This window comes from Mycobacterium sp. DBP42 (genome assembly GCF_005924235.1).
Taxonomy (GTDB): domain Bacteria; phylum Actinomycetota; class Actinomycetes; order Mycobacteriales; family Mycobacteriaceae; genus Mycobacterium; species Mycobacterium syngnathidarum.
Window position 1 is genome coordinate 1 of the sequence record NZ_VCMY01000037.1, and the last position, 55546, is coordinate 55546.

Consider the following 55546-nt stretch of genomic DNA (forward strand, 5'->3'; position numbering starts at 1 on the left):
CGGCTGTGCCCGGTGCTCCGGCGCCCGCTCCCGCTCCCGCTCCCGCCCCGCCGCCTGCTCCCGGTGCGCCCGCGCCGGCTCCGCCGCCTGCTCCCGGTGCGCCCGCGCCGGCTCCGCCGCCTGCTCCCGGTGCACCCGCTCCCGCTCCGGCACCCGTCGATCCCAATGCGCCGGTCCCGCCGCCCGCCCCGCCCGCTCCGGAGCCGGGTCGTGTCGACAATGCCGCGGGCGGGTTCAGCTATGTGGTGCCCGGTGGGTGGAAGGTTTCGGACGCAACCCAGTTGTCTTACGGGCAGGCGTTGTTGACCAAGATCCCGCCGGAGGGCACTCCTGAGCCGCCGAACGACACGAGTGTGCTGCTGGGGCGCCTGGATCTGAAGCTGTTCGCCGGTGCCGAGGCCGACAACGCCAAGGCGGCGGTCCGGCTGGCCTCCGACATGGGTGAGTTCTTCATGCCGTTCCCCGGGACCCGGGTGAATCAGGAGACCGTGCCGCTCGACGCCAACGGGCTCACCGGCGTCGCGTCGTACTACGAGGTGAAGTTCACCGATACCAACAAGCCCAACGGCCAGATCTGGGCCGGCGTGGTCGGTGCGCCGTCGCCCCCGGGAACCCCGCGCGGGCAACGCGCACCGGAACGTTGGTTCGTGGTGTGGTTGGGCTCGGCCAGCAATCCGGTGGACAAGGCTGCTGCCGCGACACTGGCCAACTCGATCCGGCCGTGGACGCCGCCGGCGGCGGCCGCTCCTGACCCGAACTCGCCGCCGCCCCCGGCCGATCCGGCGCATCCGGGTGTCGGCGTGCCGGTGCCGGTCACCGACGCCCCGCCGGAAATGCAGCCCCCGGCCTGATAGCCGTGCGGTGTGGTGCGTCGGTCCTCAGGGGCCGACGTACGGCACGTTGCCGCCGAGGTTGTTGACGTTCATCTGGTAGCAGTTCGTTCCGCCGAAACCCATCGCGCCCGCGGTGACGCACCGCTGAAAGCTGCCGTCGTGGCCGATGGGCCCGTCGCAGGTGGTGCCGCCGCCCCAGGGGGTCCAGCCGCCCCGACAGCCGGCGCTCGCCGGGGCGGCGCCGGCCAGTGCAATGCCCCCGGCCGCCAACATGCAGGCGGCCAAGCCGACCAATGTTCTCATGTGCCCTCCTCCGCCGATGGCCGGAAAACGTTTGCTGGCCACCGTGTGTGACGCGTGTTGCCAGTGTGGCGCCCGAGGTGGATGTGCGGTAGCTGCCCGGCCTGAAGCCGGCCGGAGTCGGTGTCCGGAGCGGCTCGGCCCGCCACCATGCCCCGTAGCAAATATGCAGTACATAGCCCCCCTCTCGGTCTGAGGCGGGGTACCTCGCGTGGCGCTGACAGTATGTTCGCGGCCAGTTGCCAGATGATTCCCACGGTAGCCATACGCGCCCGTTCGCGACAATGTGATCTTCGTTTGCCGGGCCGTGCGTGACCTGCGGTGCGGCGGGTTGGGGAATCTGTGGAGGAACGCTGATCGTTCCCAAACCGCCAACCGAATCGTTACGTTCGGGAGGTACACCTGGGGTGTGGCTCAGCGAGCCCGCTGGGCCGGCCAGTGACAGGCAGGAGATCTGCAATGGATGTAATGGCGGCTACCGAAATCCTGGCTCGTTCCTCCACGCTGACCAGTGTTGGCTGGATCGGCTACATCATCATCGGCGCGCTCGCCGGCTGGATCGCAGGCAAAATCGTCGACGGCGGCGGTGCCGGCATTCTGATGAACATCGTCATCGGCGTGGTCGGTGCGCTCATCGGCGGATTCCTGCTCAGCTTTTTCGTCGACACCGCGTCCGGCGGGTGGTGGTTCACCCTCTTCACGGCAATCCTGGGTTCGGTGATCCTGCTCTGGATCGTCGGGCTGGTGCGCCGGCGCAGCTGAGCTGGCGCCGGTGATGGGCTCGGGGGCCATGACGGCCTGGCAGGTCGTAGCCCCGGGCCCCGTCGGTTCGCATCCGCTGCGCCGCGTCAGTGTGCCGATTCCGCAGCCGGGGGCCGGCGAACTGCTGGTCAAGGTGCTGGCCTGCGGCGTGTGCCGAACAGATCTGCATGTCGCCGAAGGGGATCTGGCCGTACACCGGCCGCGGGTGATACCCGGGCACGAGGTGGTCGGCGAGGTGGTCGCGATCGGTGCCGATGCCGGCGGCGGGTTCACGCCGGGTGATCGCGTCGGGGTGGCCTGGCTACGGCACACCTGTGGGCGCTGCCGCTACTGTCTGCGTGGCCGGGAAAATCTCTGTCCGTCCTCGTTGTACACCGGTTGGGACGCCGACGGCGGCTACGCCGAATTCACCACCGTCCCGGCCGCTTTCGCGCTGCGCCTGCCTTCCGGGTACTCCGATGTCGAGCTGGCGCCGCTGTTGTGTGCTGGGATCATCGGCTACCGGGCGCTGTCGCGTACGGATCTGCCGCCGGGCGGGCGACTGGGGCTCTATGGCTTCGGCGGTAGTGCGCACCTGACCGCGCAGGTGGCATTGGCTCAGGGGGCCCGGGTACACGTGATGACCCGTGGCGAGCGGGCGCGTGCACTTGCCCTGGAGCTAGGAGCATCGTCGGTGCAGGGCAGCGCCGATATGCCGCCGGAACCCCTGGATGCCGCGATTCTGTTTGCGCCGGTGGGGGACTTGGTGCTGCCCGCGATGGCAGCACTCGACCGGGGCGGTGTGCTGGCGATCGCGGGCATTCACCTCAGCGACATCCCGGCCCTGGACTATCAACGACATCTGTTCCAGGAACGCGAGATCCGGTCGGTCACCGCCAATACCCGTTCCGACGCGCGTGATTTCCTGGCATTCGCCGGTGAGCACCGGATGGCGGTCAGCACCCCGGTGTACGCATTGGACCGTGCGGACGAGGCGCTGGCGGATCTGAGCGCGGGACGTATCGCCGGTGCTGCGGTGCTCCACGGGTAGCTCAGAGTGCGGGAACAAGTTGAAGAATCGGGAGTTCCGGGCGCGTCGCCGCGCCGCGAATTGAGCCGGGGCGCCGGCGGTTAGGTCGACAGATGCCAGACCACGGCGGCGGCCAACGCGCCGACGCCGTTGAGTGACCAGTGCAGCGCGATCGGGGCGATCAGGCTGCCGCTGCGCCGGCGCAGCCAGGTGAAGACGAAGCCGGCGATGCCGGTGGCAACGACGGCCAGCACCACACCGGCGACCATGCCGAAGATGCCGCCCCCGAACAGTCGGGTGAAGCCGACGTTCTCACTCGTCAACCCGAGCGAACTGGCGATGTGCCACAGGCCGAAAAGCAGTGAGCCGCCTGCGGCGACTCCGCGAAAACCCCAGGCCCGGTTGAGGGCTCCGTGGAGCACTCCGCGGAATGCCAGCTCCTCGGGGATCACCGTCTGCAGCGGGATGATGACCATCGACGCGAGCAGTGCACCCGAGATGGTGGCGTAGTTGTCGTTCATGAACATCGGACGGGTCCACGGCAGCATCGTCCCGATCGCGATCACCGAGACCACCAGCGCCACGGCCGCCAGTGCGTAACCGACACCGGAGCGCCAGTGTTCGCGACCCAGCCCCAGTTCGGCCCAGCCCAGGCCACGGGCTCGCACCAGGATCAGCAGACCGACTGCGGCCGCCGGGACGGTGGCGATGCTGGCCCAGGGAGTGGTGAAGTGCGCGATCAGGTTGGTCACCGTGAGGATGACGACGACGATGCCGATGTCGGCGTAGATCCGGAAGTGATGCAATGCCGAGAGCTGGGCCACCAGCGGATGAGGATGCGCGGCCACGGCGCTCTGATCAGACATGACTCGGCAATCTTACCGGTGCGGCGCAATTACCCAGGTCACATCGGCTCCCAGGTCCAGTTGGCGATCGCGGGATCGTCCTCGCCGTGTTCACGGGTGTAGCTGCGGGCGGCCAATCGTGCATCGACCATCTCCTGACGCAGCCCGGCCGCACTGGCCGACAGCCCCTCGACGCGGTCGATCACGTCCATGACGAGATGGAACCGGTCGAGGTCGTTGAGCATCACCATGTCGAACGGCGTCGTCGTCGTGCCCCGCTCCTTGAACCCGCGCACGTGCAGTTGGGCGTGGTTGGTGTGCCGGTAGGCCAGCCGGTGGATCAGCCACGGGTAGCCGTGGTAGGCGAAGATGACCGGCTTATCGGTGGTGAAGATCGAATCGAACTCACGCTCGGACAGCCCGTGCGGATGTTCGGACTCGGGTTGCAGGCGCATGATGTCGACGACGTTGACCACCCTGACCTTCACCTCGGGCAGGCGGCGGCGCAGGATGTCGGCGGCCGCCAGGGTCTCCAGCGTCGGGATGTCGCCCGCGCAGGCCAGCACCACATCGGGTTCGCCGGTCGTATTGCTCGCCCATTCCCAGATTCCCAACCCGCGGGTGCAGTGCGCGACGGCCTCGTCCATCGTGAGGTAGGTCAGGGCGGGTTGCTTGCCGGCCACGATGACATTGACGTACTGGCGGCTGCGCAGACAGTGGTCGGCGACCGACAACAGGGTGTTGGCGTCCGGCGGCAGGTAGACGCGCACCACTTCGGGTCGTTTGTTGGCGACGTGGTCGATGAAGCCGGGATCCTGATGCGACGCGCCGTTGTGGTCTTGGCGCCATACATGGGAGGTCAGCAGATAGTTGAGCGACGCGATCGGCCGGCGCCATGTCAGGTGAGAACTGCTGAACAACCATTTGGCGTGTTGGTTGAGCATCGAGTCGACGATGTGGACGAAGGCCTCGTAGCAGTTGAACAACCCGTGCCGCCCGGTCAGCAGGTAGCCCTCCAGCCAGCCTTGGCACAGATGTTCGGAAAGGACTTCCATCACCCGGCCGTCGGGCGCCAGATTCTCGTCGACGGGCAGCGTTTCGGCCTGCCAGGCTTTGTCGGTCTTCTCCAGCACTGCGCCCAGGCGGTTCGATGCCGTTTCGTCCGGGCCCATCAGCCGGAAGCGGTCCGGATTGTCGGCGATGACATCGCGCAGGAACGTGCCGAGCACCCGGGTGGCCTCGGCGGTCGCGGTTGCCGGCTTGTCCACGGGAACTGCATATTCGGTGAAATCGGGCAGGTCGAGATCACGAAGGAGCAATCCGCCGTTGGCATGCGGGTTGGCGCTCATCCGGCGGGCGCCCGAGGGCGCCAGCGCGCGTAGCTCGGGCCGCAGCGCCCCGGTGGCGTCGAACAATTCCTCGGGCCGGTAGCTGCGCAACCACGTCTCGAGTTGTGCCATGTGCGACGGGTTGGTCCGAGTCGCCGACAGCGGCACCTGGTGGGACCGCCAGGTGTCTTCGACCTGCTTCCCGTCCACCTCGCGCGGCCCGGTCCAGCCTTTGGGGGTGCGCAGGACGATCATCGGCCACAGCGGCCGGCCCGGCTCGCCGTCGAGGCGAGCCGCACGTTGGATCGCTGCGATCTGGTCGAACGCCTCGTCCATGCCGGTGGCCAGCTGCTGATGCACGATGTCCGGGTCGTCGCCGGCCACGGTGATGGGGCGGTAGCCGTAGCCGTAGAACAGCGATTCGAGCTCTTCTTGCGGAATACGGGACAGCACCGTGGGATTGGCGATCTTGTAGCCGTTCAGGTGCAGGATCGGCAGCACTGCGCCGTCGACGACCGGGTTGAGGAACTTGTTGGAGTGCCAGCTGGCGGCCAGCGGGCCGGTCTCGGCCTCGCCGTCGCCGACGACGCAGGCCACCACCAGGTCCGGGTTGTCGAACGCGGCGCCGTAGGCGTGCACCAACGCGTATCCGAGTTCGCCGCCCTCATGGATGGAGCCGGGGGTTTCGGCTGCCACGTGGCTCGGGATCCCACCGGGAAAGGAGAACTGGCGGAACAGCTTCCGCAGACCATCGGTGTCCTGCCCGAGGCCGGTGTAGACCTCGCTGTAGGTGCCTTCCAGATAGGCGTTGGCCACCAGGCCCGGTCCGCCGTGGCCGGGGCCCGTGACGTAGATGACGTTCGCGTCGCGTTCCCGGATGATCCGATTGAGATGGGTGTAGAGCAGGTTCAATCCAGGGGTGGTGCCCCAGTGTCCGAGCAGCCGCGGTTTGACGTGTTCGGCGGCCAGCGGCTCGGTGAGCAGCGGGTTGTCCAACAGATAGATCTGACCGACGGACAGGTAGTTGGCCGCCCGCCAGTACGCGTTGAGCTGCTCGAGTTCCGTGTCGGTCAATGCCGTTGAGACAGTCGCGTCGCTCATGTTCTCCATAGTGGCCGGTGTCGGTGAATGGCGCCCGCGATCCAAGTACCCGAATTCATACCGATCAACCAACGGCCAGTGCGTGCGTGGGGGTCGTGTCCTGCGTCGGCTAGGTTCGTGGGCATGACGGTCCCGCGCACTCTCGACCCGCGATCCCCGGTACTGGTGGGCTACGGCCAGGTCAACCAACGGCAGGAGCAGCCGGATGTCGAACCGGTCGATCTGATGGTTGCTGCGGCCCGGTCCGCCGCTGACCCACGGGTGCTCGAGGCGGTCGATTCGGTACGAATCGTCAACCTGCTGTCCTGGCATTACCGCGATCCGGGTTTGCTGCTGGCGCAGCGTATCCGGGCCGAGAAAGCCGCGACGCGCTACACCGGGGTCGGCGGCAACGTTCCGCAGACGCTGGTGAACGAGGCTTGCCGGGATCTGCAGGGCGGGCGGGCCGAGGTGGTGCTGATCGCCGGTGCCGAGACCTGGCGGACCCGCAGCCGGTTGCGCGCCCGCGGGATCAAACCGGAATGGACGCGCCAGGACGAATCCGTACCCGAGGCCCCGGGTGCGCATGACGGGGTGCCGATGGCCGGCGAGGCCGAGCTGCGCATCAAGCTCGACCGGCCGGCCTATGTGTACCCGATGTTCGAGCAGGCACTGCGGATCGCGGGCGGCGAGACCAGCGACGAGCACCGAAAGCGGATCGGCCGGCTGTGGTCGCGGTTCAGTGCGGTGGCGGCCGACAACCCGCATGCCTGGAGCTCCGAGGCGGTGCCCGCCGAGCAGATCTGGCAACCCGGCCCGGACAATCGGATGATCAGCTGGCCCTACACCAAGCTGATGAACTCCAACAACATGGTGGACCAGGGCGCGGTGCTGATCCTGACGACGGTCGAGAAGGCGACATATCTCCAGATCCCTTCCGACCGTTGGGTTTTCCCGTATGCCGGGACAGACTCGCACGATACGTACGCGATCGGAGAGCGGGCCGAGTTCTATCGGTCACCGGCGATCCGCATCGCCGGGCGCCGAGTCCTGGAGCTGGCCGGGGTGACGGCCGACGAGTTGGATTTCGTCGACGTGTATTCGTGCTTCCCGTCGGCGGTGCAGGTGGCGGCGGCCGAGCTCGGTCTGCCCCTGGATGATCCGTTGCGGCCGCTGACGGTGACCGGCGGGCTGACATTCGCGGGCGGGCCGTGGAACAACTACGTGTCCCATTCGATCGCCACCATGGCCGAGCGACTCGTGGCAAATCCCGGGACCCGGGGCCTGGTCACCGCCAACGGCGGTTACCTCACCAAGCACAGCTTCGGCGTGTACGGCACCGAGCCGCCAACAGATGAATTCCGTTGGCAGGACGTGCAATCCGAGGTGGATGCGGAGCCGACACGGCAGCTGCAGGTGGACTTCGCCGGCACCGGCACCGTGGAATCCTGGACCACGCCGGTGGGGCGTGACGGCACCGCGGAACGGGCCTTCCTGGCGGTACGCACCCCCGAGGACGCACGCACGCTGGCCCGGATCGTCGACGAGTCCCAGGCCGCGGCGACGATGTCGGAGGACATCGCCGGGGCCAAGGTTCAGGTGCACGCCGACGGCAGCGCGACCCTGCTTTAGCGCGCCGCCAGTTCCCGCTGGGCCAGCGCCAGAACCTCGTCGGTGGTCGGCGGGCTGGGCGGATGACTCGACAGGCACCAGGGTGTCTGGACCTTGTGAAAAGCATTGCCTTCCAAGGCCACATAGAACTGGCCTGACCGCAGCTTGCTGATGTCGGGCACGTGACCGCCCTTCACCCGGGCCATCTCCCGGGCCACGGCGATCTGGGCGGGGGAGTTCAGCAGCCCGTAGAACTGCGTGGTGGCGTTGCCGGGGATGTGGTTGTGCAGCCCGCGTGGGGACTGCGTGGCGAAAACCAGTCCCAGCCCGTACTTTCGGGCCTGCGAGGACAGCGCCAGGGTGCTGTGGGTGGAGGCGGTCGTGTGACTGGACGGCGCGAAGTTCTGTGCCTCGTCCATCACCAGCAGCCCGCCCAGCGGCCGGTCCCCGGCCGGGTTGCGCTTGATCCAGGCGAACAGCGCCATCTGCAACTGGTTGACGAACCCCTCGCGTTGTTGGTCGCTGGTCAGGCCGACCATGCTGATCACCGACACCCGGGCGCGATAACCCGGGGACGGAGTCAGCAGCATCCCGGGATCTGCGGCAGTGCCGGTGCCGCCGAACAGCGGATCGTTGACGGTGGCCGCGCGCAGGTTCTGAGCCAGCTCGGCGGCCAGCTTCTGTGCCCCGCCCAGCGCGCTGACTTCGACCGGCAGGTTGCTGAGCAGGTCGATGAACCCGCCCAGGGTTACCATCGGCTTGGCCCCGTAGAACCGCAGCGCCTCGCGCAACACTGCGCGGGACCGCTCGGCCTTGGCGGTGTTGCCGGAGATCAGGGCGCGGGGTTCCAGTGCGGCGACAGCGGATTCGACGGCGTCGGAGAACTCGTCGTCGTCGTCGATGACACTGGCGAAATCGGGGAGCGGCGAGAAGGCCAGCGGCCGACCGGTCGAGCGGCGCGGCGTCCACACCACGACCTCGGCGTTGTCGAAGTATGCCTCGGCACGTTCGTCGTCGGCCGGATTCCAGCCCGGGGGATTGTCGGGCCAACGCACACCCAGCCGGGACAGGTCGTTGTTGGGGTCCAGCACGATCGAGGACACGCCGCGCAGCGCGCACTCCTCGACCAGTCGCCGGATCAGCACGGTTTTGCCCGATCCGGAGCCGGCGAAGATCGCGGTGTGTTTACGCAGCGCAGCCAGGTCGACGGATACCGGACGCCCGCCGGCGCTGTCGAGGCCCAGGGTGACCGCGGTGGGCGAGTGCTCGATGCTGACCGGTGCGGACGTCTGCGTCCGTATCGGTCCGGTCGCGAGCTCGTCGTCCACGTCGATCTGGGCCGGGGGCGGCGGATCGCCCGCGATCTCTCCGAGGGCGGCGCGCAGCCAGCCGATCCCGTGGGCGGGGCGGCGCCGGCGTAGCCACTCGGGCAGGTCGGGGTGGTTGTCGTCGATCAGATCGCGCAGCGCCGTCATGGTGCGTACGTCGTCCTCACTCATCGGCAGCACCCGGCCGCCGGCCGCCTCGAACTCGGCGATCATCACCGCGGTCTTCGCGCCCTTGGGCCACGCGGTGTTCCGCAGCAGGAACAGCCGACGCCGGTCGGGGTTGAAGCCTGTCGCCTCCCAGGCCTTTCGAACCCGGTTCTGCACCGCGACGGCGTTGCCGGACGAGATCGCGCGAAATGCCCAGTGCCGTTCGTCGTCGGTCGCGGCGTCGAGGGTCTGGCGCAGCCGGCCGTGCAGCACCACCCGCTGGCCCGGAAGTGGATCGGGCCGAAACGCCTGCCCGGCCTCGCCCAGCTCGGTGATCCAGGCGTCCAGCGCCGCCGAGAGCAGGCCGGGCATCGTGGTGTCCTCGCCGTCGGGGTCCAGCGCGGCCACGGTCACCGCACGGCGCCGGTAGTCGGCGAAGCGGCGGTCCAGTTCGCCGGTGTCCCCGAGCGCGGCGCCGTTGCCGGTGGGCTCGTGGGGTGTGGCGACCTCGCCGGTGAGTTGGGGCAGTTCTTCGATCGTGTCGCGTTCCAGGCATTGGCGCACATGCGTGTCTGCGCGTTTGAGCAGCTGGCGTGGCGTGTACTGGGTCGCCTCGTCGAACGCCGAGGGCAGGATCGGCCAGCTCGGATATGGCGCGGCGAATCCGAGCGCTGAGTAGCTGGCGGTGAACCGCCGTTCCAGGATGGCGCGGCCGACCTCCGGTGTCGGCAGGCCCTGCAGCAGCGCGGTGGTCCGGAAGCGGTCCTGAACGGTGGCCGTGGCGCGGTCCTGGATCGCTTCCCAGGCAGCGGGCAGGCAGGCCACCACGCCGACGGTGCGCCGCATGGTCTGGCGGATCGACATCAGACCGTGCGCGATGTGTTCGAGGTCGCGGTTGCTCGCGGGGCGGGCCGTACCAGCGGAGTCCGTGACGGTGTCGGTTCGATCGGTGGACTGGGCCAGCAGGGTGTCGATCTGGTCGATGGCCAGAACAGACGGCCCGGCCAGGGCGATCAGCCGGGAGATGTCGCGCACCGACTCCTGCGGGGTGAGCACCGGCGCGGGCAGGCCCCAGGCTTCTTTCTCACCGCTGCCGGTCAGGAATGCCTCACCGACATCCTGAAGCTCAAGATCGCCGGCACCGAGCAGCACCAGGGCGCGCAGCGTGTGGTGCGCACGTTTGACGGTGTGGCGGTGGACTTTGTGCAGTGAGTTGACGAAGTCGGTGAGGATCTCGGGGGTCAGGTCGTCGTCGCCGATCACGGCCCGGCGGTTGGCGCGGGAGATGTGGGCCACCGAAGACAGTTCCCACAGCAGGTCTTTCAGCTGGGTTTCGCGCTCGCTGCCCGGCCTGCCCAGGCTTTCCAGGATGCCTGCGCGGGCGGACTGCCAGAAACTCGCCGCATCGAGCAGCTCGACGAGGAAGAAGAATCCGCCGCTGGTCTGCACCTGTTCGCGCACCTGCCCCAGCAGGTGGGTCTTGCCCGAACCCGCCGGGCCGCGTACCACCACGCCCAGCGGGCTGGAGTCGGACTCCCGTTCGGCGTCGCCGAAGGCGGCCATCACGTCGGCCATCGGCCGGTCGTGCAGACCGCGCACGTGCAGCGCGCCCTGCGAATGCCACAGATCGTCGGCGGTCGGCGCCCAGGTCAGACGAAGCGCGCTGAGCGCTTCGCGGTGCTGTAACTCCATCAGGACTCGATCGCGATCAGGTGCTTGTCCTGGTTACCTATCTCCACCGCGGCTTCGCGGTCGGCGGGGGTCAGCACCTTCTGGTTCTCCTCGGGGATCAGGCTGACGCCGGGTTGCTGATAGAGGCTGATCAGCGCGGCGTCGACGGTCGGTCTGGGTAGGCCGGGTACGGCCTGGCGCAGCCGCAGCAGGCTCACCCAGCCGCCGGGCCGGGCAGCCAGCCCGGCGTAGGCGGTACGCAACTGGATTTCGGGACCTGCCCCGGTTGCCGGTACGGGCACCTCAGCGGGTCGCTCGGCAGGCAGGAACACGTCGGCGGGTACGAGCTCGGCTCGCTCGAAGTAGCGATGCAGCGCGCCCAGCAGTGTGTAGAGCGCCTTGCCCTGCCCGGTGGACCGGGGCGGCGCATCTGCGCCGAAAAGTGACCGGCACAGGGCCCAGCCGGCATCGGTCAGTTCGTGGACGACGGGCCGGGTGCCGGTGGATTCGATCAGGCCCAACCGGTTGAGCCGGTCGCGCTTCGGCTTGTCGAGTTTGGGTCCGAGCCGCTCCAGTTCGGGGTTGGGCACCGGGCGGGACTCGGCCATGAGTACCAGCAGCACTGCCTGCTCGGTGCCGGTCAGCTCGTCGGGCGCGACATTCACCGGATGCTCACCTTCCTGCCGTCGTGGTTGGGGCACGCGGGCGGGGCGATACCGGCACGTGTCTCATGCACGTTAGCGTGTGCCCCTGACCCCGCGAGAATGTCGTTGCGCTGCACGGGTTTCGCCCGCACGTCGGGCGCGGGGCCGGCAGCTACCCGACCGGCAGGGGCTGCGCCGGGTCGGCGATGCGTTCCGGATCGACCGGGGCGGCCGACCGGATCAGCGCCTTGACGTCGTCAAGGACGTCCCACACGTTGACATTCATCCCCGCCAGAACCCGGTTCCCGCCGTCGAGCCAGAACGCGACGAACTCTCGTCCAGCAACGTCGCCGCGGAAAACCACCCGCTGATATTCGGGTGCGTGTCCGGCGTATTCCATGCCGAGGTCGTACTGATCGGTGAAGAAATAAGGCAGTTCTGTGTACTCTCGGGCGGATTCCGGGCCTCGGCCCAGCATCCCCGCGACTGCCACCGCGGGCTGTTTGAGCGCATTGGCCCAGTGCTCGGTGCGGATCCGCATCCCGAAGAAGGGATGCTGGGCGGCGGCGATGTCGCCGACGGCGTAGATGTCGGGGTCGCTGCTGCGCAGCGATGCGTCGACGAGGACCCCGCCGTCTCCGACGGCCAGGCCGGCCCGTTGGGCCAGCCCGATGTTCGGCGCCGCACCGACGGCGACCAGCACCGCGTCGGCGGGGACGGTCGAGCCGTCGCCGAGGCGCAGCCCGGTGGCGGTGCCGTTGTCGGTGGTGACCTCTTGCACCGATTGGCCCAACCGCAGATCGACGCCATGGTCGCGGTGCAACTGTGCGAACACCTCGCCGACTTCGGCGCCCAGGGCGGCCAGCAGTGGCAGGCGGGCGGTTTCGACGACGGTGACGTTCACGTCGCGGCCACGGGCACCGGCGGCTACCTCCAGCCCGATCCAGCCGGCGCCGACGACGGCCAGTGTCGCCCCCGGGCGCAATGCCGCACTCAAGGTCTCGGCGTCGTCGATCGTGCGCAGGTAGTGCACCCCCGACGCATCCGATCCGGGGATCGGCGGCCGCCGCGATGAGGACCCGGTGGCCAGCAGCAGCTTGTCGTAGCCGACGGTGGTGCCGTCGGGAAGTGCGAGCGTGTGTTCGGCGGGGTCGAGGGCGCTGACTTCGGTGCCCAGCCGCACCTCGATGTTGTGGTCGCGATACCAGGCCGCCGGATCGACGGTGAAGTCATCGAGAGTCTTCTTGCCCGCGAGGTACTCCTTGGACAGCGGCGGACGCTCGTAGGGAAGCCGGTCTTCGGCGGCGAACAACACGACATGGCCGTCAAAGTCATTGTCCCGCAAAGCTTCAGCGGCCTTGGCGCCGGCCAGCCCACCGCCGACGATCGCGAATGTGGACGACGTGGTCATGCCAACTCAGCCTACTCGCCCGACAGCATTTGCTTCAGTTTCCGGGCGTTACGTACCGCATGACCACCGAGATCGTTGTTGAAGTAGACAACGACCCGGTGCCCGTCCCGATCCCACTCGCGGATCTGCTGTGCCCATCTCTGCAACTCGTCGTCGGAATAGCAGCCCGCGTACATACCGCCTTCGCCCGGGCCGTGCATGCGAACGTAGACCAGGTCGCTGGTGGCGACCTGCCTGCAGGTCAATCCGGGACCGCTCATCACCACATAGGCGGCCCCGTGCCGTTCCAGCAGCTCATACACCGCAGGCACATCCCACGAGGGGTGGCGCAGCTCCATCGCCACCCGGATCTGGCGGGGGAGCTGCGACAGGAACCCGGTCAGCAGTTCGTCGTCGCGTTCGAGGGCGGGATGCGGCTGAACCAGCAGCGCTTCGTTGTGCGCGCCGAACACTTTCCAATACTCCTCGAACCTCGGTGTCCAGCTCTCCGGCGAGCGCAGCCGCCGATAGTGGGTCAACCCGCGGTGCGCCTTGACCGACATGGTGAAACCGTCGGGCATCTGGTCGCGCCACCCGGTGAACGTGGTGTCAGCGGGCCAGCGGTAGAAGCTGCCGTTGAGTTCGACGGTGTCGAATTCGTCGACGTAGTGGGCCAGTCGGGATTTCGCCGGTGTGCCGCGGGGATAGAGCACATCGGTCCAATGGTCGTATGACCAACCCGAGGTGCCGATCCTGATCATGTGCCATCGCTAGGGGACGTCCGTGTACCGCAGGGTGTAGCCCTCGGCCGAGAAGGTGAAACCTCGGCCGGACAACTCCCGCACACACGACACCCCGGACTGCTCCTGGACGTTGCAGCGGAATCCGGCCACCGCCAGCACCTTCCCGAATGGCAGCACCACGGCGGCCGGTTGCGCGAATTCGGGCTGTGCCAGGTTGGCGAACTGGGCGTCGGCGGCCCGGTCCAGCACAAGGGCATTCGGTGCCGCCGTGCCGCCGGCGGGGTCGGGCACCTCTTCGGGTGCTCCGGTCACAGCCATCGACGAGGTACCGCCGGCGGCTTGGCAGCCGGCCCGTTCGCGGGGCAGGATCGCGCACTGCCAGCGTCCGCTCGGGGTGCTGAAGTAGTAGGCCTTGCGGCCGTCGACCTCGAGCAGGTAGTCGGCAGCGTTCACCAGGTGCGCGGTACCGAACACCGGTGGTGCCGTGGTGGTGCTCGTGGGTGCCGGCGGCGCGGCATCATCGGTGTTGACAACGGTTCCCGACGCGCATCCGGAAAGCGCGATCGCGGCGGCGCCAAAGATTGCACAGCGGATGAGGCAAGCCTTCACGACGCAAGACCCTAGCCAATCGAGGTACCTACCCGGGCGGTAGCGTCGGGTTTTCGGCTGCTGTGGCGTTCACATCGTGACGCACACGTCGGCGCCCAGTAACAGCACCGGCCACAACAGCGTCACCTGACCGAAGGCCACCAGATCGGCACCGGCCGGGAACTTGGTCAGCAGGCTCGCCTCGATGAGCTGGACCTGCTCGGGATGGAAGAACGTCCAGACCAGGCCGATCACCAGGTACGGCAGGGACAACCACATGAGGGTCTCGAGCAGCTGCTCGACGCTGAGCTTGTAGCTCAGGGCGCGGCGGATCCGGTCCATCAGATCAGCGCCTTGCCGGCGGCCACACGCCGGCGGACGTCGGCGAGCAGCAGGTAACTGCCGCCCTGTCGGATGAACACCGGCAGGAAGCGGTTGCCGAAAGCCACTGTCCAAAACAGCCATTCGAACAGGCGCTGTCGGCGCGGGCCCCAGCCGAAGCCGACGGCATGGCGGAACACCGGGGCGAGAAAGCCGACCGTGAGGAATTTCAGCAGCGGCCGAAACGGTATCCGCAGCAAGGGGTTGATCATTCTCAGGTCCACCAGATCGTGCAGGTACTTCCTGACGACGTCATCCATCTCCACTTGGGCACAGGCGGCGTCCCAGTACGTGTCGAACTCCGGCCGTGTCGCGGGCCACTGTTCGGGGCTGACCTGCAGGGTGGTGCCCAGTGTTGCCGCGGATTGGTAGAACTGCTCTGCTTGGGCGTTGGTCATCTCGCCTCGCAAGAGCTGGTAGACATCCTCCAACCCGACGAACAGGCAGGCCGCCACCCACAGCTGCAGGTTGCGGTCGAACGCGTTGTACTGCACGGGACTTGTGGGTCCGGACCGGACCTGCCGATGCGCGGCGTCGACGGCGTCGCGGAACGCCGCACGGTCCTCGGGTGTGCCGAGGATGGCCACCGCCAGGTAGCTCAGGGTGGTGCGGGCCCGCTTCCACGGGTGCTTGAGCAGGTTGCCGGAATCCACGGTGCTCTCGACGACTCCGTAGCCGACACCCGGCGCGGCCAGCTGCATGATCACGTTGGCCGCGCCGGCGGCGAACCCCCACAGGTCCATCGCGTCGGCGATGGTGACGTCCTCGTCGGACCAACGTGAGGTGCGCCGGGTGATCGAGATCCGGTTGGCGGGGGTCGAAATCATGCGCCGTCTCCTCGTCAGCTCATGCACACGTTGGTGAACAGCAGCACGGGCCAGGAGACGATGGAACCCAGGAAGGACACCGTGGCGTCGGCGCCGTGCATGCCGGCCAGGTGCCCGGTGTGGGTGAGCGACCAGACCAGACCGATCAGCAGATAGGGAACCGCCAGGATGATGGCGGTGCCGATCCACTCGGCGATGGTCATCTGGAAGCCGAGAATCTTGCGTACTGCGGTCAGCATGGAAAAACGCGCCCCCGTCGTTGTCAGGCGGGCTCTATGTTAATGGTGATTCTGCTCGGCGTCCCGGAAATTACTTGGGCGGCAGGCTCTTGGCGTACTCGATTCCCCGGGCGACCCACGATTGGAGTTGGCGTTTGGTCTTCACGCCGGGGCCCGCGATCCGCAGCCATCCCCGCATCTCCCGGCCGCCCATCATCATCGGCTCGACGTGGTCGCGTTGCAGCAGCTTGTCGCTGTCGCCCCGCGCCACCCGCACCATCAGGCCGCCTTCCCGGGTTGCCGCGACGGCCATGTTGCCGTTGATCAGGAACGCCAATCCGCCGAACATGCGCTTCTCGTCGATACCGCTTTCGGCTGCCGCCAGCTCCCGGATGCGGTCGGCCAGATTCGGATCGAAGGCCATGTCAGTCGAGGTCGATGCGGAGGGTCAGCAGGTCGGTGCCCGCGGCACGGACCACCGCACTGTTGAGCGTTGGCAGCCCTTTCAATCGTGCGACCGGGTCGTCGTCGGGCAGCAGGTGCGCGGTCCCACTGCGCCAGTGCCCGTTGATGCGGACTCGCACAGCGGGGTTGGCCCTGATGTTGAGCACATAGTGCGACCGGTCGCCGTGTTCGGAGACCATCCAGAACTGGTCACCGATCACCCTGCCGCCGACGGCGGTGTGCCGTGGCCGGCCGGTTTTGCGACCGATGGTCTCCAGCATGGTGACGGGCAGCCGGCGGCCGATGGGGTTTACGAGGCGGCGTTGGGTGCCGTGGACGATGCGCCGCTTGAGATCACGAAGATCGATCATGACGCAACCCTAGCGAGGCTTACCTGAACAGGCCCTTCCGATCGCACCGTCGGCGGCCAGGGTCAGCCCAGGATGGGGAAGCGCCGCTGCGAAGCCAGCCGGTCGAGTGCGGTCTGCATGACGGTGCGGATATGGGCGTCGACCTCGTGGATGTCCGGTTTGTCGCCGAATCGGGCGGTGATGTCGATCGGCGGCAGGACTTCGGTGATCACCTTGGTGGGCAGCGGCAGGTTGGGCGGCACGATGACGCTGAGGCCGAACGGGATGCCGATGCTCACCGGAAGGATGTCCAGCTGGAAGCGGGGCAGCCCGAGCCGCTTGGCCAGCCAGTGGCCTCGGGTGAGGAACAGCTGGCTTTCCTGGGCACCGATCGAGACGGTGGGCACGATCGGGACACCGGCGGCGAGAGCGGTACGCACGTATCCGGTCCGCCCGTTGAAGTCGATGGTGTTCGCTTCGGCGGTAGGCCGGTAGGCGTCATAGTCGCCGTCGGGAAACACCAGTACGACAGCACCCGAATGCAGGGCCGCCGCGGCGTTCTCGCGGCTGGCGTGGACGATCCCCAGCCGCCGCAACAGCGCCCCGGTGGGTCCGAGCAGCACACCGTAATGAGCGAGCGTGTACAGCGGACGCTCATACCCGAAGTGCCGGTAATACGCCGGAGCGAAGACCAGCACGTCGGGTGTGAGCATGCCGCCGGAGTGGTTGGCGACGACGAGGGCAGCGCCGTCGCCAGGGATGTTTTCCAGGCCCCGCACCTCGGAACGGAACCACCACTTGACGATCGGGTCGGCCAGGGATTTCACCTGCCGGGCCACGTCAGGATCCCACTGGTCGAGCTCGGTTCCGTCCATCATGGCCAGATTGACCCGAATGCCGGGCGGATAAACCGCCCGCCCGTCGTTACGCGGCGATCGACGCGTCCTCGCGGATCGGTTCCAGCGCCGCGGCGATGATGTCGGCGACATCGGTCATCGGTTTGACCTCCAACGCTTCCAGCACCTCGGCCGGGACCTCATCCAGATCGGGCTCGTTGCGTTGCGGGATGAAGACCGTCTTCAGCCCGGCGCGCTGTGCGGCGAGCAGCTTCTGCTTCACGCCGCCGATCGGCAGCACCCGGCCGTTCAGCGTGACCTCGCCGGTCATGCCGACATCGCCGCGCACCTGCCGCCCGGTGGCCATCGACACCAGTGCCGTGACCATCGTGACGCCGGCCGACGGACCGTCCTTGGGCACCGCGCCCGCGGGCACGTGCACGTGGATCTGGCGGTCCAGCGCCTTCGGGTCGACCCCGAGCTGTTCGGCGTGGGCCCGCACATAGGACAGCGCGATCTGCGCCGACTCCTTCATCACATCGCCCAGTTGCCCGGTGAGCTTCAGGCCTGGCTCTCCGTCGTTGGCGTTGGCCTCGATGTAGAGGACATCGCCGCCCAGCCCGGTGACGGCCAGACCCGTCGCCACACCCGGCACCGCGGTGCGCTCGGTGGATTCGGGGGTGAACCGTGGACGACCCAGGTACTCAACGAGATCCGGCTCGTCGATGGCCACCGGTTCGTCGCTGGAGTCGAGCTTCGTCGTCACCTTGCGCAGCGCCTTGGCCAGCAGCCGCTCGAACTGGCGCACGCCCGGCTCGCGGGTGTAGTCGGCGGCGATCTTGCGCAGCGCCGCGTCGGTCACCGTCACCTCGGACTCGGTCAGGGCCGCGCGTTCGGCCTGCCGGGGCAGCAGGTAGTCCCGCGCGATCGCGACCTTGTCGTCCTCGGTGTAGCCGTCGATCTGTACCAGTTCCATCCGGTCCAGCAGGGCTGAGGGGATGTTCTCGATGACGTTGGCCGTCGCCAGGAACACCACGTCGGACAGGTCCAGGTCCAGATCCAGGTAGTGGTCGCGGAACGTGTGGTTCTGCGCCGGGTCCAGCACCTCCAGCAGCGCGGCCGACGGGTCGCCTCGGTAGTCCGAGCCCACCTTGTCGATCTCGTCCAGCAGCACAACGGGATTCATCGAACCCGCCTCACCGATCGCCCGCACGACGCGACCCGGCAGCGCACCGACGTAGGTGCGCCGGTGACCCCGGATCTCGGCTTCGTCACGGACGCCGCCCAGGGCCACGCGCACGAACTTGCGCCCCAGTGCTCGGGCCACGGACTCACCCAGCGACGTCTTGCCGACCCCGGGCGGACCGGCCAGCACCATCACGGCGCCCGACCCGCGGCCGCCGACGATCGCCATGCCGCGCTGGGCGCGACGCGCCCGCACGGCCAGGTACTCGACGATGCGGTCCTTCACGTCGTCCAGCCCGTGGTGGTCGGCGTCCAGGATCTCCCGGGCACCCTTGAGATCGGCCGAGTCCTCGGTGCGCACATTCCACGGCAGGTCCAGCACGGTGTCCAGCCAGGTGCGGATCCAGCCGCCCTCGGGGCTCTGGTCGCTGGACCGTTCCAGCTTGCCGACCTCGCGCAGTGCGGCTTCGCGCACCTTCTCGGGCAGGTCGGCGGCCTCGACCCGGGCCCGGTAATCGTCGGACCCCTCCGGTTCGCCCTCACCCAGTTCCTTGCGGATGGCCGCCAGCTGCTGGCGCAGCAGGAATTCCTTCTGCTGCTTGTCCATGCCGGCGCGGACGTCCTCGGCGATCTTGTCGTTGACCTCGACCTCGGCCAGGTGTTCACCGGTCCATTCGATCAGGACCTGCAACCGCGCGGCCGCGTCCTCGGTCTCCAGCAGTTGCCGTTTCTGCACGTCGGTCAGGTACGAGGCGTACCCGGCGGTGTCGGCCAGTGCGGACGGGTCGGTGATCTTGTTCACCACGTCGACGATCTGCCAGGCTTCCCGGCGCTGCAGCATGGCCAGCAGAAGCTTCTTGTACTCGGCGGCCAGGGCCTTGGTCTCGTCGGTCGCGGTGTCGGTCTCGGCGGCTTCCTGCACCTCGACCCACAGGGCCGCGCCGGGCCCGGTGGTTCCCGAACCGATGTGGGCGCGGCGTTCACCGCGGACGACGGCGGCTTCGGCGCCACCGGGCATGCGCCCCACCTGCACGATCGACGCGATCACCCCGTGGGTGGGGTAGCGATCGTCCAGGCGCGGGGCGATCAGCAGTTTGCCGGATTCGCTGGCTTGGGCCGCGTCGACCGCCGCCCGGGCGGCGTCGTCGAGTTCGACGGGCACCACCATTCCGGGCAGCACGATCGGCTCGCTGATGAACAGGATGGGCACAACACTCGTCGTAGCGCTTGATTCGGACATCAAACCTCCAAAGTTCAGTCTGATGGGCTCAACCTTGACGGGCTCGCCTTTGTTCCCGGTAGGCCTGGGAGGTTCGCCGGCCCGCATGGACTGCGACACGTCGATGACCAGCGTCACGACCGCGCGGTTGCGGGGGATGCGAATGTCGCGGGTGGGCCCGGCCGGTGTAACTCACAGGCCCAGCACGGTCTTGGCAATGACGAAGTAGATCATCAAGCCAGTGGCATCGACGAACGTCGAGATGAACGGATTGGAGAACACCGCAGGGTCAGCACGAATAGCGCGGGCCAGCAACGGCATTGCACCGCCGACCGTGGCGGCCATGGTGCACAAGCTCACGAACGTCAGCCCGATCACCATGCCGATGTCGCGGCCATAGACGATGGTGGTCACCACGAACGCCAGCGAGCCGAGCAACACGCCCAGCGACAGGCCCACGCGGAACTCCCGAAACAACACCTTGCCCAGGTCTCGTGGCCCGACATCGCCCAGAGCCAATGCACGGGTTACCGTCGTCGCGGCCTGGTTCCCGGTGTTCCCACCAGTGCCGATCAGCAGCGGCACAAACAAGGCGAGTGTCACCACCTGCTCTAGTGTGGCTTCGAACACTTCGAGGACCTGCACAGTGAGCGTAGCGCCGACAGCCAGCACAAGCAGCCACACCACCCGCGACCGGACCAGGCTGGCGACCGAGGCGGTCAGATAGGGCCGGCGCAGCGGTTCGGTACCGCTGATGCGGGCCTGGTCCTCGGAATCGGCGTTCTCCAGAATCGCCAACGCGTCGTCAACGGTGAGGATCCCGACGAGTCGGTTCTCATTGTCGACGATGGGCAGGGCAAGGAGCTTGAGGCCGGCGCAGCGGCGAGCGGACTCTTCGGCATCGTCGGTAGCCCGCATGCTGTGGGGCCGCTGCATCAGGTCACCGATAGCGGTTTGCTGGGGTGCCGTCATCAGATCACGTAGGCTCACGATGCCCACCAGGATCCGTCGGGTGTCGGTGACCGGCAGCGTATATACGGTTTCGGCGTCCCCGAGGTGGGCCTGCACCCGGCTCAATGCTTCGGTGGTCGACATGTCGGGGCGGACGGCGACGAACTCGGGGCTCATCCGCCGCCCGATCGAACCCTGCGGATAGCCGAGGATGGTCGCGGTCAGGTCTCGTTCGGGCGCCGGGAGCGCTTGCATGAGCCGGCGCGCGACCTTCGCCGGCAGCTCATCGAGGAGCTCGACGCGATCATCGGGGTCCAGGTCGGCGAACAGCGTGGCGACATCGTCGTCTTGGAGGGCGCCGACGAGATCGCTTTGCAGGCTGGCATCGAGATTCTCGAACACTTCGAGAGCCTGATCCTTGCTCAGCAGCCGGTACAGAACGGCTCGACGCTTGGAATCCAGGCGCTCCAGGACGTCGACGATGTGTGACGCAGTCAGCGGCCGCACCATCGACGTCAGCGCTGACAGATCAAGATCGTCGGCCACTGCCCGTTCAATCGCCTTGGTCATCGCATCACGATCGGTGTTGTCGATCTCGCTCATCGGCACCTCAGACATGCCCCCACCCCCACATTCGCGTCCCGTGCGGACTCGACACCACGAGACCGTTACCAACCCCCGCTAGGGCCGAGTCAAACAACCTAGCCATCGAATCCTCCAATCACACTGCGCACCAACGGCATCAGTGCGTGTCGCACAGCCGTTGTGGGATCGTCGCGGGACCCCCGTCGACGCCGGGCATGTCCGGTGCGGCCACGCAGCAACCTCCCGCACTTTCCCAGGGGGTGCACGATCCAGACAGCCAAAACCAGCTCGACGGTCTGCAACCGTTCAGGCCACGGTCAGTGCGACGTGAAGCCAACCTGATTCGTGAGGGCGGTCCGACCAAGTGCCCCGATACTGTCGCTGGGCATGTGCCACTCACCTCGCTTCCGCATTGCCGGCCGCACCCGCAGAATGCGTGCGGCCCCGCTCATTAGACCCGGCCCACAGACGACGGTCAAACGCTTGCACGAGCGAGAGATCTGCGCCAGCCTGGCCGACAAGCACGCCAGAGGAACGACCGCACCCATTGGCCTGACGTGAGAATCCCGGACGGCGCGGGCCGAAATCTGCACCGGTTCCGCGTAGCATCCCAGGCATGAACCGGGGATTCGTCGTGACGTTCGCGGTCGGTGTGATCGTGGCACTGTTCGGGCTCATCTGGGCGCTGCAGGGTTTCGGCGTGCTGCAGGGCAGTCCGATGAGCAACACCACCACGTGGTCGGTCATCGGGCCGATCACCGCGGTGATCGGTGTCGTGATCTGCGTGGTGAGTTGGCGCAAGCTCTCGGCCAAGTGACCGCAGGTGTCTAGGCCTGCGTCACGGTGAAGTTCACCGAGTGCCATCCGGTGGCGCCGTCGGGCACGGTGGGGGCCTGGTCTGACGTCTGGACCGCCCCGGTGTTGTCGGTGGCCCGCACCGTGATCGTGTGCCGGCCGGGGCCGGCGGCCTGCCAATCGAAGCTCCACAGCCGCCACGTCTGGTTGGAGTAGGCATCCCCGAGTTGGGCGGATTGCCATGGGCCGTCGTCGATTCGGACTTCAACGGTACGGACGCCGCGATTCTGTGCCCACGCGACTCCGCCGAACGTCGTCGGTCCCACCGGCACCTTCTGGCCGTTCTTCGGCACGTCGATTCGCGACTCGGTCTTGATCGGCCCGCGCGGCGCCCAGCCCTGTCTGGTCCAATACGCCTCTGCGCGGTCGAACCGGGTCAGTTCCAGGTCGGTGACCCACTTGGTGGCCGACACGTATCCGTAGAGTCCGGCCACCACCAGCCTGGCGGGATAGCCGTGTTCGACCGGTAGTGGTTGCCCGTTGAGGCCGACGGCCAGCAGGGCGTCGCCGCCTACGGCGAGAGCTTCCGCCGGGGTGCCCACGGTGAACCCGTCGACCGCAGTGGACAGCACCATGTCGGCATCCGGGTGCACGCCGGCGGCCCGCAGCAGATCCGCCACCCGGTAGCCCGTCCACATTCCTGTCGAGATGAGATTGCCCCCAACCGGATTCGAGACGCAGGTCAGCGTGATGGCCTTTTCGATCACCTCGAAGCGGTCCAGGTCGGCGAAGCTGTAGGTGATCTCTCGGTCCACCATGCCGTGGATGCGAAGCCGCCACTCGTCGCGGCTCAACTGTGGCACGGTAAGTGCGGTGTCGACACGGTAGAAGTCACCGGCATCGGTGATGAAGCTGGGCAGGGCAACGTTTTTCGGCTGTGCACCCGGCGGTATCGGGGGAGCGGGAACGCGGGGTGGAGGGATCACCGAGGTGTCGCGCTCGGCTGCCACGGAACTGGTCAACCGGTCGATGACGACGCCCATGAGCCCACTGGCCACCCCGAAACCCAGCAGGCCGGCCGTGGTGAGCCAGGTCCGTCGGGTGACGCCGAACTCGTCACGGGTGTCGGGCTGGTCATCGGCTGGGGCCGTCCAGCGCCGCAGCGCCAGCATGCGCAGCACCGCCATGCCCGCCGCGGTGCCCACCACGGTGGGAATGACGTCGAGGAGGGAGGCACCCGGACGCGAGAGCACGGCAACGCAGGCGAGCAGGCCGGCGACGCCGAAGATCGCGCTGCCGATCGGGCGGGCCCGGGTTTCGTATGTCGCAGCCAGAGCGGCGATGACGGCGATCACCACCAGGACGACGACAGCCAGAAAGAGCTTGTCCAGACTGCCGAGTGCTTGTATCACAAACTCTTTGACGGGCCCCGGTGTCAGGTCGACGACTGCCGCTCCGACCGCGTTGCGCGGCTCGGCGTGTGGCGGAAACGGAATGGCCACGACCTGGGCCACACCGAGCGACACCGCGGCCGCGGCGACTCCGCCGAGCATCCGCGCGTTCGGTGACGCACCCGCCGAGGACTGAGCCATCGGTACAAACCTACTCCGCGCACAGGCAGGGAGCCTGCCGTTGGGGTTGACGACAGGCTCCCTGGATGGGTGGATCTCTAGGTGGCGGACTGCGCGCCCAGCACCCGCTGGATGTCGGGCTTCATCTGCTGCAGCTGCTGTCCCCAGTAGCCCCAGGAGTGCGTACCGCTGGCGGGGAAGTTGAACACCCCGTTGGTGCCGCCGGCGGCGATGTAGTTGTCCCGGAAGGTGACGTTGGTGCGCAGGGTCAACCCTTCGAGGAACTGGGCTGCCATCAGGTTGCCGCCGTTGGTTCCGGCGTCGAGGTCCGACGGGGTCCCGGTGCCGCAGTAGATCCAGAGGCGGGTGTTGTTGGCGACCAGCTGGTTGATGTTGACCATCGGGTCGTTGCGCTTCCATGCCGGGTCGGTCGACGGTCCCCACATGCTCTCGGCGCTGTAGCCGCCGGCGTCGTTCATCGCCAGCCCGATCAGCATCGGCCACCATCCTTCGGACGGGTTCAGGAAGCCCGAAAGCGTTCCGGCGTAGATGAATTGCTGCGGGTGGTGGATCGCGTAGGTCAGGGCCGCGCTTCCGGCCATCGAGATGCCGACGACGGCGTTGCCGGTCTGGGACACGCCGCGGTTGGCTGCCAGCCAGGTGGGCAGCTCGCTGGTCAGGAAGGTCTCCCACTTGTACGTGTAGTCCTGACCGTTGCCCTTCGAGGGCTGGTACCAGTCGGTGTAGAAGCTGGACTGTCCGCCGACCGGCATGACCACCGACAGGCCCGAGTCGTTGTACCACTCAAAGGCCGGGGTGTTGATGTCCCAACCGTTGTAGTCGTCCTGGGCGCGCAGGCCGTCGAGCAGGTAGACCGCGTGCGGACCGCCGCCCTGGAACTGGACCCGGATGTCGCGGTTCATCGACGGCGAGAACACGTCGAGGTATTCGACCGGAAGGCCGGGACGGGAGAATGCGCCAGCGGTCGCCGAACCTCCTGCGAAACCGATCAGCGCGGGCAGGGTGGCGGCTGCCATTGCCCCCGCCGCCAGTCGGCGCGTCCACGCTCCGCGAATCTTGTTGAGGAACCTCATAACGGCAACCAACCGTCCTTTCTGCACGTGTCTCAAGCAGTTTGCCGCTTGCCTCGGTAGTGAATCACGCGCCTCATAAGTCACAGGCGTAACAACACCGAACGCGCAGATCGCGGTTTGCTAACGGTTGGAACTCGGCGCCGAGACCCGCGGTGCCGACAGCGCCCGTTGGACGTTGACCTTGCGCTCCTCGATCGCCCGGCCGATGTCCTGCATCAGCAACGGGTTTCGCATCACCAGCGTTTCGATGTGTTCCCGTGCCACCCGCACCACGGTGACCTCTTCCAGCGCCGTGGCCGATGCTCGCACCGGCTCACGGGTCAGCGTCGACTGGCCCAGGTAGTCACCGCGTTCGAGGATGCGCAGGCTGATCGTGGCGCCGTCCTCGGTGGTGGCGGACAATCGGATCCGGCCGCTGATCACGAACATCATGCAGGTGGGCACCTCGCCGGGTTGCTGCACGGGTTCACCGGTGCCGTAGCGGACCACTCTGATGTAGGGGGTCAGCAGCTCCTCGTCGGTCCGCCCGATACGGAGGGACTGGCGCAGCACTTCGCCTGCGTCCTGTTCGATTTCGGCCGTCGGGAACCCGTCGGCAGCGTCGTCGAGATGTAGCTCGGCGCGACGCGACGCATACCAGGTCCAGCGCAGGAATGTCGACCGTGCCGCGGCGTCGTCACTGGGGCCGCGCAGCGGGATCGTCGTGGTGTATTCCCCAGCGGCACCTTTGGCGACCGATGGTGTGGCCCCTGCCCGCAGCTGCGGCAACCGCTCGGCGACCTCGGTCAGGACCGCACTGACGGTGTCGGGTGAGTCCGATGTCGAGAACATCGTCACGAGGTTGATCGAATGGTTGTCGCGCGGCAGGCTCAGGTTGATGAACCATTCCGTGGCCAGCAGCGAGTTCGGCAGTATATACACTCCGCTTCCGGAGTCGAGATGCGTTGCCCGCCAGTTGACTTCGACAACGCGACCGCCGGGGATCCAGCGGGTCTCCACGCGGTCGCCGAGCTGGAACGGCTGCTCGAAAAGCACCAGCAACCCGGAGATGATCTGGCCGACCGAGTTCTGCAGAACCAGGCCGAGGACGATGGAGCCGACTCCCAGGGCGGCGAACAGCCCGCCGATGTTGGCTCCCCAGATCCAGGCGAAGATCAGGGCGATGCCGACGGCGATCACCACGAACCGTGCGACATCGAGGAAGATCGACGGAACCCGGCTACGCCAACTCCCCTCCGGAGCGCCTTGGAAAATCGTCGCATTGAGACCGGACAGCAACAGCATGAGGACGACGAACCCGAAGCCCGTTGCCACCACCCGCACGGGCGTCGCCTCGGTGGTGATCTCGGTCGCCTTGATCAGCAGAACCAGCAGCGCTCCCAGCGGCAGCACATAGTTTCGGATCAGGCTGACCGGGCGGGCCAGATAGCTGCGCCGGCGCACCAACGCGTTGTGAACCTCGGTGAGGGCGACCAGGGCCACCGGAAGCCCGACCGCGACGACGACGGACCACCAGAACCACGGGGTGGCGAGGATGTCCCGCATCAGAGGTGCTCCGTGAGTCGCCACACGGGTTCATCGCGGCCGTCCACCGCAATGTCGCCTGCCGGGACGAACTGTTTGGAGCTCTGCATGGTCTCGAAGACCCGGGCGGTGACATAGATCCCCGGTTGCGAGAAGCCGCTCTGCACCTGGTAGGCCAGGTTCACCGCGCCGCCCCACATGTCGTAGGCCATGTTGGTGCGGCCGACCAGCCCGCTGGTCACCGTGCCGGTATTGATGCCGGCCCGTAGTTGCAGATGGTTGCCGGTCTCGCCGTTGAACCGGTCGACGATGCGCTGCATCTCGATGGCGAAATCGACGGTTCTTCGCACGTTGTCCAGGCGCGGCACGTTCAGTCCGCAGCTCGCCAGGTAGCCGTTGTGCAGTGTCCGTACCTTCTCCACGCCCAGGTTCTCGGCCGCCGCGTCGAATTGCCGTACCAGCCGATTGACGATCGACAGCGACTCGTCGGAGCTCAGGTCGTTGGCGAGGGTGTCCAGCCCCGCGACGTCGGCGAAGATGACGGTGACGTCCTGGTGGTCCTGGGCGATGGTTTCCTCGCCTTCGCGATAACGCGCCACCACCGTCTCCGGCATCAGCGTCAGCAAGAGCCGGTCGTTCTCCTGGCGCTGCTCGTTGAGCAGGTCTTCCTTGATCCGGAGGTTGCGGCTCATCTCGTTGAATGCGTTGCTGAGATCTCCGAACTCGTCTCGCGACGTAACCGGCAGGGTGATGTCGTAGTCTCCGCCGCTGATGCGGTGCGCGCCGGCTTCGAGGCGGCGAAGCGGCCGCACGAACACCCGTGCGAGCAGCATCGCGGCGATACAGACGATGAAGATGATCACCGCGGTGGACAACACCAGAGTGCGGGTGAACGCCGATACCGGCGAGAACGCTTCGGCCGTGTCGATCTTCGCCACGATGGTCCAGTTCAGTTTCGGCAAATCGACGGGCGCATACGCCTGCAGGGTGTTGCGGCCCTCATAGTCCCGGCCGATCAGGGTGCCGCTGCGCCCCTGGAGCGCCAGTTGCGCCGACTGCGTCGCAACCGGCTGCACCAGCGTGGTGCCGCCCTGCTGGATCGCCCGCTCGGCCACCTCGGCCGGCGTGCCCGCAGCCACGGCTTCCCGCAGGTAGGCCTGTGGATCCTCGAGGAACAAGCGCGAGTCCGACCTCATCAATCCGTCGGGCCCGACGATCATGGTCTCGCCCGTCTGGCCGAGGCCGGCGGCCTCCCAGCGTGAGTTGAACGTCATCGCCCGGTTGAGGTTGGCGATCGGCAGTTGCAGCGCCAGGACCCCTTGGATGTCGGCCGCCGGTCCGACCGGTGAGACCAGCCAGGCCGCGGGCTGCGCGGCCGGCTGGTATTTGCCGAAATCGGTGACTGCAACGTAATCGAGTGAGTTGGAGTCGAGCGCTTCGTGGAAGGCTTCGCTCAGATTGCTTCCGCGGTAGGGGCCGTCGACGATGTTGGTGCCCAGGTCGGCGCCTTTGTACGCCGAGTAGACGACGTTCCCCTTGGTGTCGATCAGCAGGGCATCCTCGAATTGGAACCGTTTGACGATCTCCCGGAAGTACGGGTTGAACCGGGCGTTGGCGGCTGTCCATGCGCTGCCGTCGTGTGCGTCGTCGGTGTCGAGAGCGGCTTTGCGGTTTGCCGCCGAGGCGGTGTAGTGCGCCTGCAGATAGCGCTGGGGAGTGGACCGCGGCAGGAGCGCCTGTGCCTCGCCCCCGTCGCCGTTGCCCTCGGGAAACGCCTCGGCGTAGTAGCTGCTGACCGACTGCTGTTCTTGCGGGCTGACCTGGGCGTCGGTCAACTCGGCGAACCCGGCGCTGAAGGCACGCATGGCATCGCCGGCCGTGGCGCCGCGGGTGTAGATCACCAGCGAGTTGGTCAGGTTTCGTACCGTGACCTGTAGCTGACGTGCTTGGGAGCCGCGGATTTCGGTGAGGCGTTCGAACACCGACTCGCGCAGCGATTCGCGCCCGGACTGGTAGCCGATGAAGCCCACCACTGCGGCCGACAACACGCTGGTGAGCAGCAACATCACCAGCAGTTTCGACTGAATGCCGATCCGCGACACGGCCCGTCGTCGCGTGGGTTTGCGTACCGGCGGTGGGTCGCCCGGCAGGGCGGCGTCAGCGGAGGTGATCGGCGACGGCCCGATCGGTGGCGGCGGCATGGTATCCCTTCGGGTTGTTTTCGCTCGCAGCTCATCGGCGACTGGGGTATACCCGGCAAGGCTCTCACGCTACCGACCGTGTCGAATGTGGCGCGTGTGATTCGCGGACCTCCCGACGTGGCGGGGCGGAGCCGACCGACTATGGTCGGCTCTTGATGTCAATGCTGCGACGACTCGGAATCGGTCCGGCGTCAGCCGAAGTGCCGGGCGACCGGTTGCAACGTTGGGAGGCCGGCACCGAATGGCCGCTGGCCGGTGTGGCGCTGGTCTTTCTCGCGGTCTACTCGGTGCAGGTACTGGCCCAGACCACCGGCGCTCTGCACCGGGCCCTCAGCCTGACCGACGCGGTGTTGTACCTGGCCTTCGTGGTGGACTACGTGGTTCGCCTGTGGCTCGCGCCCAACCGGGGCCGGTGGTTTGTTCGCCACCTGCTCGATCTGGCCATCGTGGTGCTGCCGATGCTGCGACCGTTGCGGTTGTTGCGGCTGATCGTGCTGCTCAAGGTGATGCAACGGGCTGTCGGTCGCGCGATCCGCGGCCGCGTCGTGATCTACACGGCGTGCAGCGTGACGATGCTGATCTATGTCGCCTCGCTCGCCGTCCTCGACGCCGAGCGTGGCGAGCCGACATCCGACATCAACTCGTTCGGCGACGCACTGTGGTGGGCGATCGCCACCGTCACCACGGTGGGCTATGGGGACTACGCACCGGCGACACCGACCGGGCGGGTGATCGCAGCGTTCCTGATGCTCGGCGGGATCAGCTTGCTCGGTGTGGTCACCGCGACGCTGGCGTCCTGGATCGTGCAGCGGGTAGCCGAGGAGGACACGGCCAATCAGGCGGCGACCGCGGCCCAGATCGAGGACCTCCGCGCCGAGATCCGGCGGCTGGCCGCCGCGGTCTCGGATCCGGATGCCCGGTCCGACACCCCGGCCTTCCAGGGCAGTCGGCTGAGATAGCCGGTCAGGCGGGGGCGATGACGGCCCAGGCGTGCTCGCCCACGGTGGCCCGCTCGACGACCTCGTCGGGAGGGGCACCCGCGCCAGCGATGATCCGGCCGGCGGTCAGGCCGAACTCGGCCAGTTCGAACTGCAACGGGGTGCTGCCTACGTTCAGCGCGACCACCAGCCAGTCGGCATCTGAGTACACCTGATAGACGTAGTGTTCGTTGGTCAACCTCAGCGCGCGGGTTCGGGCGTGGTGCAACCAGGGATGGCGACGGCGCAACCCGATCAGGTGCCGGTGTAATCGCAGGACATCTGAATCCTCTGGGGGAGTGGAGAATTCCGGTCGTACGGCGTCGTCCCCGCCGCGGCGCTCCTCTTTGACGCCGCGATAGCCGGCCTCGTCGCCCGCGTAGATGCTCGGGGTGCCACCGATCGTCAGCAGCAAGACCAGCGCGTGCTCGAGGTGCGCGGAATTCTGCAGCTGACTGGCTATCCGGGTGACATCGTGGTTGCCCACGAAGGTCAGCGGCACGAAGGTGTCGAGAAAATCGTTGTGCCGCTTGAGTGCCCAGTCGAGTTCGTGGAAGTTACCGTCGTTGAGGCTGCTCCAGATCGCCTTCCACAGCTCGTACTGGGTCACCGAATCGAAACTGGTGGCATGCACCGTCGCGGAGTAGTCGCCGTGGATCACCTCGCCCACGAACCAGGCGTCGGGGAACTCCCCGCGCACCGACGGCAACACCTGCGCCCAGAACCGGTCGGGCACCGCGTACGCGGCATCGAGCCGCCACCCGTCGGCGCCGCGGCTCAACCAGTGGCGCAGCACGGTGGCCGTGTAGTCGATCACCGCGGGCTCGTCGTGGTTGAGCGCGATCAGCTCGCCGTGGCCTTCGAAGGTGTCAAAACCGTTGCCGCGGCGCCGAAACCACGATGCATCATCGTCGCGGTACCGGGCGAAATCGGTGCCCACGTGATTGAAGACGCCGTCGAGCAGGATGCGCAGCCCACGCCGCTTGGCCTCGGCCACCAGGTGGTCGAAGTCGTCGTCGTCACCCAGGCGCGGGTCGATGCGGAAGTGGTCGGTGGTGTCGTAACCGTGGGTTCGCGAGGCGAAGATCGGGCCGAGCGCGATGCCGGAGGCGCCGAGCTGCACCGCGTGGTCGAGCCAGTCGACGATCCGGCGCAGCCGGTGTTCCTCGGCGGTCGGAGGCGGTTCGGCAGGAAACGCCCCGACGAAACCCAGTGGGTAGATGTGCCACCAGATGGCGTGTGCGACCCAGGCCGGCTCAGGCACGAAACTTCGCCGCGTACAGGTCTTTCATGGTCTCGGCCAGTTCTCGCGCCGGGCCGTCCACGTCGAGACCGGGGGCCACGGTGGTGATCGGCAGCGGCGCCACCGGAGCGGCCGGCGCACCCCATTCCGACAGCCAGCCGCTGAGCTGCTGGGAGGACGTGGCGTAGACGATCCGGCCCAGACCCACCCAGGCGTGGGCGGCCGAACACATCGGGCAGTGTTCGCCGGAGGTGTACACCGTGGCGCGGGCCCGGTCCTCGGGGCTCAGGTGCTCGACGGCCCAGCGGGCGATGGCGAACTCGGGATGCTGGGTGGCGTCCCCGTCCTTGACCCGGTTGCGGTCGGTGAACACTGCCGTGCCGGTGTGATCGACCAGCAACGATCCGAACGGTTCGTCACCGTTGTCAAGAGCTTCGCGGGCCAACTCGACACATTTGCGCAGCTGATCGAGATCATTCTCGGTGATGGCCACGGTGGCGAGTTTACGCCCGTGCCGATCGCGCAGCCGTCAGTCGCAACACGGTTCTGCCGCTTCGAGGCGGCAGGCGCACGAGGCGCGGACCGTGATGTCGGCCCGGGCCCGGGCCAACTCGAGTTGCTGTCCGATGATGACGGCTTCGGCGTCGCGGCCCAGCCGGCGCAGGCATTCGTGGTAGCCGTGCAGACTCCACACGTTGTTCGGATGCTGGCTGGATCGGCTCAGTGTCGGGTCCAGGCCCAGGTCCGCGGCGTAGACACCGGCGGCCTCCTCGACATGGTTCTGTTCGAGCAGCAGGGCGCCGTAGGCATGCCGGGTCGGCTGCATCCATCCCCATGGTTCGTCGTAGGGCAGGGCGTCGTCGAGTTCGATGGCTCGGCGCAGGTGGGTGAACGCCGCATCGTGATCGCCTTCCCGGTAGGCGATCTCACCGTGCAGCATCTGCTCGGCAATCGCCAGGATGTCCAGGCTGGTGTTGTTGAACAGGTAGCGCGTATCGGGGATGCGCCGGTATGCCGCCAGGAATTCGTCGCGCTCGCAACGGGCCTGCTCGATCCGACCGGTGGCGGCGTAGGCGATGCCCCGGCCGTAGTGAACCGTGGCGGTGGTGGTGCAGTACAGCTCGGGATCGGCGGGCAGGGGTTCGGCGATCAGGTCGTCCCAGCGCCCGAACCGCACCAGCACGTGTACCCGCAGCGGGACGAAGGCCTCCAGCCAGTCCGCCATCGGTGGTGAGCAGATCGACAGCACCTCGGGGGTCAGCTGGTCGGCCAGCTCCTGTGCTGCTTGCAGAGCGGTCTGCGAACTGCCTTCGAACATCGCCGAATACACCACGAAATGCAGGTCGTGGGCCCGGTAGAGCGAATAGAAATTGAGTGGCCCTTCGCGGGTGAGAAACTTTCTGTCGGCGTGTACCGCAGCGAGATTGGCCGTCACCGAGTTGCGGTAGTCGCCGCACAGCACGTCGATGTGGCTGGCCATGTGTTGCAGGTGCCCGGCATCGGGCACCAGCCCGCGCAACAGATCGGCGGCCCGCAGGGCGGCCTGGGGCGTCGCCGACATCTCCATGGCGTGGATGTAGAGGTGCAGGACCCCGGGATGTTGCCGTCCGGCGGCGGTGGCCAGTGCTGCGTCGAGGAGCCGTTTGGCCTCCACCACGCGAGATCCCGGGGCGGGGTCACCGGTGCGGCCGTCCCACAGCGCCCACGCGGTCACGTTGAGCAGGGCGTCGGCGGCCAGGGTCTGTACGTCGACGTCGTCGGGGTAGGCCTCCGCCAGCGTCGTCATTACGTCGGCATAGGCGGTATGCCCCGCGGTCAGGGCTTCGGCGTCCTCGGGGTCGGCGGTCGGAAATCGCTTGTGCAGAGCGCTGATCAGGTCGCGTTCCAGGGTCGTGGCGCGGCCGGTGGCGGCACGCTCGAGTTCGGTCCGGGCCCGGGCCAACGATGTGCTGAGGTCGGCCGGGTCGAACGCCTCCCAGGCCTTGTTGTAGTTGGGTCCCACGGCGTAGGCGATACCCCAGCGGGCGAGCGCGAATTCAGGGTCGAGGCGCAGAGCGCGCTCGAAGCACCGGATGGCCTCCTCGTGGTTGAAGGCATAGGACCAGATCATGCCTCGGTCGAACCAGATCTGCGCCGTCGGCGAGGGCGTATCCGTCGGCCGGTGGTAGTTCCCGAGCCGGTAATACGGTTCGGTCTGGGCAGGATCCGTCACGGAGCTGACGCTACTCCGGGGTGGCTCGACACCGGCGTTGCGAACATGTTCTAGTGCTGGGATGCCGGGTTACACCCATGTCGAGGGTCTCAGTTCTGCCGACGTGCAGCGTCTGCGGGAGGTGTGGGCGCCGTTGGCCGATTCGGTGCGGGCGCTGATCGACGCCAGCATCCGCTCACAGGTGGACGCCGACGAGGTCGCGGCCGTGCGGGCCCAGATCGACGATGCGACCACCCGGCTGCGGGCTGAGCAGATGGACGGGCCGTTCGGCGTCCAGTTCACCTCCGACGGAGACCGGATGCCGTGGGGCAACCCGGCGATCGGCATCCGCAATCCGATCGCGCCGCCACTGGTGATGGTCAAAGACCCGGACGGTGGTGTCCACACCGATTTTTATCTGGGGGCGGCCTACGAAGGGCCGCCGGGCCATGTCCACGGCGGCATGGTGGCCATGGTTCTCGACCACGTGCTGGGGGAGGTGGCTGCCAGCGACTCGGATCGCCCGCGGTTCACCGGCACGCTGACCATCCGTTATCTGCGGGCCACTCCGCTGGGCGAGCTGCATGCCGAAGGCCGGATCACCCGCACCGACGGAATCAAAGCCTTTGCCTCCGGCCACGTTTCCGACGCCGAAGGGATCACCGCCGAGGCTGAAGGGGTTTTCATCCTGCCGAAATGGGCACGCAGCTGAGCTAGTGCGAGTCGTCGGCCGGCTCGACACGATCGATCGCGATGTCCTCGAGGCTGCGGGTGATCGTTGTCAATTCGCCGATCAGGATGCGGGCCGCCCCGTTGTCGGCCGACAGCGTCGAGGCCACGTTGTGGACGCGGCGCAGCGCGGTGGACAGTTCGGCGGTATCGAGGCTCCATGGCACGGCCGGGCTCGGCGGTGCTCCGCGCAGCGCCTCCACATAATCGTCCACCGCAGCGATGAACTCGTTGTGCAGTGCGGACGACGGATGGGTCGGCAAGCTGTTCTCCAGCGTGGTGCAGGCGCTGGTCACCGAGTTGAGCGCGGTGCGGTAGGACCGCAACCACCGACGCAGGATCGGTGGGTCCAGACTGGTCGCGCCCCACGCGGCCTCGAAGGCTGCCCGCGCGCGGAACGCCCGCTGCCAGGCCGCCGACAGGATCTCGGCCGGGTGATCGACCTCGTGTACGAAGGCCTTGATCACCAGCGCGGCGTAGTCGATCTCGGTCATCAAGAGTTCACCGGCGCGCTGGCGCAGCCGGATCAGGGCGTGATCGGGTAGCGCCACGTGGGCCATCACGGCCAACGAGCCGCCGATCATCACCGCGAACAACCGGTCGGTGTTGCCCGACCAGGGTTCCGCGGCGCTCACCCCGACGGCGAACATCACGATCGTCCCTACCGCCGCGCCGACGGCCAGATACCCGAACTGCGCGACACCATAGGCGAGCCCGACGAACAACAGGGCACACACCGCCGAGCCGACCGGGCCGGGTTGCCAGATGAAGGTGAGGAGGGAGGCCACGGCGATGCCGACGCACAGGCCCGCGATGCGCCCTGCGCACCGGGTATAGGTATGTGCCGTTTCCGGCCGCAGCACCACCACGACCGTCAGCGGCATCCAGTAGGCGTGCTCGAGCCCGCCGTACCGAGCCGCCGCGACCGCCAGGGCAGTTGTCACCGACAGCCGGATGGCGTGCCGCAGGATGGGGGAGGTCCAGGTCAGGTGGGAGCGCACCACGGCGGGCGCCGAGGCCAGCGAGCCGATCAGGTCGGGCCGGTGCAGCTGGCCGAACCGCAGTACCGCGGCTTCCCGCAACTGTTCACAGAATCGTTGTGCCAGCGCGGCTTCGGGGCCTGTGACGGCGGCTGCGGCGGTGTGGACGCGCACCAGGGCGTGCTCGGCGTCCCGTCGCGCGGTGTGACTGTGATCGGCGATCGCGTCGAGCAGCACCGCGGCGGCGGTCAGCAGTTGCGGCAGCCCGCTGCCGGCCGCGGATTCTTCCTCGGGCATGTCGTCGCGTCCGGCGGTGGCGTGCAGCGAGGCCAACGTGCCTGCGAGACGTTCCGGTAGCCGATAGCCGCCGTGGTAGGCCCGCGGCCGTTGGCTGACCTGGCTGTCGGCGAACACTTCACGCAGCCAGGTCAACGGTGCGTCGTCGACATCGGCGGCGCTGTTGGTCGCGACGTTGCGGGAATCGGTGGCCAACGACCGGTAGGCCCGGGTGAGCCCTTCGCGCTGGGCCCGCCAGCGCCGCGGTGGCCAGACGGCGATCAATACCGCCTGCACCACGCCGGCCAGCACCACCAGGACAGGTGTCAGCAGAGCCTGGCCGACCGTCGGGGCGACCGGTGGCGCCAGGACCAGCAGCGCGCTGGCTGCCGAGGCCACCAGGCCCGCATTGGCGCCGAGCGACCACTGCATGCCTGCGGCGAAGCACCACAGCGCCACCACGGCGACGAACACCGGGCTGTGCCCGCCGGCGAGGATGCCGAGCAGTACGGCGATGGCCAGTTCGACGGAGCCGGTGACAACCAGCGGGATCCGGCCGCCGGGGCTGCGCTGCAGCGCGATCGCGCCGGCGATCACGCCACCGCTCAGTGTCCACATCGCGGTCGCACCGGTTCCCCACGCCAGGGCGACAGCTGTCACTGCCAGGACGCCGATCAGGCTGCGGGCCACCGCGCCGGCGTCGGGGGTGCTCAGCCGGAGCGCGTCGGCTGCCTGTCCACCCGTGTGCACCCCACCATTCTCTCTCGCCGCGGGCTGCCGGGGTGGCAAGCACCCACGCGTGGCGGAAATCGGTGCGCCGGTAGGTTCTCCCACCGTGGAGAAAGTCATCGTTCTGCTACGTGGGGCCCACTCGGATCAACAGTGGTGCGAGCGGCTGCGCACCCGTGCGGCCGACGAACTGCTGGCGCTGGGGATCGACGGCCTGGCGGTCAATGTTCGCGACGACGCGGTGCGAGAGTCGTTGATGACGCTGACCACGCTGGACCCGCCCGTGGTTGCGGTGGTGAGCCTGTGGGTTCGGCAGTACTACGGTGAGCAGGTCCGGCAGGCATTGGAAGTGCTTGCGGCCGAATGTGATTCGCTGGCGGCATATCTGGTCACCGAATCGGTTCCGATGTCTGCGCCGCCCACCGCGGCGGGTGAGCGGACCGACGGCCTGGCCAATATCGCACTGCTGCGCCGGCCCGCGGACCTGGACCGGGCCACCTGGCTGCGTCGCTGGCACCTCGATCACACCTCGGTGGCCATCGAAACCCAGGACACGTTCGGCTACACGCAGAACACCGTGGTCCGCGCCCTCACCGAGGATGCCCCGGCGATCGACGGCATCGTCGAAGAGTTGTTCCGCCAGGAGGCGGTGTCGGATCTGCATGCGTTCTTCGGCGCGGCCGACGACGACGATCTTGCCGACCGCATGCGTCGCATGGTGGCCAGTACCGACGCCTTCGGCGCCAGCAGCAACATCGACACCGTGCCGACCAGTCGGTACGTCTATGTCACCCCGTTCGCCGGAGGGTAGCCCGCACCCGGCCGGCAATAGTGAAACGTGTTCTAGTTAGGCTGCAGCGGTCACGGCGCGCACCCGAGGAGTGAGAGATGACCCTGCTGATCGAGGACAACAACCGGGTCCGCACCCTTACCCTCAACCGCCCGGAAGCGCTCAACGCGTTCAACGAGGCGTTGTACGACGAGACGACGATCGCCCTGCGCGCCGCGGCCGAGGATCCCGACGTGGCGGTGGTGCTGCTGACCGGGGCCGGTCGGGCTTTCAGCGCGGGCAACGATCTCGTCGAGATGCAGACTCGCATCACCAATCCGGAGTTCACCCCGGGCGAGCACGGGTTCTACGGGATGATCGAGGTGATCGCCGATTTCCCGAAGCCGTTGATCTGTGCGGTGAACGGGGTCGGCGTGGGTGTCGGGTGCACCATCCTTGGTTACGCCGACCTCGCGTTCATGTCGTCGACGGCCCGGCTGAAGTGCCCGTTCACCAGCCTCGGGGTGGCGCCGGAGGCGGCGTCGTCGTATCTGATGCCGCGGCTGGTCGGCCGGCAGAACGCCGCCTGGCTGTTGATGTCCTCGGAATGGCTGAGCGCGTCCGAGGCTCTTGAGATGGGCCTGGTATGGAAGGTCTGTGAGCCTGACGAGCTGCTGTCCGAGGCCCGCCGCCATGCCGAAATCCTTGCAGCGAAGCCGATTTCGAGCCTGGTTGCGGTCAAGCAGGCCATGGTGGCACCGATCCGCGACCAGATCTCGGCGGCAGTGCAGCGGGAGAAGGCGTTGTTCGTCGAATTGGTCGGCGCGGCGGCCAATGTCGATGCGCTGGCGCAGTTCGCCGATCGCAAGCGCTAGCGGGTGACCCGTGAGGGGCAGCCGTTGATCTGCGGCGGGCCCCCCTCGGCCGCCTGATGGGCGGCGATGATGGCGCGGATCGTGCGTCGGCACCGTCCGCAATCTGCCCCGGCGCCGCAGGCTTCCGCCACCTCCTTGGACGTCCTCGCGCCGGCCTCGACGATTTCGTTGACGACCTGGCTGGTCGCCCCGGTGCACAGGCAGACGAACATCAGTCGTCCCGCTCGTCGACGTTCATGATGTGCGCCAATTTGCCCACGAACAGGCTCGGATAGGCGCCGAAGCCGGCCGTGGTCATCCACTCGGCAGCCGCATCGGGGTGGTCGATCCACTGCCGGGCGCTGATCTCGTCGGAGACCTCCTGCAGGATCATCACTTCCTGGCCGTCATCGAGCGCCTGGTAGACCCAGATCTTGCGGATGCCGCCCTGCTCGAAGCGGTCGAGACCGTCGTGCACCTTGCGCATCAGCGTGGGGACGTCGTCGACGGTGGCGACCGCGCCCACGATCACCCCGGCCACGTGCCCCTCCGGCGACGGCTCGGTCAGGTCGATTTTCTCGACCACTTCGCCGCCGAATATCGGCGGAATATCTTCGACGCCGGAAATATCGAACCACTCGAAAATCGCCGGGGAACGTAATACGTCGCGGATTGACCGGGCGTGCCGAATGCCAATTGTCACCAATACCCGGCCGGGCTCCCAAATTGATTTATAGAGCACCACATGATGGGCGCCGATAGACAATAGGCCGGACCGGTGCTTCTTCATCCATTTCCACATCTCTTCGACGTCGTCGACGCGGAAATCGCACGAGAGAATGAGCGAGTGTAAATCGTACTCACTCATCTTTACCGACCTTTCTTTTGGGGTGTGGCAAGAGATTAGCGCAGTCTAACCTTAGTTAGGACAGCCAGTCCACTCCTCGTGGCCACGCCTCGGTCCGGTTGCGTCCAAAGCTTCGCCAATGTCGCACCAACACGCCGAATTAGGCGTTGAACATTGCGCCGCGCCATGCTTTCTGCACTAGATTGGATGTGCACGACAGACGGCAACACTTGACCAGCCCTCAAGGTGCTTAGGAGTCACGATGCAAGGCGATCCGGATGTTCTGAAATTGCTCAACGAGCAATTGACAAGCGAACTCACCGCAATTAATCAGTATTTTCTTCATTCGAAAATGCAGGACAATTGGGGATTTACCGAACTGGCGGAACACACCCGTGCCGAGTCTTTCGAAGAGATGCGGCACGCGGAGACCATCACCGACCGAATCCTGCTCTTGGACGGCCTGCCCAACTATCAGCGACTGTTTTCGCTGCGGGTGGGCCAGACGCTTCGGGAGCAGTTCGAGGCCGATCTGGCGATCGAGTACGAAGTGGTGGCCCGGCTGAAGCCGGGAATCATCATGTGCCGGGAGAAGCAAGACGCTACTTCCGCGGGGATTCTGGAGAAGATCCTGGCCGATGAGGAAGGCCACATCGACTACCTGGAGACCCAGTTGGAGCTCATGGAGAAGCTCGGCGACGCGCTGTATGCAGCGCAGTGCGTCTCCCGGCCGCCGCAATAAGGACGGTCGTACCACCCGTTTCAGTCGAAGCCGCCCTGGGTAGCCGGTGACCGCCGGTTGTCCAGGGCGGTGTTCGTCACGGCTGTAACTTTCATAGCCTATCTAACGATATCGTGGTTGAACTGGCAGGCTGATGAAAGGAAGTCATGTCGAGCCCATCGACCACCGCCGAGCCGACCTCGGGTGCGGCCCTGTTGAGCGTGCGCATGCGCAATCTGGTGTTCATCGCCGTGCTGCTCGGCATGCTGCTGGCCTCGCTGAACCAGACCATCGTCGCGACGGCCCTTCCGACCGTGGTGGCAGACCTCGGCGGGGCCGGCCATCAGGCGTGGGTGGTGACGAGCTACCTGCTCGCCTCGACCGTCGTGACCGCTGTGGTCGGCAAAGTCGGCGACATCTTCGGCCGCAAGGCGGTGTACCAGGCCGCGGTGTTGTGTTTTCTCATCGGATCGGTCCTGAGCGGGCTGTCCGGTTCGATGGTCATGCTGGTGGCCGCGCGGGCGCTGCAGGGGATCGGCGGCGGTGCGATCATGGTGACTTCCTCCGCGCTGATCGCCGAGGTCATTCCGCTGCGCGATCGCGGGCGGTACCAGGGTGCGCTCGGGGCGGTTTTCGGTGTCACGACCGTGGCCGGCCCGCTGCTCGGCGGTTTCGTCACCGACCACCTCGGCTGGCGGTGGGCGTTCTGGCTGAGCATCCCGGTGGGCCTGGTTGTGCTCGTGGTCGCGGCCGCCACCATCCCGGCGCTCACCTCTCGGCCGGCCCGCCCGGTCATCGACTACGCCGGAATCGTCTGGGTCGGGATCGGGGCGTCCGGTCTCACCCTGGCCACCAGCCTCGGCGGCGAACTGGCGTGGACGTCACCGACGATCATCGGCCTGGTGTTGGGGTCGGTCTTGGCCCTGGCGATGTTCGTGCGAGCGGAATTCAAGGCGGCCGAACCGATTCTGCCGATGCGCCTGTTCCGCAATCCGGTGTTCACCATGTGCTGCGTGCTGTCGTTGGTGGTCGGTTTCGCGATGCTCGGTGCACTCACCTTCATGCCCACCTTCATGCAGTTCGTCGACGGTGTGTCGCCGTCTGAATCCGGTCTGAGGACCATGCCGATGGTGGTCGGGCTACTGATCACCTCGACGGTCAGCGGCAGCCTGGTGGGGCGCACGGGTCGCTACAAGATCTATCCGGTGGCCGGGACGGCCGTCATGCTCGTCGGCTTCGTGCTGCTGTCGCGAATGAACGCCGCGACGCCGATCCCGTTGCAGTCGCTGTACTTGTTGATCCTGGGCGCCGGTATCGGCATGTGCATGCAGGTGCTCGTCCTCATCGTGCAGAACACCTCGGACTTTGCCGACTTGGGCGTGGCGACCTCCGGGGTGACGTTCTTCCGGACCATCGGAAGTTCGTTCGGTGCCGCAATTTTCGGTTCGCTGTTCGCCGGATTTCTCTCCGACCGGCTGCCGGGTGCGCTCGCGGCCAGCGGAGCCCCGCCGGTTGCGGGGGCCTCGCCCAAGGCGCTGCACGAGTTGCCGCCCGAGGTTGCCGCCCCGATCGTCAACGCCTATGCCGATGCATTGGATCTGGTCTTCCTGTGTGCCGCACCGGTGGCGCTAATGGGCTTGATCGCGGCGCTGTTCCTCAAGGAGGTGCCGTTGGTCGAGGCCGAGGCGACGCTGGCTGCCGACCTCGGCGAGGGCTTCGGCATGCCGAGCGCGGAATCCTCGGACCAGGTGCTGGAGACGGTGGTCAGCCGCCTGATGCGCAGCTCACCGGAGGTGCGATTGCGCAGCGTCGCCGGGACGTCGGGGTGCGAACTGGATGTGGCCGGACTCTGGGCGCTGCTCAAGATCTACCGGCACAACCAGGTATTCGGCTCGGCCCGCCTCACCGAGATCGCCGATCGGCTCGTGGTGCCCTATGAGGTGCTCGAGCCGACGTTCAACCGCCTGGTGCAGGACGGGTATGTGCTCCGTACGGGAGACAGCCTGTGGCTGACCCAGAAGGGCGTGCAGCAGGTTGACTGCGTATCCGCCGCGCTGGTCGGGCGGATCGTCGACAAGCTGGGCGAATCAGCGTCTTTCGAAGGCCGGCCAGACCGAGCGCAGGTCGAGGCCGCGCTCGAGCGGATCGCTCACCGGGTGGTCGTGCAACGGGACTGGGGTGACGAGGACCGAGCCACCGAGCTGAGTGGCTCGGGGGCCAAAAACTAGAACTTGTTCCAGAATCGGCTTCGCGCGCGTACGATTCGGCCATGAGCCGTATCGGAGAATTTCCCGACGACGACGTGGCCGGCTGGATCCTGAAGTCTCCGGAGATCGGCACCGCCATGGCCAACTTCACCAACGCGGTGTACACCAAGGGGCGGCTGCCGTTGCGGGTCCGCGAGCTCGCCCGGATGGTGATCGCGCTGGACAACGAATGCGCGGTGTGCCAGAACACCCGCGACTCCGACGGGGCCGCGGCCGGGGTGGACGAGGATCTCTACGATCACGCCGCCGAGTGGCAGACGTGGCCGGGTTACAGCGCCCAGGAGCGGATTGCCGCCGAGTTCGCCCACCGGTTCGCCACCGGTCACACCGAACTTCGCGACGACGAGGACTTCTGGGAGCGCGCCGGTGAGCAGTTGGATGCCGAGTTGCTCACCGACCTGGCACTGTCGTGCGCGATGTGGCTCGGGATGGGCCGGATGTTACGTACGCTCGACATCGGCCAAACCTGCAAGATCACCCTGTAGCGCACCCTGCCCCGGCGCACAATGAGGTTGTGACGGCTGGATCATCGGGACCGGCGAAACCGCTGGCTGCGGCCGCCATCGCCCAGCTGGAGTCCGACGGGGTCGCGACTCTGATCGGCACGGTGGTCAGTCCGGCCGGGTTGACCCACGCGAAAACCGTTCCGCTGCGCCGGATGGGGATCTTCGCCGATCCGGGTCTGGGTGCCAGTCCGGTGTTCCACGCGTTCACCATCGATCAGACCGGGATCGCCAAGAGCGCGGACATCGGCGTGGTGGGGGATCAGCGGATCCGCATCGACCTCGGTGCACTCCGGATCCTCGGTGATGGATTGGCTTGGGCCCCAGCGGCTTTCTACAACCAGGACTGTTCCGCAGATCCGTACTGCACGCGCGGGACGCTGCAGCGCGTACAAGACCGGCTGGACGCCGCCGAGCTGACCGCTCTCGTCGGCCATGAGGTGGAATTCGTGCTCGTGGGGCCGGACGGGGGCCGGCTCCCGTCACTGCTGTGGGCGCAGTACGGGTTGGCCGGTGTGTTGGAGTTCGAGGGGTTCGTCCGCGATGTCACCAATGCGGCCAACAGTTCCGGAGTGGCAATCGAGCAATTCCATCCCGAGTACGGGCCCAACCAGTTCGAGATCTCGTTGGCGCCGTTGCCCCCGGTGGCCGCCGCCGACCAGTTGGTACTGATGCGGATCATCGTGGCCCGGGTCGCCCGACGATACGGATTCCGGGTCAGCCTGTCTCCCTTTCCGTTTGCCGGCGGCGTGGGTTCCGGTGCACACCAGCACTTTTCACTGGCCAGGTCGGGGGTGCCGCTGTTCTCCGGTGGGACCGGCACCCAGGGAATGACACCGGAGGGCCAATCGGCGTTGGCCGGGCTGCTCGCCGGCCTGCCCGCGGCCCAGGGGGTGCTGTGCGGGTCGGTGCTCTCCGGGCTGCGCATCCAGCCTGGTTACTGGGCCGGTGCCTACAACTGCTGGGGCACCGAGAACCGCGAAGCCGCCCTGCGTTTCCTGATCGGCGGTCCCAGCAATCCCTACGGCGCCAACGTCGAGGTCAAGGTCATCGACCCGTCCGCCAATCCGTACCTGGCGAGCGCGACCATCCTGGGGCTGGCCCAGCACGGCATCGACCAGGGCTTGACCCTGGGTCCGGAGGTCATCGTCGATCCCGCCTCGCTGAGCGATACCCAGCGTGCCGACAGCGGCGCCGTGCGGTTGCCCGATCGCCAGGCCGACAACCTCGCCGCACTCGACGCCTCGGCAGTGATCCGGAAAATACTCGGAGATCAGCCCGTCGAGGCGGTGCTCGCGGTACGCAACTACGAGCGGGAGAACTTCGAAGCCCTCGACGCCGAGCAACTCACCGAGCGGTTCCGCCTGGCCTGGAGCTTGTGAGCGGCAGGGCGAAACGTTTGTGGTCTGCCCGCGATGGCAATATCGATCCGATGATCGGAACACTTCGCTCCATAGTGCTGGACTGCCGGGATCCGCGGGCACTGGCCGAGTTCTACGCCGGGCTGCTGGGCGGACACGTCGCCGCCGAGGACGACACGTGGGTCGTCGTGACAGATCCGGCCGGGCGGCGGGTCGCATGCCAGTACTCGCCGCAACACGAGCCCCCGGACTTCCCCGATCCGCGAGGATCCCAGCAGCTCCACCTGGACATCGAGGTCGACGATGCGGATGTGGCCGAGCGCCAGGTGCTGGCGCTGGGCGCCACCCGGGTCACCGATGCCGTCGGTGAGGAGAACTTCCGGGTGTTCCGGGATCCGGCCGGCCACCCGTTCTGCCTGGTGTGGGGCACCGGCTAGTCAGGTGTCGGGTCAGACCAGCCCGGTGGCATCGAACACCCACGACATGTCCGCGGTGGCGAAATTCTCCAGCCAGTCCGGCGGGGCATGGTTGGCCAGGGCGCCCATGTCCCAGTAGTCCTTCCACAGCGTGACCTTGCCGTCCTCGACCCGGTGTACCGTGACGAACTTCAGCACGGCGGATTCGCCGCTGGCCCAATGCCATTCCTCATGATGTTCGTACATGGCGTCGCGACCGTTGTCCACGAGCAGGCCCGGGAAGTTCTCGTAGGACGCCAGCGGTTCGAGGCCGATCTTGAGGCGCTTGACGATGTCGGTGGGTCCCTTGGCTGCCGCGGCGGGACCCACCGGCATGTCGAGGTAGATGCAGTCGTCCGACAGATACGTCATGAGGGTGTCCCAGTCGCGCTCCGAAAGCGCTTTCCACATGCCGTGGACGGTCTCTTCGATCGTGACATCTTCAACGGACACTGGTCAGCTCACTGTTCTCGGCGGAGATCGACGGGGTCTGATGTGCGGCTCGCAGGAACCGGCCGGTACGCTGCTTGCCCACCAGGTCGGTCAACCGGCCGTCGGCGAACACGGTGCGCCCGCCGACGAGTACGGCGGTGACGGTGTCGTCATTGCGATTCACCATGCGGCACAAGCCGCCGTACTGGTCGACGGTGTCCTCGGCGTAGGCGTCGAGGGAGTCGTCGAGATGCTCGGGGTCGATGATCACCACGTCGGCGCGGTCTCCGATGCGCAGGTGGCCGGCGTCGATGCGATACCAGTCCGCGAGTTCGCCGGTGAGCCGGTGCACGGCCTGCTCGGTCGACATGAACGGCGTGCCCGCACGTTCGGCGTCGCGAACATGCCGAAGCAGTCGCAGCCCCATGTTGTAGAACGCCATGTTCCGCAGGTGCGCACCCGCGTCGGAGAACCCGAGCTGGATACCGGGGTCGCGGGCCAGCTTCTTGAGCACCTCCGGCCGGTGGTTGGATATCGTGGTGCGCCACCGCAGCGCCGTGCCGTGCTCGAGCACCAGGTCCAGGAAGGCATCAACCGGGTGCAGCCCACCCCGTTCCTGCCCGACCTCGCCGAACGATTTGCCGACCACGGATTCGTCAGGGCAGGAGACGATTTCGGCGTCGAAGAAGTCCCGGTGCCAGACCCGCACACCGAACTTGCTGTCGTAGTCCTTGCGGAACTTGCGCCGGTATTCCTCGTCGCGCAGTAGTTCATTGCGCTCGACTTCGTCGCGCAGGTGCAGAGCCGCTGCGCCGGAACCGAATTCCTCGAACACCACCAGGTCGATGCCGTCGGCGTACACCTCGAACGGCACCGGAAGATGCTGCCAGCGGAAGTTGCCGCCGAGCTTGTTCACCAGCCGGGCGACGGGGCCCATGATCGCGATCGAGTACGGGTTGGCCTTGATGTCCGCGGCCGAGAGCAGGCTGGTCTTCAGGTTGTTTCGGAACAGCCCGAGCGACTGCGCCAACTGCGAGACGAGGTTCAGCGGGTTCTGGATGTCCGGACCGGATTGCAGAACCCGGCCCGAGCGGCGTAGCAACGACTTGAGTCGGCGCAGCTCACGGGGTTTGGCGTAGGTCGAGGGCAGGGTGCGCGACCGGCAGGTGTCGCCGTCGATCTTGTCGAAGAGCAGCTGCTGAGACGACATTCCGACGAAGCCGGCCTCCAGGGCCTCGGTGAGCATCTGCTCCATCCGGGCCTGTTCGGCGGCGGTGGGCCGCTCGTCTTTGCGGGTGGCGCGGTCCAGGCCCATCACCGCGGTGCGCATGTCGGAATGCCCGATGAACGCGGCGAGGTTGGGTCCCAGCGGCAGGCTCTCCAGTGCCGTCACGTACCCCTTGCAGTCGGTCCAGGTCTTGTTCTCGTCCACTGCGGCGATGACTTGGCCCCGGGGGATGGCCTCGACCCGGCCGAACAGGTCACCGGCGTCGACGCCGCCGACGTGCACGGTCGACAGTGAGCAGGAGCCGAGCATCACGGTGGTCACGCCGTGGCGCAGCGATTCTGACAGCGAGGGGCCGCCCAGCACCTCGACGTCGTAGTGGGTGTGGATGTCCAGCATGCCGGGCATCACCCACTTGCCTGCGGCATCGATGACCTGCGGGCCGCCCGTCTCATCGAGAGGCTCGGGGGAGATCGCGACCACGTGCCCGTTGCGAATTCCGATGTTGCGGACGGCTGACGGGGCGCCGGTGCCGTCGAACCACCGGCCGTTGCGAATGATTGTGTCGAACGTCACTCAGCCATAGAACAGGCCCGGTCACGCCGATGTCAATGAAAATAGTGAACAGATTCGAGGAAATGTCTACTGGCCGTGTGCGATGACGCCTCACCTGGGGTTATAGCGGAGCCCAGACGTCCGGCACCCGCCCGTCGAGGTCGCTGAAACCGTAGTGGCGGGCGAGCGCGGCCGAGCTGACGGAATGCTGGTTCCATCGGGCCCGATCCGGGTCCGCGGCCACCGCGGCGATCCCGCGGCCGACGAACCTGGGGGACTCGGACTCGGCGAACCCGGGCGGCGCCGCCGGGTATCCGTCCGAGCGAGCCAGGTCGAGTGCGCCCCGCCAGTTGGCTTCGGTGACGCCGTAGTTGTCCAGCATCATTTCCGAGCGCAGCCAACCCGGGGTGACTGCCACGGCGGTGGCGCCGAATGCGGCGAGTTCGTGCCCATGGCTGAACGCCAGCCGGTTCACCGCGGTCTTGACGAGGTCGTAGAATACCGACAGTCGGGGATTTTCTGAGTTGAATTCCGTTGTCCCATCGGTCATCTCAACCAACAGCCCGCCGGGGCGGTCGGCGAGCAGCGGCAGGATGCAGTGCGAGGTGATCAAGTGGGTGTCCAGCCCGAGTCGCAGCATCCGCAACCCGTCGTCGAGATCGTGCTGCCACATCGGGCGGCCCCAGGTGTCGGGCGGCCCCTTGAGGATCTCGGCGCCCCAGATGTCGTTGACCAGAATGTCGATGTGCCCGTAGTCGGCCTTGAGCCGGCCGGCCAGTTTGCGCACCTGCGTCACCTCGAGGTGATCGACCTGAACCGCGATGCCGCACCCACCGAGCGCCGTGACCAGTTCGGCGGTTTCTTCGATGGTTTCGGGCCGGCGATAGTCGGAGTCGCGGCTTCCGTACCGGCTGCTGCGTCCGGTGCACACGACGGTGGCGCCGACCTCACCCAGCGCCGCCGCGATGCCCCGGCCCGCACCGCGGGTGGCCCCGGCGACCACGGCGATACGGCCCCGCAGCGCGTCCGGCTCCGGTGTCCAGCCCATCCGATGAGTATCCCGCGGGAGGCACCGTTTTAGCTGTGGTTCGGGATTTCGGCGCATACTGGATCGCCACACTTCTCACCCGAACCCGAGCGGGCCCCAGGGCTTGTTCAGTGGCTGTTCAGGTCACGGTCGCGCCCTCGTTGTTGACCGCACACGCGGCCCGGTTCTGATCGTGGCATGCGGGTTGTCCAGGTCGCCAACTTCTACGGCCCGCGATCGGGAGGCCTGCGGACCGCCGTCGACCGGCTGGGCGCAGAGTACTGTGCGCTGGGGCACGAGGTGTTTCTCATCGTCCCGGGTTCACAACCGCAGCGGCATGTCCTGGCCAGCGGCGTCGTGCGAATCTCCCTGCCCGCCAGGCTCATCCCGTTTACCGGTGGCTATCGTGCGGTGCTACCAGGTCCGGTGACCACGTTGTTGGAACAGCTGGGCCCCGACGCCATCGAAGTGTCGGACCGGTTGACCCTGAGGTCGCTGGGACCATGGGGCCGCAGCCATGGAGTGGCCACCGTGATGATTTCCCATGAACGCCTCGACCGGTTGGTCGGCCAGGTGCTGCCACGGTCGGCGGCGGTGGTGGTGGCTGACTTCGCCAATCGGCGAACCGCGGCCAACTATGACGCCGTGGTGTGCACGACGGCCTTCGCGCGGGAGGAATTCGACCGCATCGGCGCGCACAACGTCGCGACCGTTCCGCTCGGGGTGGACCTCGAGCAGTTCCATCCGCGGCGCCGGTGTCCGGCGATGCGCAGTCGGTGGGCCGGGCCGCAGCAGACCCTGCTGGTGCACTGCGGCAGGCTATCGGTCGAGAAGCATGCCCACCGGAGCATCGATACCGTCGCCGCACTGCAGGATTCGGGGGTCGACGCGCGGCTGGTGGTGGTCGGGGAGGGGCCGTTGCGGGCCCGGCTGGAACGGCAGGCCAGCGGGCTGCCGGTGGCCTTCACCGGATACATCGGCTGCCGAGACACGGTGGCGACCATCCTGGCCTCCGCCGACGTCGCGCTCGCGCCGGGACCGCACGAGACCTTCGGCCTGGCCGCGCTGGAAGCGCTGGCCTGCGGAACACCGGCGGTCGTGTCACGAACCTCGGCGCTGGCCGAGATCCTCACCCGCGACAGCGGAGCCACCGCCGACAACGACCCACAGGCCATTGCCCGTGCGGTCACCTCGGTGATCGGTCGCCCCGAACCGTTGCGGCGCAGCAGTGCCCGACAGCGGGCCGAGCAGTTCAGCTGGCCGCGATCAGCGGCAGGCATGCTCGATGTCCTGGGGCCCCGCTAGCAGCGCCGGATCGGCGGATTCGAGCACATCACGCCCTGGGGGGAGGGGATAATCGGCCCCGTCAGCACGATCCCGAGGGGGCCCGAATGTTGCGACTCGCGGCGGCGGTGGTGTCGTCGTTCTTACTAGTGGTTGCCAGTGTTGCTTGCGGGCAAGCCAATTCGCCGGGCGGTCACGGTCAGCATTCCGAGACGGTCACCGCGAGCTCCGACACATCGGTCCCATCCGGCCCTGTCCTCGCGATCGAGGGTATGGGGTTCAGCTCGCTCGGACCCGTCGCGCCGGGCACCGAGATCACGATCGTCAACAACGACGAGGTCGAGCATTCGGTGACCTCGCGGACCAAAGGGCTGTTCGACGTCCATGTCGAGGGCAAGGGTCGGGCGACGCTGACGGCTCCCGAAGAGTCGGGGGAGTATGCCTTCTACTGCCTGTATCACCCCGCGATGCTGGGCACCCTGACGGTCAGGTAGCCGCTGGGCCCGAGGACCAGGCCACCGGCATGCGCTTGATGCCGTGGATGAATTGTGACTGCAGCCGGTCGGGTTCCTCGGTCGCCACGATGTCGGGCAATTGCCGGTGCAGTTCCTCGAACGCCACGGTGATCTCACGGCGCGCCAAGTTCGCTCCGAGACAGAAATGTGCACCGCCGCCGCCGAATCCGAGATGGGGATTGGGATGGCGGGTGACGTCGAACATCCACGGATCGGCAAACTTCGACTCGTCGCGGTTCGCCGACCCGTACCACAGCGTGACCTTCGCCCCGGCGGGCAGCGGTGTCCCGCCGAGCACCGTGTCCTGGGTGACCGTGCGGCGCATGTAGCTCACCGGCGATGCCCAGCGCACGATCTCCTCCACCGCGGTGGGGGCCAGCTCGTCGTAGGCTGCCCACCATTTTTGGCGCTGCTCGGGGAATCGGGTGAGGGCCAGTACGCCGTGGCTGATGGCGTTGCGGGTGGTCTCGTTTCCGGCGACCACCAGCAGAATGAAGAACGAGGCCACCTCCGCCGAGGTCAGGCGTTCGCCGTCGACCTCGGCCTGGACCAGGCTCGTCGTGAGGTCCTCGGCCCCGACGGCGCGGCGCTCGTCGGCCAGCCCCGTGGCATAGGCGCCGATGTCCGTCGCCACCTGGAGGAACTCGTCGAAGTCGGTGGTCAGATCCGGATCGCCGAACCCCAGGATCACGTTGGTCCAGTGGAAGATCTGCTGATGGTCGGGCTCGGGAATTCCCATCATGTCGCAGATGATCTGCAGCGGTAACGGGCCGGCGAGTTCGTTGACGAGCTCGGCGTTGCCGTCGGGATTTCTGGCGACCATGTCGGCAACGAGCCGCCGGGCCCGATCACGGACAGAGTCCTCGATCAGCGCCACCACCCGTGGCGTGAACGCGCTGCGCACGATGTTGCGCAAGCGGGTATGACGCGGATCGTCCATCACGATCATGGAGCCGAAATACTCTGCCAGTTCCGGGGTTTGGTCACCGATGGTGATCCCGGACGCGGAGCTGAAGATCTCCGGATGCCGGCTGGCATGGAAGACATCGTCGTATCGGGTCACCGCCCAGTGCCCGGGGGTTTCGGGGAAACCCTCGAGGGTGCAGGCCGGGTGATACGAGATCGGGTCGTCGTGGCGCAGTGCAGCGAACGCTGCGTCCCGAATGTCGTCGTCCTCGCGCCAGAACTGCCAGGATCCGAGATCGACCTCCGACCGTGCTATGTCGGGAGGAGGTGCGCCATTGGTCCGCGGTGCGATACCCACCTCGCCAGGGTAGGTGCGCCAGGTGGGTGGACAACGGGTAACGCTCGGATCCGTGGTGGCGATACCTCCCTGGGGTGCACGTTTCGCCGCTCGCACAGGGCTGGGTTGCAAGGCGTTGCGGCGCCGGGCCGTTGGGGGACGGCCGGCGCCGGGGTCACGACTGTAGGAGGTCCAGGTATGAAACTGACCAAGTTCGTGGCGGCTGCGTTGACAGTCGGTGCGTTCGGAATCGGCGCCGCGGGGATGGGGGCCCCGGTGGCGTCGGCGTCGCCGGCGGTGCCCGCGCCGCTCAAGCCGGGGCACGGCAACGATGACTGCTTCCCGTTCTGCAACGGCGGGCGACCCGGTCATGACCGCGATTTCGACAGCCGTGGGCGCGGCCCTGACCGCGGCCCTGATTTCGACAATCGACGGCACTGGGATGACAAGGGACCCTGGTGGGCGAACAACCGGCACGACTGGTGGGACGACCGCAATGGCCCGCCGCCGTGGGGTTGGGGTCCGCCACCACCGTTCCACTGGCGGGGCGGGCCGCTGCCACCGACCGTCAATTACTGGGGTTACAACTTGAACCCAGTGTGGGACAACGGCTTCCGGCAGTGGGGCGTGTGGCTGTTCGGCGTCTGGATCCCGATCATCGGGGTTGGCGTCGGCTGATCTTCGGTAAAGGGGTACCCACGGCCGCGCCGTACGCCGGTCAGCCGCTCTCACGGGTGGGATTCTCGTCGGCGCCCTGATCGGAGTCATCCTGATCGTGGCGGACGACGCGAACCCGGCCGTGCGGCAGGCATGCGGCGTAGCCGTGGTACTTCCCGTACAGCTCCCACGAGGTATGCCCCTCGTTAGGCCGGACGTCGATGCGGTGGCCGTCCGAGAAGCTCAGGTGGAGACTGCCGTCGTCCTCCCAGTCGGCATGGGTACAGCGCTGGCCGGCGAAATCGAACAGCGGCCGGACCTCGTTTCGCAGTGCACGGGGGTCCAGTGACACCACTTCGGAATCGTCGGTGCCGGTCGCCGGCAGCGTCAGTTCCAGCGGAACCGAGATCACCAATTCGTTGTAGTCGTCGAGGTTGAGCACCAGGCCATCACGAAACGTGATCCGCTGGACCAAGCACCCTTGAATCCATTGTTCGCTCATTGTCTTACTCTGAACCGCCTGACGGGCGGGCACAAGAGGCGCGTCGCCGGTGTTACGCCCAATATGAACGGTATGGGACGCCCCCGATGAAGGTCCGCTTCGGTGTCGGGCTCGGTGCTGAAACCGCCCCGGAGGAGCTGGCCGACATCCTCGATCACCTCGAGGGTTCCGGCGTCGACTCGGTGTGGTTCTCCGAGCTGGTCTATACGCCCGCGGTGGACCCTTTCGTCGGTATGGCCTACGCGCTGGCCCGCACCCGGCGGCTCAAGGTCGGGACCTCGGTCGCGATTCTGCCGGGCCGCCATCCGGTTCTGGTGGCCAAACAACTGGCCTCGCTGGCGGCGCTGGCACCCAAGCGGGTGCTGCCCGCGTTCGGCCTGCACTCGGCACTCCCCGCCGAGCGGGATATCTTCGTCGTCCCCGACGGCCGCCGCGCCGCGGTCTTCGACGAATCCCTGGACCTGCTCCGAACCGCCCTGAACAGCGGCGACGTGACGTTCGAGGGCGAGTATTTCAGTGTCCGTTCCGCCCAGGTGCAGCCGCTGCCCGCCACCCCGATCGACATCTGGCTCGGCGGATCGGCACCGGCGGCGCTGACCCGCATCGGCAAATTCGGTGACGGCTGGCTGGGCAGCTTCCTCACCCCCGACGAGGCGGGCGCGGCCCGTCGGCGTATCGAAGCCGAGGCCGTTGCCGCAGGCCGCCGCATCGAGCCCGACCACTACGGCATCAGCCTTGCCGTGGGGGACGGCGCGCTGCCTGCTGAACTGCTCGCCGCGGTCCGTCGTCGCAGACCCGACGTCGACCCCGAGGAGCTGGTCGCTGCGGATTGGTCCGATCTGCACCGCCAACTCGATGGCTACCAGGCCGCCGGCCTGACCAAGTTCGTGGTCCGAGCGGCCGGGCCGACCGACCGCAACGCATTCCTGAACCGGTTCACCACCGAGCTGTTGCCGCGGCAGAACTGAAGGCGGGAACGCCGCGAACTTGAACCCGGGCGTGTCGACTTGCGTGTTAGGGGGTATGCGCGAGCCGTGGGTGTGCTTGCGCCCCGAGCGAAGGAGACGGTGCCATGAGGATGCGATTGCCGTACATACCCGGCCTGGCGGCCCTGCTGTCCGCGGTCGCGATGGTGTTCGCCCTGGTGGCGGCGCCGAGCGCGACGGCCGACGACCGGCTGCAGTTCACCGGCACCACCTTGTCGGGCGCCCCGTTCAACGGGTCGAGCCTGGCCGGGCGGCCTGCGGTGCTGTGGTTCTGGACGCCCTGGTGCCCGTTCTGCAACGCCGAGGCACCGTCGGTCAGCCAGGTTGCCGCCGCCAATCCAGAGGTCAGCTTCGTCGGTGTGGCGGCGCACTCCGATGTGGGGGCGATGCAGGCGTTCGTCGACAAGTACCACCTCAATTTCCCCAATCTCAATGACGCCGACGGGTCGATCTGGGCCCGCTACAACGTGCCGTGGCAGCCCGCCTACGTCTTCTACCGCTCCGACGGGTCGTCGACATTCGTCAACAACCCGACGTCGGCCATGCCGCAGCAGGAGCTGGCCGATCGGGTCGCGGCCCTGAAGAGCTAGTTACCGGGCGTGCGAGACAACCTGGTGGGGTTGGCGTTCGGTGCCGGGCTCGTCGCGGCACTGAACCCCTGCGGTTTCGCCTTGTTGCCGGGCTACCTCGCGCTGGTGGTGCGCGGTACCTCGCCGCGCGGGCCGCTTGCGGCGCTGGGGCGGGCGCTTGCCGCCACCGCGGTGATGACGGCCGGATTCGTCGCGGTGTTCGGCACATTCGGTCTGCTCACGGTTGCGGCTGCCAGCACTGTCCAGCGCTACCTGCCCTACGTCACCCTGCTGATCGGTGTCGTTCTCGTCGGACTCGGTTGCTGGCTGTTGGCCGGCCGCCGGCTCGGGCTGCTGCTGCCCGACGCCCTGACGGCACATACCGGCTGGGCGCCGACCGCCCGGCTCGGGTCGATGGCCGGCTACGGCGTCGGGTATGCGCTCGCGTCGCTCTCGTGCACCGTGGGCCCGTTCCTGGCCGTCACCGGCGCCACCCTGGAATCGAACACGCCACTGCATCGGGTGGCCGTGTTCGTCGCGTACGCGGCCGGTTTCGCCCTCGTCGTCGGCGTGCTGGCCGTCGCCGCGGCGCTGGCCGGCACCGTAGTGGTCGACCGGCTGCGGCGCGTCGTTCCCTACGTCAGTCGAATCAGCGGGGCCCTGTTGATCGTGGTCGGCGCGTATGTCGCGTACTACGGCTGGTATGAGATCCAATTGTTCAGCGCTGCAGGCAATCCCAGTGACCCCGTGATCGCCGCCGCCGGGCGGGTGCAGGGCAGTCTCGCCGGGTGGGTTCACCGGCACGGGGCGTGGCCCTGGGTGCTCGGCCTGCTGGCACTGGTCGTGCTCGGCGTGGGGCTGCGGATACGGCGGGTCAGATTCGCCGGGAGAACTCGCCGCGCACATCCGGCCACGGCGGACGACGCACCATAGCGGCCGTGGCCAATGTCGCTGCTACCAACCCGATCAGTTCACCCAGCAGGGCGATACGGGTGTGGTCGACCGCGGGCACCCAGGTGGGGTTGCCGTCTTTGACGACGAAGATGCCCAGCGGTCTGCAGTCGGACCGCCCGCTGCCGGGACGGTGCCGGGCCTTGCTGACCGGAATCACCGTTGCCCCGTCCGGCGTGACATACGGGTCACCGAACACCCGGGAGGTCGTCACGGGATCGGTGGCCATGCTCTCGAGCGAGTCGGGCAAGCGCATGCCGGACATCCTTTCGGTCAGCGGTCGAACTCGGATTCGTCGTCCAGGGGCACCGCGATGGCCTGATCGATCAGGTCCGCTTCGGTGGCATCGGTATCTGTCGAGATCCGCACCCGGGGCAGATCTGAGATCGCGTCGTCTTCGTCGTCGACACCGACTGGTATCAGTTGTTCGACAACGTCGGCCTCTGGGGCGCCATCATCGAAGTCGCCACGCTCAGCATGCGTCATGATTTCCCCTCATCGACCGGCAACGCCATCCATACCGATTGTGCTACCCGGGAAGTGGTGTTTCAACGCGAATTTTGGCAATTCATTGGCAGGCAACGGAACTGAGCGCTGTGCGAACAGCTTCGGGAACGGGGCGCTTGGTCCAGTCATCGGTCGAGACGACGACATAGACGTTGCTGCCGTGTACCCGCGGCTGCTCATGTCCGGAGGAGTCGGTGCCGAGCACGGTGAAGCCCAGGGTGAAGCTGGTGGTGCCGATACGCTCGCACCCGACCGCGACGCGGACCCGCTCCCGCCAGCGGACCGGTGCCCGGAAGTCGATCTCGGTGTGCACCACCTGCATGTCGACACCGTGGGCGATCAGGTCGGCATAACTGACCCGCAGGTGGTCGAACAGCCCCGTGCACGCCTCGTCGAACCAAGTGAGGTAGTGGCCGTTGAACACCACGCCCTGCTGGTCGATCTCGGCGTACCGCGGAACGATGCCGAAGCTGTACTGGGTCACGTGTGCACTCCAAAGGCCGGGCGGGGTCTGCGGCTCCACCGTAGCGGGTGCGGCGTGCCCCACCTCTTCCTCCGGGCCGAGCCGCGGGAGAGACTTCTGTCGTGAAGCTGGTGACCCTCGACGACATCGCTGCCGCGGCCGAGCGGATCGACTCCGACATCGTGCGAACCCCACTGTTGCCTGCCGGGTGGGGCGATCCCGTCCGGCCGTTGTGGCTCAAACCCGAGAATCTGCAACCGGTCGGTGCGTTCAAGATCCGTGGGGCGTTCAACGCGTTGGGCCGGCTGGATCCGGATGTGCGGGACAGGGGAGTGGTGGCCTATTCCAGCGGCAATCACGCTCAGGCGGTGGCGTATGCGGCTGCTGCCTATGGAGTTGCCGCGCATATCGTGATGCCCGAGGAGACGCCGGCGGTGAAGGTGCAGGCAACGCGGGATCGCGGAGCTCAGGTGGTGTTGTGTGGGGCCGGACGGCGTGAGAGCGTGGCCGCCGAACTGGTTGAGCGCACCGGCGGTGTGTTGGTGCCGCCCTTCGATCATCCCGATGTCATCGCCGGGCAGGGCACCATCGGTTTGGAGATCGCGCAGGACTTGCCGGATGTCGCATCGGTATTCGTTCCTGTCAGCGGCGGCGGGCTGGCCTCGGGTATCGGCACCGCGATCCGTGAGTTGATCCCGCAGGCGAAGATATTCGGCGTCGAGCCCCAGCTGGCTGCGGATACCGCCGAAAGTCTGGTCGCCGGTTACCGCGTGGACTGGCCTGTGGCACAGCGTAACCGGACGATTGCCGACGGGTTGCGCTCAACACCTTCGGAGCTCACGTTCGCTCATCTGCAGCGGGTTCTCGATGGCGTCATCACCGTGACCGAGGATGAGATCCGTTCGGCGGTAGGGGAGCTGGCATTGTGCGCACACCTTGTCGCCGAACCCAGTGGCGCGGTGGCGCTGGCGGGTTACCGCAAGGTGGCCCAGCCGCCGGGTCCGGCCGTCGTCATCGTCTCCGGCGGCAACATCGAGCCGGCGATGCTGGCCGCTGTCCTGACCGGCGGTCAGTGAACACCTTCCATCATCCGGCTTATCCGCGGCGACATCAGTAGCACCACGACACCGACGAGGATTGCCACCGCTCCCAGGATGCCGAAATAGGCGAGTTCGTTCGTGGGATCGTAGTGCTGCGCGAGGACCCCTGACATCGCCGTACCGAGGCCGACCGAGAAAAAGAACAGCGCCATCATCTGAGCCCGGAAA

56 protein-coding genes and 1 pseudogene (1 of these 57 cut by a window edge) are annotated in these 55546 nt (G+C 67.2%); 21 read left to right on the plus strand and 36 right to left on the minus strand.

Going from position 1 to position 55546, the window contains the following annotated elements; genetic code table 11:
* A partial coding sequence (locus tag E0T84_RS24720; protein ID WP_138745782.1) for an APA family fibronectin-binding glycoprotein occupies positions 1–851 on the plus strand: 851 nt, incomplete at its 5' end.
* 27 nt (positions 852–878) lie between these two features.
* On the opposite strand, the gene E0T84_RS24725 is transcribed toward E0T84_RS24720, so the two are convergent.
* Complete coding sequence (locus tag E0T84_RS24725) at positions 879–1136, minus strand: hypothetical protein (RefSeq protein WP_138745783.1); 258 nt, start codon at positions 1134–1136, stop codon at positions 879–881.
* A gap of 456 nt (positions 1137–1592) precedes the next feature.
* On the opposite strand from E0T84_RS24725, the gene E0T84_RS24730 reads away from it, so the two are divergent.
* Positions 1593–1895 carry a GlsB/YeaQ/YmgE family stress response membrane protein gene (locus E0T84_RS24730; protein ID WP_070946168.1) on the plus strand — a complete coding sequence of 101 codons (303 nt, stop codon included), beginning with the start codon at positions 1593–1595 and terminating at the stop codon, positions 1893–1895.
* Positions 1896–1908: 13 nt separating this feature from the next.
* Positions 1909–2925 (plus strand): zinc-binding alcohol dehydrogenase family protein, encoded by a 1017-nt coding sequence (locus tag E0T84_RS24735; RefSeq protein WP_138745807.1) that lies wholly within the window; start codon positions 1909–1911, stop codon positions 2923–2925.
* Between the two features lie 80 nt (positions 2926–3005).
* On the opposite strand, the gene E0T84_RS24740 is transcribed toward E0T84_RS24735, so the two are convergent.
* Complete coding sequence (locus E0T84_RS24740) at positions 3006–3770, minus strand: CPBP family intramembrane glutamic endopeptidase (RefSeq protein ID WP_070184978.1); 765 nt, start codon at positions 3768–3770, stop codon at positions 3006–3008.
* Positions 3771–3808: 38 nt separating this feature from the next.
* A complete protein-coding gene (locus E0T84_RS24745; RefSeq protein ID WP_138745784.1) occupies positions 3809–6178 on the minus strand; it encodes a phosphoketolase in 2370 nt (789 codons plus the stop codon).
* Positions 6179–6301: 123 nt separating this feature from the next.
* Between E0T84_RS24745 and E0T84_RS24750 the strand changes: the two genes are divergently transcribed.
* Positions 6302–7789 carry an acetyl-CoA acetyltransferase gene (locus E0T84_RS24750; RefSeq protein ID WP_138745785.1) on the plus strand — a complete coding sequence of 496 codons (1488 nt, stop codon included), beginning with the start codon at positions 6302–6304 and terminating at the stop codon, positions 7787–7789.
* Here E0T84_RS24750 and E0T84_RS24755 read toward each other — a convergent pair.
* The 14 genes and pseudogenes from E0T84_RS24755 to mgtE all read right to left on the minus strand — a co-directional run bounded on the left by E0T84_RS24755 (position 7786) and on the right by mgtE (position 21293).
* A complete protein-coding gene (locus tag E0T84_RS24755; protein WP_138745786.1) occupies positions 7786–10935 on the minus strand; it encodes a helicase HerA domain-containing protein in 3150 nt (1049 codons plus the stop codon). The two genes, E0T84_RS24750 and E0T84_RS24755, sit on opposite strands and share 4 nt — an antisense overlap.
* Positions 10935–11579 carry a hypothetical protein gene (locus tag E0T84_RS24760; protein ID WP_138745787.1) on the minus strand — a complete coding sequence of 215 codons (645 nt, stop codon included), beginning with the start codon at positions 11577–11579 and terminating at the stop codon, positions 10935–10937. Before E0T84_RS24760 ends, E0T84_RS24755 begins: the two co-directional genes overlap by 1 nt.
* A 151-nt stretch (positions 11580–11730) precedes the next feature.
* The gene (locus tag E0T84_RS24765) at positions 11731–12969 is read right to left on the minus strand and encodes an NAD(P)/FAD-dependent oxidoreductase (RefSeq protein WP_138745788.1); all 1239 of its coding nucleotides are present in this window, start codon (positions 12967–12969) and stop codon (positions 11731–11733) included.
* A gap of 11 nt (positions 12970–12980) precedes the next feature.
* Positions 12981–13709, minus strand: coding sequence for a DUF72 domain-containing protein (locus E0T84_RS24770; RefSeq protein WP_138745789.1), 729 nt, complete (start codon positions 13707–13709; stop codon positions 12981–12983).
* A 9-nt stretch (positions 13710–13718) separates the two neighbouring features.
* Complete coding sequence (locus E0T84_RS24775; RefSeq protein WP_138745790.1) at positions 13719–14300, minus strand: hypothetical protein; 582 nt, start codon at positions 14298–14300, stop codon at positions 13719–13721.
* Between the two features lie 69 nt (positions 14301–14369).
* Complete coding sequence (locus E0T84_RS24780) at positions 14370–14621, minus strand: hypothetical protein (RefSeq protein ID WP_070184985.1); 252 nt, start codon at positions 14619–14621, stop codon at positions 14370–14372.
* Positions 14621–15487 (minus strand): oxygenase MpaB family protein, encoded by an 867-nt coding sequence (locus tag E0T84_RS24785; protein WP_138745791.1) that lies wholly within the window; start codon positions 15485–15487, stop codon positions 14621–14623. Before E0T84_RS24785 ends, E0T84_RS24780 begins: the two co-directional genes overlap by 1 nt.
* 14 nt (positions 15488–15501) lie before the next feature.
* A complete protein-coding gene (locus E0T84_RS24790; protein ID WP_070945299.1) occupies positions 15502–15726 on the minus strand; it encodes a hypothetical protein in 225 nt (74 codons plus the stop codon).
* A 70-nt stretch (positions 15727–15796) separates the two neighbouring features.
* On the minus strand, positions 15797–16129 hold the full coding sequence (locus E0T84_RS24795; RefSeq protein WP_070945300.1) for a TfoX/Sxy family protein: 333 nt from the start codon (positions 16127–16129) through the stop codon (positions 15797–15799).
* A gap of 1 nt (position 16130) precedes the next feature.
* A complete protein-coding gene (locus E0T84_RS24800; RefSeq protein WP_138745792.1) occupies positions 16131–16520 on the minus strand; it encodes a nitroreductase/quinone reductase family protein in 390 nt (129 codons plus the stop codon).
* 62 nt (positions 16521–16582) lie between these two features.
* Complete coding sequence (locus E0T84_RS24805) at positions 16583–17374, minus strand: lysophospholipid acyltransferase family protein (protein WP_138745793.1); 792 nt, start codon at positions 17372–17374, stop codon at positions 16583–16585.
* A gap of 49 nt (positions 17375–17423) precedes the next feature.
* Positions 17424–19760: an endopeptidase La gene (lon, locus tag E0T84_RS24810; protein ID WP_138745794.1), complete on the minus strand. Its 2337-nt coding sequence runs from the start codon at positions 19758–19760 to the stop codon at positions 17424–17426.
* Between the two features lie 63 nt (positions 19761–19823).
* Positions 19824–19931, minus strand: a pseudogene (locus E0T84_RS32435) (hypothetical protein); the annotation flags it as partial.
* A complete protein-coding gene (mgtE, locus tag E0T84_RS24815) occupies positions 19932–21293 on the minus strand; it encodes a magnesium transporter (protein WP_138745808.1) in 1362 nt (453 codons plus the stop codon). It abuts the pseudogene before it with no gap.
* 598 nt (positions 21294–21891) lie between these two features.
* Between mgtE and E0T84_RS24820 the strand changes: the two genes are divergently transcribed.
* Positions 21892–22092: a hypothetical protein gene (locus E0T84_RS24820; RefSeq protein ID WP_070184992.1), complete on the plus strand. Its 201-nt coding sequence runs from the start codon at positions 21892–21894 to the stop codon at positions 22090–22092.
* A gap of 10 nt (positions 22093–22102) precedes the next feature.
* Here the strand turns inward: E0T84_RS24820 and E0T84_RS24825 are convergent, their stop codons facing one another.
* From E0T84_RS24825 to E0T84_RS24840, 4 genes are all read right to left on the minus strand, one after another.
* Positions 22103–23662: a molybdopterin-dependent oxidoreductase gene (locus tag E0T84_RS24825; RefSeq protein WP_249383741.1), complete on the minus strand. Its 1560-nt coding sequence runs from the start codon at positions 23660–23662 to the stop codon at positions 22103–22105.
* Positions 23663–23739: 77 nt separating this feature from the next.
* Positions 23740–24735, minus strand: coding sequence for an esterase family protein (locus E0T84_RS24830; RefSeq protein ID WP_070945304.1), 996 nt, complete (start codon positions 24733–24735; stop codon positions 23740–23742).
* Between the two features lie 120 nt (positions 24736–24855).
* Positions 24856–26280, minus strand: a complete 1425-nt coding sequence (locus tag E0T84_RS24835) for a cyclic nucleotide-binding domain-containing protein (protein ID WP_138745795.1) — start codon at positions 26278–26280, stop codon at positions 24856–24858.
* On the minus strand, positions 26280–28460 hold the full coding sequence (locus E0T84_RS24840) for an adenylate/guanylate cyclase domain-containing protein (RefSeq protein WP_212757733.1): 2181 nt from the start codon (positions 28458–28460) through the stop codon (positions 26280–26282). The genes E0T84_RS24835 and E0T84_RS24840 overlap by 1 nt, the downstream gene beginning before the upstream one ends.
* A 161-nt stretch (positions 28461–28621) precedes the next feature.
* On the opposite strand from E0T84_RS24840, the gene E0T84_RS24845 reads away from it, so the two are divergent.
* Positions 28622–29419 carry a potassium channel family protein gene (locus E0T84_RS24845; RefSeq protein ID WP_138745811.1) on the plus strand — a complete coding sequence of 266 codons (798 nt, stop codon included), beginning with the start codon at positions 28622–28624 and terminating at the stop codon, positions 29417–29419.
* A gap of 4 nt (positions 29420–29423) precedes the next feature.
* Here E0T84_RS24845 and E0T84_RS24850 read toward each other — a convergent pair whose 3' ends face one another.
* From E0T84_RS24850 to E0T84_RS24860, 3 genes are read right to left on the minus strand one after another with little or no spacing between them, the layout of a single operon-like run.
* Positions 29424–30701, minus strand: a complete 1278-nt coding sequence (locus tag E0T84_RS24850) for an alpha-amylase family glycosyl hydrolase (RefSeq protein WP_138745796.1) — start codon at positions 30699–30701, stop codon at positions 29424–29426.
* Entirely contained in the window at positions 30694–31173 is a 480-nt protein-coding gene (locus E0T84_RS24855; protein ID WP_138745797.1) for a nucleoside deaminase, read from the minus strand. Before E0T84_RS24855 ends, E0T84_RS24850 begins: the two co-directional genes overlap by 8 nt.
* A 36-nt stretch (positions 31174–31209) precedes the next feature.
* Positions 31210–32790: a tetratricopeptide repeat protein gene (locus E0T84_RS24860; RefSeq protein ID WP_249383743.1), complete on the minus strand. Its 1581-nt coding sequence runs from the start codon at positions 32788–32790 to the stop codon at positions 31210–31212.
* 163 nt (positions 32791–32953) lie between these two features.
* Here E0T84_RS24860 and E0T84_RS24865 point away from each other — a divergent pair, with 163 nt between their 5' ends.
* The gene (locus E0T84_RS24865; protein ID WP_070185001.1) at positions 32954–33583 is read left to right on the plus strand and encodes a PaaI family thioesterase; all 630 of its coding nucleotides are present in this window, start codon (positions 32954–32956) and stop codon (positions 33581–33583) included.
* Position 33584: 1 nt separating this feature from the next.
* Here the strand turns inward: E0T84_RS24865 and E0T84_RS24870 are convergent, their stop codons facing one another.
* Positions 33585–35606, minus strand: a complete 2022-nt coding sequence (locus tag E0T84_RS24870; RefSeq protein WP_138745798.1) for an FUSC family protein — start codon at positions 35604–35606, stop codon at positions 33585–33587.
* 85 nt (positions 35607–35691) lie between these two features.
* Between E0T84_RS24870 and E0T84_RS24875 the strand changes: the two genes are divergently transcribed.
* Together E0T84_RS24875 and E0T84_RS24880 are read left to right on the plus strand one after the other, a co-directional pair.
* Positions 35692–36396: an EthD domain-containing protein gene (locus E0T84_RS24875; protein WP_138745813.1), complete on the plus strand. Its 705-nt coding sequence runs from the start codon at positions 35692–35694 to the stop codon at positions 36394–36396.
* Between the two features lie 77 nt (positions 36397–36473).
* The gene (locus E0T84_RS24880; protein ID WP_138745799.1) at positions 36474–37229 is read left to right on the plus strand and encodes an enoyl-CoA hydratase/isomerase family protein; all 756 of its coding nucleotides are present in this window, start codon (positions 36474–36476) and stop codon (positions 37227–37229) included.
* Here the strand turns inward: E0T84_RS24880 and E0T84_RS24885 are convergent.
* Positions 37226–37441, minus strand: a complete 216-nt coding sequence (locus E0T84_RS24885) for a bacterioferritin-associated ferredoxin (RefSeq protein WP_070185005.1) — start codon at positions 37439–37441, stop codon at positions 37226–37228. The two genes, E0T84_RS24880 and E0T84_RS24885, sit on opposite strands and share 4 nt — an antisense overlap.
* A complete protein-coding gene (locus E0T84_RS24890; protein WP_070185006.1) occupies positions 37441–38076 on the minus strand; it encodes a fatty-acid--CoA ligase in 636 nt (211 codons plus the stop codon). Before E0T84_RS24890 ends, E0T84_RS24885 begins: the two co-directional genes overlap by 1 nt.
* A gap of 241 nt (positions 38077–38317) precedes the next feature.
* Here E0T84_RS24890 and bfr point away from each other — a divergent pair, with 241 nt between their 5' ends.
* The 5 genes from bfr (at position 38318) to E0T84_RS24915 (ending at position 43344) form a co-directional block, all read left to right on the plus strand.
* A complete protein-coding gene (gene bfr, locus E0T84_RS24895; RefSeq protein WP_019345482.1) occupies positions 38318–38797 on the plus strand; it encodes a bacterioferritin in 480 nt (159 codons plus the stop codon).
* A gap of 146 nt (positions 38798–38943) precedes the next feature.
* Positions 38944–41004 carry an MDR family MFS transporter gene (locus tag E0T84_RS24900; RefSeq protein WP_070945316.1) on the plus strand — a complete coding sequence of 687 codons (2061 nt, stop codon included), beginning with the start codon at positions 38944–38946 and terminating at the stop codon, positions 41002–41004.
* Positions 41005–41045: 41 nt separating this feature from the next.
* Positions 41046–41528 carry a carboxymuconolactone decarboxylase family protein gene (locus tag E0T84_RS24905; RefSeq protein WP_138745800.1) on the plus strand — a complete coding sequence of 161 codons (483 nt, stop codon included), beginning with the start codon at positions 41046–41048 and terminating at the stop codon, positions 41526–41528.
* Positions 41529–41557: 29 nt separating this feature from the next.
* The gene (locus E0T84_RS24910) at positions 41558–42928 is read left to right on the plus strand and encodes a glutamine synthetase family protein (RefSeq protein WP_138745801.1); all 1371 of its coding nucleotides are present in this window, start codon (positions 41558–41560) and stop codon (positions 42926–42928) included.
* Positions 42929–42978: 50 nt separating this feature from the next.
* The gene (locus tag E0T84_RS24915; RefSeq protein ID WP_070185010.1) at positions 42979–43344 is read left to right on the plus strand and encodes a VOC family protein; all 366 of its coding nucleotides are present in this window, start codon (positions 42979–42981) and stop codon (positions 43342–43344) included.
* 12 nt (positions 43345–43356) lie between these two features.
* Here E0T84_RS24915 and E0T84_RS24920 read toward each other — a convergent pair whose 3' ends face one another.
* The 3 genes from E0T84_RS24920 to E0T84_RS24930 form a co-directional block, all read right to left on the minus strand.
* Positions 43357–43815, minus strand: coding sequence for a nuclear transport factor 2 family protein (locus E0T84_RS24920; protein WP_256366557.1), 459 nt, complete (start codon positions 43813–43815; stop codon positions 43357–43359).
* The gene (locus tag E0T84_RS24925) at positions 43805–45595 is read right to left on the minus strand and encodes an amidohydrolase family protein (RefSeq protein ID WP_138745802.1); all 1791 of its coding nucleotides are present in this window, start codon (positions 45593–45595) and stop codon (positions 43805–43807) included. The genes E0T84_RS24920 and E0T84_RS24925 overlap by 11 nt, the downstream gene beginning before the upstream one ends.
* A 100-nt stretch (positions 45596–45695) precedes the next feature.
* The gene (locus E0T84_RS24930) at positions 45696–46622 is read right to left on the minus strand and encodes an SDR family oxidoreductase (RefSeq protein ID WP_138745803.1); all 927 of its coding nucleotides are present in this window, start codon (positions 46620–46622) and stop codon (positions 45696–45698) included.
* Between the two features lie 177 nt (positions 46623–46799).
* Here E0T84_RS24930 and E0T84_RS24935 point away from each other — a divergent pair, with 177 nt between their 5' ends.
* Together E0T84_RS24935 and E0T84_RS32440 are read left to right on the plus strand one after the other, a co-directional pair.
* Positions 46800–47906: a glycosyltransferase gene (locus E0T84_RS24935; RefSeq protein ID WP_138745804.1), complete on the plus strand. Its 1107-nt coding sequence runs from the start codon at positions 46800–46802 to the stop codon at positions 47904–47906.
* Positions 47907–48157: 251 nt separating this feature from the next.
* Positions 48158–48379 carry a cupredoxin domain-containing protein gene (locus E0T84_RS32440; RefSeq protein ID WP_239252925.1) on the plus strand — a complete coding sequence of 74 codons (222 nt, stop codon included), beginning with the start codon at positions 48158–48160 and terminating at the stop codon, positions 48377–48379.
* On the opposite strand, the gene E0T84_RS24945 is transcribed toward E0T84_RS32440, so the two are convergent.
* Positions 48372–49664: a cytochrome P450 gene (locus E0T84_RS24945; protein WP_070945324.1), complete on the minus strand. Its 1293-nt coding sequence runs from the start codon at positions 49662–49664 to the stop codon at positions 48372–48374. The two genes, E0T84_RS32440 and E0T84_RS24945, sit on opposite strands and share 8 nt — an antisense overlap.
* Before the next feature lie 177 nt (positions 49665–49841).
* On the opposite strand from E0T84_RS24945, the gene E0T84_RS24950 reads away from it, so the two are divergent.
* Positions 49842–50321, plus strand: coding sequence for a hypothetical protein (locus tag E0T84_RS24950; RefSeq protein ID WP_070185016.1), 480 nt, complete (start codon positions 49842–49844; stop codon positions 50319–50321).
* A gap of 40 nt (positions 50322–50361) precedes the next feature.
* On the opposite strand, the gene E0T84_RS24955 is transcribed toward E0T84_RS24950, so the two are convergent.
* The gene (locus tag E0T84_RS24955; RefSeq protein ID WP_138745805.1) at positions 50362–50802 is read right to left on the minus strand and encodes a DUF6188 family protein; all 441 of its coding nucleotides are present in this window, start codon (positions 50800–50802) and stop codon (positions 50362–50364) included.
* A gap of 86 nt (positions 50803–50888) precedes the next feature.
* On the opposite strand from E0T84_RS24955, the gene E0T84_RS24960 reads away from it, so the two are divergent.
* The 3 genes from E0T84_RS24960 to E0T84_RS24970 all read left to right on the plus strand — a co-directional run bounded on the left by E0T84_RS24960 (position 50889) and on the right by E0T84_RS24970 (position 53290).
* On the plus strand, positions 50889–51770 hold the full coding sequence (locus E0T84_RS24960) for a TIGR03854 family LLM class F420-dependent oxidoreductase (RefSeq protein WP_070185018.1): 882 nt from the start codon (positions 50889–50891) through the stop codon (positions 51768–51770).
* A 104-nt stretch (positions 51771–51874) separates the two neighbouring features.
* Positions 51875–52378 carry a protein disulfide oxidoreductase gene (locus E0T84_RS24965; RefSeq protein ID WP_070185019.1) on the plus strand — a complete coding sequence of 168 codons (504 nt, stop codon included), beginning with the start codon at positions 51875–51877 and terminating at the stop codon, positions 52376–52378.
* A 9-nt stretch (positions 52379–52387) separates the two neighbouring features.
* Complete coding sequence (locus E0T84_RS24970; protein WP_070185020.1) at positions 52388–53290, plus strand: cytochrome c biogenesis CcdA family protein; 903 nt, start codon at positions 52388–52390, stop codon at positions 53288–53290.
* On the opposite strand, the gene E0T84_RS24975 is transcribed toward E0T84_RS24970, so the two are convergent.
* The 3 genes from E0T84_RS24975 to E0T84_RS24985 all read right to left on the minus strand — a co-directional run bounded on the left by E0T84_RS24975 (position 53232) and on the right by E0T84_RS24985 (position 54299).
* Positions 53232–53564: a hypothetical protein gene (locus E0T84_RS24975; protein ID WP_070185029.1), complete on the minus strand. Its 333-nt coding sequence runs from the start codon at positions 53562–53564 to the stop codon at positions 53232–53234. The two genes, E0T84_RS24970 and E0T84_RS24975, sit on opposite strands and share 59 nt — an antisense overlap.
* 17 nt (positions 53565–53581) lie before the next feature.
* Positions 53582–53794: a hypothetical protein gene (locus E0T84_RS24980; protein WP_070185021.1), complete on the minus strand. Its 213-nt coding sequence runs from the start codon at positions 53792–53794 to the stop codon at positions 53582–53584.
* 82 nt (positions 53795–53876) lie between these two features.
* Positions 53877–54299, minus strand: coding sequence for a thioesterase family protein (locus E0T84_RS24985; protein ID WP_070185022.1), 423 nt, complete (start codon positions 54297–54299; stop codon positions 53877–53879).
* 101 nt (positions 54300–54400) lie between these two features.
* Here E0T84_RS24985 and E0T84_RS24990 point away from each other — a divergent pair, with 101 nt between their 5' ends.
* Complete coding sequence (locus tag E0T84_RS24990) at positions 54401–55354, plus strand: threonine/serine dehydratase (protein WP_070185023.1); 954 nt, start codon at positions 54401–54403, stop codon at positions 55352–55354.
* Here E0T84_RS24990 and E0T84_RS24995 read toward each other — a convergent pair.
* Positions 55348–55546, minus strand: partial view of a peptide MFS transporter gene (locus E0T84_RS24995; RefSeq protein ID WP_138745806.1) — the final stretch only. The gene runs 1259 nt beyond the window's last position; only the last 199 of its 1458 coding nucleotides appear in the window; its start codon lies off the right edge, out of view; it ends in the stop codon at positions 55348–55350. The genes E0T84_RS24990 and E0T84_RS24995 overlap by 7 nt on opposite strands.

Excerpts from the sequence above, each read along its gene's own strand:
- E0T84_RS24725 (WP_138745783.1), bottom strand. The coding sequence starts at position 1,136 with ATGAGAACATTGGTCGGCTTGGCCGCCTGCATGTTGGCGGCCGGGGGC.
- E0T84_RS24730 (WP_070946168.1), top strand. The coding sequence starts at position 1,593 with ATGGATGTAATGGCGGCTACCGAAATCCTGGCTCGTTCCTCCACGCTG.
- E0T84_RS24735 (WP_138745807.1), top strand. The coding sequence starts at position 1,909 with ATGGGCTCGGGGGCCATGACGGCCTGGCAGGTCGTAGCCCCGGGCCCC.
- E0T84_RS24740 (WP_070184978.1), bottom strand. The coding sequence starts at position 3,770 with ATGTCTGATCAGAGCGCCGTGGCCGCGCATCCTCATCCGCTGGTGGCC.
- E0T84_RS24745 (WP_138745784.1), bottom strand. The coding sequence starts at position 6,178 with ATGAGCGACGCGACTGTCTCAACGGCATTGACCGACACGGAACTCGAG.
- E0T84_RS24750 (WP_138745785.1), top strand. The coding sequence starts at position 6,302 with ATGACGGTCCCGCGCACTCTCGACCCGCGATCCCCGGTACTGGTGGGC.
- E0T84_RS24755 (WP_138745786.1), bottom strand. The coding sequence starts at position 10,935 with ATGGAGTTACAGCACCGCGAAGCGCTCAGCGCGCTTCGTCTGACCTGG.
- E0T84_RS24765 (WP_138745788.1), bottom strand. The coding sequence starts at position 12,969 with ATGACCACGTCGTCCACATTCGCGATCGTCGGCGGTGGGCTGGCCGGC.
- E0T84_RS24770 (WP_138745789.1), bottom strand. The coding sequence starts at position 13,709 with ATGATCAGGATCGGCACCTCGGGTTGGTCATACGACCATTGGACCGAT.
- E0T84_RS24780 (WP_070184985.1), bottom strand. The coding sequence starts at position 14,621 with ATGGACCGGATCCGCCGCGCCCTGAGCTACAAGCTCAGCGTCGAGCAG.
- E0T84_RS24785 (WP_138745791.1), bottom strand. The coding sequence starts at position 15,487 with ATGATTTCGACCCCCGCCAACCGGATCTCGATCACCCGGCGCACCTCA.
- E0T84_RS24790 (WP_070945299.1), bottom strand. The coding sequence starts at position 15,726 with ATGCTGACCGCAGTACGCAAGATTCTCGGCTTCCAGATGACCATCGCC.
- E0T84_RS24795 (WP_070945300.1), bottom strand. The coding sequence starts at position 16,129 with ATGGCCTTCGATCCGAATCTGGCCGACCGCATCCGGGAGCTGGCGGCA.
- E0T84_RS24800 (WP_138745792.1), bottom strand. The coding sequence starts at position 16,520 with ATGATCGATCTTCGTGATCTCAAGCGGCGCATCGTCCACGGCACCCAA.
- E0T84_RS24805 (WP_138745793.1), bottom strand. The coding sequence starts at position 17,374 with ATGGACGGAACCGAGCTCGACCAGTGGGATCCTGACGTGGCCCGGCAG.
- lon (WP_138745794.1), bottom strand. The coding sequence starts at position 19,760 with ATGTCCGAATCAAGCGCTACGACGAGTGTTGTGCCCATCCTGTTCATC.
- mgtE (WP_138745808.1), bottom strand. The coding sequence starts at position 21,293 with ATGAGCGAGATCGACAACACCGATCGTGATGCGATGACCAAGGCGATT.
- E0T84_RS24820 (WP_070184992.1), top strand. The coding sequence starts at position 21,892 with ATGAACCGGGGATTCGTCGTGACGTTCGCGGTCGGTGTGATCGTGGCA.
- E0T84_RS24825 (WP_249383741.1), bottom strand. The coding sequence starts at position 23,662 with ATGGCTCAGTCCTCGGCGGGTGCGTCACCGAACGCGCGGATGCTCGGC.
- E0T84_RS24830 (WP_070945304.1), bottom strand. The coding sequence starts at position 24,735 with ATGAGGTTCCTCAACAAGATTCGCGGAGCGTGGACGCGCCGACTGGCG.
- E0T84_RS24835 (WP_138745795.1), bottom strand. The coding sequence starts at position 26,280 with ATGCGGGACATCCTCGCCACCCCGTGGTTCTGGTGGTCCGTCGTCGTC.
- E0T84_RS24840 (WP_212757733.1), bottom strand. The coding sequence starts at position 28,460 with ATGCCGCCGCCACCGATCGGGCCGTCGCCGATCACCTCCGCTGACGCC.
- E0T84_RS24845 (WP_138745811.1), top strand. The coding sequence starts at position 28,622 with ATGCTGCGACGACTCGGAATCGGTCCGGCGTCAGCCGAAGTGCCGGGC.
- E0T84_RS24860 (WP_249383743.1), bottom strand. The coding sequence starts at position 32,790 with ATGATCTGGTCCTATGCCTTCAACCACGAGGAGGCCATCCGGTGCTTC.
- E0T84_RS24865 (WP_070185001.1), top strand. The coding sequence starts at position 32,954 with ATGCCGGGTTACACCCATGTCGAGGGTCTCAGTTCTGCCGACGTGCAG.
- E0T84_RS24880 (WP_138745799.1), top strand. The coding sequence starts at position 36,474 with ATGACCCTGCTGATCGAGGACAACAACCGGGTCCGCACCCTTACCCTC.
- E0T84_RS24885 (WP_070185005.1), bottom strand. The coding sequence starts at position 37,441 with ATGTTCGTCTGCCTGTGCACCGGGGCGACCAGCCAGGTCGTCAACGAA.
- E0T84_RS24890 (WP_070185006.1), bottom strand. The coding sequence starts at position 38,076 with ATGAGTGAGTACGATTTACACTCGCTCATTCTCTCGTGCGATTTCCGC.
- bfr (WP_019345482.1), top strand. The coding sequence starts at position 38,318 with ATGCAAGGCGATCCGGATGTTCTGAAATTGCTCAACGAGCAATTGACA.
- E0T84_RS24900 (WP_070945316.1), top strand. The coding sequence starts at position 38,944 with ATGTCGAGCCCATCGACCACCGCCGAGCCGACCTCGGGTGCGGCCCTG.
- E0T84_RS24905 (WP_138745800.1), top strand. The coding sequence starts at position 41,046 with ATGAGCCGTATCGGAGAATTTCCCGACGACGACGTGGCCGGCTGGATC.
- E0T84_RS24915 (WP_070185010.1), top strand. The coding sequence starts at position 42,979 with ATGATCGGAACACTTCGCTCCATAGTGCTGGACTGCCGGGATCCGCGG.
- E0T84_RS24930 (WP_138745803.1), bottom strand. The coding sequence starts at position 46,622 with ATGGGCTGGACACCGGAGCCGGACGCGCTGCGGGGCCGTATCGCCGTG.
- E0T84_RS24935 (WP_138745804.1), top strand. The coding sequence starts at position 46,800 with ATGCGGGTTGTCCAGGTCGCCAACTTCTACGGCCCGCGATCGGGAGGC.
- E0T84_RS32440 (WP_239252925.1), top strand. The coding sequence starts at position 48,158 with ATGGGGTTCAGCTCGCTCGGACCCGTCGCGCCGGGCACCGAGATCACG.
- E0T84_RS24950 (WP_070185016.1), top strand. The coding sequence starts at position 49,842 with ATGAAACTGACCAAGTTCGTGGCGGCTGCGTTGACAGTCGGTGCGTTC.
- E0T84_RS24955 (WP_138745805.1), bottom strand. The coding sequence starts at position 50,802 with ATGAGCGAACAATGGATTCAAGGGTGCTTGGTCCAGCGGATCACGTTT.
- E0T84_RS24960 (WP_070185018.1), top strand. The coding sequence starts at position 50,889 with ATGAAGGTCCGCTTCGGTGTCGGGCTCGGTGCTGAAACCGCCCCGGAG.
- E0T84_RS24965 (WP_070185019.1), top strand. The coding sequence starts at position 51,875 with ATGAGGATGCGATTGCCGTACATACCCGGCCTGGCGGCCCTGCTGTCC.
- E0T84_RS24975 (WP_070185029.1), bottom strand. The coding sequence starts at position 53,564 with ATGCGCTTGCCCGACTCGCTCGAGAGCATGGCCACCGATCCCGTGACG.
- E0T84_RS24980 (WP_070185021.1), bottom strand. The coding sequence starts at position 53,794 with ATGACGCATGCTGAGCGTGGCGACTTCGATGATGGCGCCCCAGAGGCC.